This window comes from Streptomyces sp. NPDC052236 (genome assembly GCF_044548015.1).
In the GTDB taxonomy this organism is placed as follows: domain Bacteria; phylum Actinomycetota; class Actinomycetes; order Streptomycetales; family Streptomycetaceae; genus Streptomyces.
This window is the reverse complement of sequence record NZ_JBIUBL010000016.1, coordinates 1-55678: the sequence shown is the minus strand read 5'-3', so window position 1 is coordinate 55678 and position 55678 is coordinate 1. Positions and strand designations below refer to the sequence as shown.

General features: G+C 67.8%; 52 protein-coding genes and 1 pseudogene (1 of these 53 cut by a window edge). 20 read left to right on the top strand and 33 right to left on the bottom strand.

Annotation, left to right across the window (positions count from 1 at the left end; genetic code table 11):
- The 6 genes in view from ACIHCQ_RS25320 to ACIHCQ_RS25295 are tightly spaced (at most 17 nt apart) and all read right to left on the bottom strand, a layout consistent with a single transcriptional unit that may run on beyond the window.
- Nucleotides 1–392 carry the 5' portion of a methyltransferase domain-containing protein gene (locus tag ACIHCQ_RS25320; protein WP_399666498.1) on the bottom strand. 319 nt of this gene lie to the left of the window's left edge, so 392 of the gene's 711 nt are visible here — the first part of the coding sequence; the start codon lies at nucleotides 390–392; the stop codon falls past the left edge of the window.
- A 14-nt stretch (nucleotides 393–406) separates the two neighbouring features.
- The gene (locus ACIHCQ_RS25315) at nucleotides 407–1423 is read right to left on the bottom strand and encodes a hypothetical protein (RefSeq protein WP_399666495.1); all 1017 of its coding nucleotides are present in this window, start codon (nucleotides 1421–1423) and stop codon (nucleotides 407–409) included.
- Nucleotides 1420–2316 (bottom strand): radical SAM protein, encoded by an 897-nt coding sequence (locus ACIHCQ_RS25310; protein WP_399666491.1) that lies wholly within the window; start codon nucleotides 2314–2316, stop codon nucleotides 1420–1422. Before ACIHCQ_RS25310 ends, ACIHCQ_RS25315 begins: the two co-directional genes overlap by 4 nt.
- On the bottom strand, nucleotides 2310–3461 hold the full coding sequence (locus tag ACIHCQ_RS25305; protein ID WP_399666488.1) for a hypothetical protein: 1152 nt from the start codon (nucleotides 3459–3461) through the stop codon (nucleotides 2310–2312). The genes ACIHCQ_RS25310 and ACIHCQ_RS25305 overlap by 7 nt, the downstream gene beginning before the upstream one ends.
- Nucleotides 3462–3478: 17 nt before the next feature.
- The gene (locus tag ACIHCQ_RS25300) at nucleotides 3479–4480 is read right to left on the bottom strand and encodes an alcohol dehydrogenase catalytic domain-containing protein (RefSeq protein WP_399666485.1); all 1002 of its coding nucleotides are present in this window, start codon (nucleotides 4478–4480) and stop codon (nucleotides 3479–3481) included.
- Complete coding sequence (locus tag ACIHCQ_RS25295) at nucleotides 4477–5154, bottom strand: HAD family hydrolase (protein ID WP_399666482.1); 678 nt, start codon at nucleotides 5152–5154, stop codon at nucleotides 4477–4479. Before ACIHCQ_RS25295 ends, ACIHCQ_RS25300 begins: the two co-directional genes overlap by 4 nt.
- 339 nt (nucleotides 5155–5493) lie before the next feature.
- Between ACIHCQ_RS25295 and ACIHCQ_RS25290 the strand changes: the two genes are divergently transcribed.
- The gene (locus tag ACIHCQ_RS25290) at nucleotides 5494–6534 is read left to right on the top strand and encodes an AAA family ATPase (protein WP_399666479.1); all 1041 of its coding nucleotides are present in this window, start codon (nucleotides 5494–5496) and stop codon (nucleotides 6532–6534) included.
- Nucleotides 6531–7091: a guanylate kinase gene (locus tag ACIHCQ_RS25285; protein WP_399666476.1), complete on the top strand. Its 561-nt coding sequence runs from the start codon at nucleotides 6531–6533 to the stop codon at nucleotides 7089–7091. Before ACIHCQ_RS25290 ends, ACIHCQ_RS25285 begins: the two co-directional genes overlap by 4 nt.
- Before the next feature lie 37 nt (nucleotides 7092–7128).
- Here ACIHCQ_RS25285 and ACIHCQ_RS25280 read toward each other — a convergent pair whose 3' ends face one another.
- From ACIHCQ_RS25280 to ACIHCQ_RS25230, 11 genes are all read right to left on the bottom strand, one after another.
- Nucleotides 7129–7986 carry a DUF1932 domain-containing protein gene (locus ACIHCQ_RS25280; RefSeq protein ID WP_399666473.1) on the bottom strand — a complete coding sequence of 286 codons (858 nt, stop codon included), beginning with the start codon at nucleotides 7984–7986 and terminating at the stop codon, nucleotides 7129–7131.
- A complete protein-coding gene (locus ACIHCQ_RS25275; protein WP_399666471.1) occupies nucleotides 7983–8657 on the bottom strand; it encodes an HAD family hydrolase in 675 nt (224 codons plus the stop codon). The genes ACIHCQ_RS25280 and ACIHCQ_RS25275 overlap by 4 nt, the downstream gene beginning before the upstream one ends.
- A gap of 78 nt (nucleotides 8658–8735) precedes the next feature.
- On the bottom strand, nucleotides 8736–9248 hold the full coding sequence (locus tag ACIHCQ_RS25270) for a nucleoside deaminase (protein WP_399666468.1): 513 nt from the start codon (nucleotides 9246–9248) through the stop codon (nucleotides 8736–8738).
- Nucleotides 9249–9262: 14 nt separating this feature from the next.
- Nucleotides 9263–9784 carry a hypothetical protein gene (locus tag ACIHCQ_RS25265; RefSeq protein ID WP_399666465.1) on the bottom strand — a complete coding sequence of 174 codons (522 nt, stop codon included), beginning with the start codon at nucleotides 9782–9784 and terminating at the stop codon, nucleotides 9263–9265.
- On the bottom strand, nucleotides 9781–11499 hold the full coding sequence (locus tag ACIHCQ_RS25260) for a hypothetical protein (protein WP_399666462.1): 1719 nt from the start codon (nucleotides 11497–11499) through the stop codon (nucleotides 9781–9783). Before ACIHCQ_RS25260 ends, ACIHCQ_RS25265 begins: the two co-directional genes overlap by 4 nt.
- A gap of 76 nt (nucleotides 11500–11575) precedes the next feature.
- Nucleotides 11576–11674, bottom strand: coding sequence for a DUF397 domain-containing protein (locus ACIHCQ_RS25255; protein ID WP_399666459.1), 99 nt, complete (start codon nucleotides 11672–11674; stop codon nucleotides 11576–11578).
- A gap of 94 nt (nucleotides 11675–11768) precedes the next feature.
- Nucleotides 11769–12320: a GNAT family N-acetyltransferase gene (locus ACIHCQ_RS25250; protein WP_399666456.1), complete on the bottom strand. Its 552-nt coding sequence runs from the start codon at nucleotides 12318–12320 to the stop codon at nucleotides 11769–11771.
- Nucleotides 12317–12952 carry a lasso peptide biosynthesis B2 protein gene (locus tag ACIHCQ_RS25245; RefSeq protein ID WP_399666453.1) on the bottom strand — a complete coding sequence of 212 codons (636 nt, stop codon included), beginning with the start codon at nucleotides 12950–12952 and terminating at the stop codon, nucleotides 12317–12319. Before ACIHCQ_RS25245 ends, ACIHCQ_RS25250 begins: the two co-directional genes overlap by 4 nt.
- Complete coding sequence (locus ACIHCQ_RS25240) at nucleotides 12949–14649, bottom strand: albusnodin/ikarugamycin family macrolactam cyclase (RefSeq protein WP_399666451.1); 1701 nt, start codon at nucleotides 14647–14649, stop codon at nucleotides 12949–12951. Before ACIHCQ_RS25240 ends, ACIHCQ_RS25245 begins: the two co-directional genes overlap by 4 nt.
- A gap of 61 nt (nucleotides 14650–14710) precedes the next feature.
- Nucleotides 14711–14842, bottom strand: a complete 132-nt coding sequence (locus tag ACIHCQ_RS25235) for an albusnodin family lasso peptide (protein ID WP_399666449.1) — start codon at nucleotides 14840–14842, stop codon at nucleotides 14711–14713.
- A 339-nt stretch (nucleotides 14843–15181) separates the two neighbouring features.
- Nucleotides 15182–15865: a phosphotransferase gene (locus ACIHCQ_RS25230; protein ID WP_399666446.1), complete on the bottom strand. Its 684-nt coding sequence runs from the start codon at nucleotides 15863–15865 to the stop codon at nucleotides 15182–15184.
- A gap of 230 nt (nucleotides 15866–16095) precedes the next feature.
- Between ACIHCQ_RS25230 and ACIHCQ_RS25225 the strand changes: the two genes are divergently transcribed.
- From ACIHCQ_RS25225 to ACIHCQ_RS25215, 3 genes are all read left to right on the top strand, one after another.
- Nucleotides 16096–17316: a helix-turn-helix domain-containing protein gene (locus ACIHCQ_RS25225; protein WP_399666443.1), complete on the top strand. Its 1221-nt coding sequence runs from the start codon at nucleotides 16096–16098 to the stop codon at nucleotides 17314–17316.
- Between the two features lie 10 nt (nucleotides 17317–17326).
- Complete coding sequence (locus tag ACIHCQ_RS25220) at nucleotides 17327–17809, top strand: NUDIX domain-containing protein (protein ID WP_399666440.1); 483 nt, start codon at nucleotides 17327–17329, stop codon at nucleotides 17807–17809.
- Between the two features lie 350 nt (nucleotides 17810–18159).
- A complete protein-coding gene (locus ACIHCQ_RS25215; protein ID WP_399666438.1) occupies nucleotides 18160–18459 on the top strand; it encodes a hypothetical protein in 300 nt (99 codons plus the stop codon).
- Between the two features lie 633 nt (nucleotides 18460–19092).
- Here ACIHCQ_RS25215 and ACIHCQ_RS25210 read toward each other — a convergent pair.
- Nucleotides 19093–19968 carry a GIY-YIG nuclease family protein gene (locus ACIHCQ_RS25210; RefSeq protein ID WP_399666435.1) on the bottom strand — a complete coding sequence of 292 codons (876 nt, stop codon included), beginning with the start codon at nucleotides 19966–19968 and terminating at the stop codon, nucleotides 19093–19095.
- 126 nt (nucleotides 19969–20094) lie between these two features.
- Here ACIHCQ_RS25210 and ACIHCQ_RS25205 point away from each other — a divergent pair, with 126 nt between their 5' ends.
- On the top strand, nucleotides 20095–21411 hold the full coding sequence (locus ACIHCQ_RS25205) for a DNA cytosine methyltransferase (RefSeq protein ID WP_399666432.1): 1317 nt from the start codon (nucleotides 20095–20097) through the stop codon (nucleotides 21409–21411).
- A gap of 77 nt (nucleotides 21412–21488) precedes the next feature.
- Nucleotides 21489–22202: a very short patch repair endonuclease gene (locus ACIHCQ_RS25200; protein ID WP_399666430.1), complete on the top strand. Its 714-nt coding sequence runs from the start codon at nucleotides 21489–21491 to the stop codon at nucleotides 22200–22202.
- A 298-nt stretch (nucleotides 22203–22500) separates the two neighbouring features.
- On the opposite strand, the gene ACIHCQ_RS25195 is transcribed toward ACIHCQ_RS25200, so the two are convergent.
- Both ACIHCQ_RS25195 and ACIHCQ_RS25190 read right to left on the bottom strand, forming a co-directional pair.
- Nucleotides 22501–22722 (bottom strand): DUF397 domain-containing protein, encoded by a 222-nt coding sequence (locus ACIHCQ_RS25195; RefSeq protein WP_399666427.1) that lies wholly within the window; start codon nucleotides 22720–22722, stop codon nucleotides 22501–22503.
- Nucleotides 22722–23567, bottom strand: coding sequence for a helix-turn-helix domain-containing protein (locus ACIHCQ_RS25190; RefSeq protein WP_399666424.1), 846 nt, complete (start codon nucleotides 23565–23567; stop codon nucleotides 22722–22724). The genes ACIHCQ_RS25195 and ACIHCQ_RS25190 overlap by 1 nt, the downstream gene beginning before the upstream one ends.
- A 172-nt stretch (nucleotides 23568–23739) precedes the next feature.
- On the opposite strand from ACIHCQ_RS25190, the pseudogene ACIHCQ_RS25185 reads away from it, so the two are divergent.
- Nucleotides 23740–24075: pseudogene (locus tag ACIHCQ_RS25185) on the top strand (ATP-binding protein); the annotation flags it as partial.
- A gap of 54 nt (nucleotides 24076–24129) precedes the next feature.
- The gene (locus ACIHCQ_RS25180) at nucleotides 24130–24423 is read left to right on the top strand and encodes a hypothetical protein (protein ID WP_399666916.1); all 294 of its coding nucleotides are present in this window, start codon (nucleotides 24130–24132) and stop codon (nucleotides 24421–24423) included.
- Nucleotides 24424–24540: 117 nt separating this feature from the next.
- Here the strand turns inward: ACIHCQ_RS25180 and ACIHCQ_RS25175 are convergent, their stop codons facing one another.
- The 6 genes from ACIHCQ_RS25175 to ACIHCQ_RS25150 all read right to left on the bottom strand — a co-directional run bounded on the left by ACIHCQ_RS25175 (nucleotide 24541) and on the right by ACIHCQ_RS25150 (nucleotide 37360).
- Nucleotides 24541–24687, bottom strand: coding sequence for a hypothetical protein (locus ACIHCQ_RS25175; RefSeq protein ID WP_399666421.1), 147 nt, complete (start codon nucleotides 24685–24687; stop codon nucleotides 24541–24543).
- A gap of 342 nt (nucleotides 24688–25029) precedes the next feature.
- On the bottom strand, nucleotides 25030–26886 hold the full coding sequence (drmB, locus tag ACIHCQ_RS25170) for a DrmB family protein (RefSeq protein ID WP_399666418.1): 1857 nt from the start codon (nucleotides 26884–26886) through the stop codon (nucleotides 25030–25032).
- A 3-nt stretch (nucleotides 26887–26889) separates the two neighbouring features.
- On the bottom strand, nucleotides 26890–30144 hold the full coding sequence (locus tag ACIHCQ_RS25165; protein ID WP_399666415.1) for a helicase-related protein: 3255 nt from the start codon (nucleotides 30142–30144) through the stop codon (nucleotides 26890–26892).
- Nucleotides 30141–32057, bottom strand: a complete 1917-nt coding sequence (locus ACIHCQ_RS25160) for a UvrD-helicase domain-containing protein (RefSeq protein WP_399666412.1) — start codon at nucleotides 32055–32057, stop codon at nucleotides 30141–30143. Before ACIHCQ_RS25160 ends, ACIHCQ_RS25165 begins: the two co-directional genes overlap by 4 nt.
- Nucleotides 32054–36853, bottom strand: a complete 4800-nt coding sequence (locus ACIHCQ_RS25155) for a DEAD/DEAH box helicase (RefSeq protein ID WP_399666409.1) — start codon at nucleotides 36851–36853, stop codon at nucleotides 32054–32056. Before ACIHCQ_RS25155 ends, ACIHCQ_RS25160 begins: the two co-directional genes overlap by 4 nt.
- Nucleotides 36854–36979: 126 nt before the next feature.
- Entirely contained in the window at nucleotides 36980–37360 is a 381-nt protein-coding gene (locus ACIHCQ_RS25150) for a hypothetical protein (RefSeq protein ID WP_399666407.1), read from the bottom strand.
- A 316-nt stretch (nucleotides 37361–37676) separates the two neighbouring features.
- Between ACIHCQ_RS25150 and ACIHCQ_RS25145 the strand changes: the two genes are divergently transcribed.
- Genes ACIHCQ_RS25145 through ACIHCQ_RS25135 form a run of 3 tightly spaced genes read left to right on the top strand, consistent with a single transcriptional unit; the run spans nucleotide 37677 to nucleotide 41634 of the window.
- The gene (locus ACIHCQ_RS25145) at nucleotides 37677–39761 is read left to right on the top strand and encodes a helix-turn-helix domain-containing protein (protein ID WP_399666404.1); all 2085 of its coding nucleotides are present in this window, start codon (nucleotides 37677–37679) and stop codon (nucleotides 39759–39761) included.
- A 5-nt stretch (nucleotides 39762–39766) separates the two neighbouring features.
- On the top strand, nucleotides 39767–40732 hold the full coding sequence (locus ACIHCQ_RS25140) for a hypothetical protein (protein ID WP_399666401.1): 966 nt from the start codon (nucleotides 39767–39769) through the stop codon (nucleotides 40730–40732).
- Nucleotides 40729–41634, top strand: coding sequence for a DUF6339 family protein (locus ACIHCQ_RS25135; RefSeq protein ID WP_399666398.1), 906 nt, complete (start codon nucleotides 40729–40731; stop codon nucleotides 41632–41634). Before ACIHCQ_RS25140 ends, ACIHCQ_RS25135 begins: the two co-directional genes overlap by 4 nt.
- 279 nt (nucleotides 41635–41913) lie before the next feature.
- Here the strand turns inward: ACIHCQ_RS25135 and ACIHCQ_RS25130 are convergent, their stop codons facing one another.
- The 4 genes from ACIHCQ_RS25130 to ACIHCQ_RS25115 all read right to left on the bottom strand — a co-directional run bounded on the left by ACIHCQ_RS25130 (nucleotide 41914) and on the right by ACIHCQ_RS25115 (nucleotide 45651).
- On the bottom strand, nucleotides 41914–43017 hold the full coding sequence (locus ACIHCQ_RS25130; RefSeq protein ID WP_399666395.1) for a DNA cytosine methyltransferase: 1104 nt from the start codon (nucleotides 43015–43017) through the stop codon (nucleotides 41914–41916).
- A gap of 121 nt (nucleotides 43018–43138) precedes the next feature.
- Nucleotides 43139–44110 (bottom strand): DNA cytosine methyltransferase, encoded by a 972-nt coding sequence (locus ACIHCQ_RS25125; protein ID WP_399666392.1) that lies wholly within the window; start codon nucleotides 44108–44110, stop codon nucleotides 43139–43141.
- Nucleotides 44111–44206: 96 nt separating this feature from the next.
- Complete coding sequence (locus tag ACIHCQ_RS25120) at nucleotides 44207–44644, bottom strand: very short patch repair endonuclease (protein WP_399666389.1); 438 nt, start codon at nucleotides 44642–44644, stop codon at nucleotides 44207–44209.
- Nucleotides 44641–45651, bottom strand: coding sequence for an SEC-C metal-binding domain-containing protein (locus tag ACIHCQ_RS25115; RefSeq protein WP_399666386.1), 1011 nt, complete (start codon nucleotides 45649–45651; stop codon nucleotides 44641–44643). Before ACIHCQ_RS25115 ends, ACIHCQ_RS25120 begins: the two co-directional genes overlap by 4 nt.
- A 115-nt stretch (nucleotides 45652–45766) precedes the next feature.
- On the opposite strand from ACIHCQ_RS25115, the gene ACIHCQ_RS25110 reads away from it, so the two are divergent.
- The 4 genes from ACIHCQ_RS25110 to ACIHCQ_RS25095 all read left to right on the top strand — a co-directional run bounded on the left by ACIHCQ_RS25110 (nucleotide 45767) and on the right by ACIHCQ_RS25095 (nucleotide 48689).
- Nucleotides 45767–46555, top strand: a complete 789-nt coding sequence (locus ACIHCQ_RS25110; RefSeq protein WP_399666383.1) for a class E sortase — start codon at nucleotides 45767–45769, stop codon at nucleotides 46553–46555.
- 50 nt (nucleotides 46556–46605) lie between these two features.
- Nucleotides 46606–46902, top strand: a complete 297-nt coding sequence (locus ACIHCQ_RS25105; RefSeq protein WP_399666381.1) for a DUF6412 domain-containing protein — start codon at nucleotides 46606–46608, stop codon at nucleotides 46900–46902.
- A 101-nt stretch (nucleotides 46903–47003) separates the two neighbouring features.
- Nucleotides 47004–47741, top strand: a complete 738-nt coding sequence (locus ACIHCQ_RS25100; protein ID WP_399666378.1) for a YidC/Oxa1 family membrane protein insertase — start codon at nucleotides 47004–47006, stop codon at nucleotides 47739–47741.
- 87 nt (nucleotides 47742–47828) lie between these two features.
- Entirely contained in the window at nucleotides 47829–48689 is an 861-nt protein-coding gene (locus tag ACIHCQ_RS25095; RefSeq protein WP_399666376.1) for a fumarylacetoacetate hydrolase family protein, read from the top strand.
- Between the two features lie 143 nt (nucleotides 48690–48832).
- On the opposite strand, the gene ACIHCQ_RS25090 is transcribed toward ACIHCQ_RS25095, so the two are convergent.
- A complete protein-coding gene (locus tag ACIHCQ_RS25090; protein WP_399666373.1) occupies nucleotides 48833–49369 on the bottom strand; it encodes a heme-degrading domain-containing protein in 537 nt (178 codons plus the stop codon).
- A complete protein-coding gene (locus tag ACIHCQ_RS25085) occupies nucleotides 49366–50460 on the bottom strand; it encodes a Gfo/Idh/MocA family oxidoreductase (RefSeq protein ID WP_399666370.1) in 1095 nt (364 codons plus the stop codon). Before ACIHCQ_RS25085 ends, ACIHCQ_RS25090 begins: the two co-directional genes overlap by 4 nt.
- A 47-nt stretch (nucleotides 50461–50507) precedes the next feature.
- Between ACIHCQ_RS25085 and ACIHCQ_RS25080 the strand changes: the two genes are divergently transcribed.
- Together ACIHCQ_RS25080 and ACIHCQ_RS25075 are read left to right on the top strand one after the other, a co-directional pair.
- Nucleotides 50508–51680 (top strand): ROK family protein, encoded by a 1173-nt coding sequence (locus ACIHCQ_RS25080; protein WP_399666368.1) that lies wholly within the window; start codon nucleotides 50508–50510, stop codon nucleotides 51678–51680.
- Nucleotides 51681–52048: 368 nt separating this feature from the next.
- The gene (locus tag ACIHCQ_RS25075) at nucleotides 52049–52873 is read left to right on the top strand and encodes a hypothetical protein (RefSeq protein ID WP_399666365.1); all 825 of its coding nucleotides are present in this window, start codon (nucleotides 52049–52051) and stop codon (nucleotides 52871–52873) included.
- Between the two features lie 59 nt (nucleotides 52874–52932).
- Here ACIHCQ_RS25075 and ACIHCQ_RS25070 read toward each other — a convergent pair whose 3' ends face one another.
- Nucleotides 52933–53712: an HAD-IIA family hydrolase gene (locus ACIHCQ_RS25070; RefSeq protein ID WP_399666362.1), complete on the bottom strand. Its 780-nt coding sequence runs from the start codon at nucleotides 53710–53712 to the stop codon at nucleotides 52933–52935.
- Between the two features lie 326 nt (nucleotides 53713–54038).
- Between ACIHCQ_RS25070 and ACIHCQ_RS25065 the strand changes: the two genes are divergently transcribed.
- A complete protein-coding gene (locus ACIHCQ_RS25065) occupies nucleotides 54039–54662 on the top strand; it encodes a hypothetical protein (RefSeq protein ID WP_399666359.1) in 624 nt (207 codons plus the stop codon).
- A 6-nt stretch (nucleotides 54663–54668) separates the two neighbouring features.
- A complete protein-coding gene (locus ACIHCQ_RS25060; protein ID WP_399666357.1) occupies nucleotides 54669–55343 on the top strand; it encodes a class F sortase in 675 nt (224 codons plus the stop codon).
- The last annotated feature ends 335 nt before the right edge of the window (nucleotides 55344–55678 follow it).

Genomic DNA, 55678 nt, shown 5'->3' with positions numbered 1-55678 from the left:
ACCACGATGGACCGGCGCACGAGGGAGGGGGCGATGGGCAGCCGCTCGGCCGACTCAAGGTCGACCTCGATCCACTCCCCGAAGGGATGGTTGTCACGGCACCACACGAGGTTGTCCCCGAAGTCCACGCCGATGTAGGACCAGGCCGGGTATTCGCCGACCAGCGACGCCAGTTTGCCCGCCCGTCCACAGCCGATGTCGATCACGACGTCGCGGCCGAGTTCCTTGGCCCAGGCTGCGGTGTACGGGTAGACGTCGGGCTGCCAGGTCACGGTGTCGTCCGTCTCGTCGAGGAAGTACTCCACCTGGTCCCGGCTGCGGTAGCCGCTCCTGATGAAGTAGGACTCGGGGCCGCCGATGGGCTGCGGGGAGGTCGCGGTGTTTGTGTGCACGAGAGACTCCTTGCTTACTTCGGCCAGTGGGAGAACAGCGAGAGCATCCGCTCGACCAGCTGCTCGCGTACGGTGTGCCATTCGGGGCTTCCGGCGCGGCGCGCGGCCGAGACCCGGTCGTACTCCCGACCGTCGACGTCGGGCAGACACGCGTACATCTGGAGCAGCGCCGAGCCGTCGTCGGTGGGCGCGGTGTCGGTGTCCGCGTGGAGTAGCGTCCTGATGTCCTCGGCACACATGGAGGCGTCGATCCCGGAGCCGGGGATGCTCTTGCTCATCTTCGGGAGGCCGCCGAGGCCCGGGATCATCTTGGTGTAGATGCCGGACAGCCGTTCCGCGGGCAGGCCCCAGCGTTCCGCGCCGCGCCGTGCGAGGGCGACGTACTTGTGCTCGTCGACCCCGAGGGAGACCAGGACGTGACGCCCTTCGCGGAGGAGGTGCACGAAGTCCGCGGCCATGAGCAACGTGGCCTGCTTCATGCCGTAGTTGAGGTGGTCGAAGACTCCGTGGTCGCGGTAGAGCCCGGCGAGGTCCTCCTCCGCCCAGTGGAAGTCGTCGTCATCCAGGTGGCGCGACAGCAGGAACGCGGTGGCCAGGACGTCGGTCTCGCCCTCCTGTCTGCGCAGCACACCGCGCTCGGCGTCGAACCCGAGGCCCAGGACGAACTCCTCGTACTTGTCGGCGAGTTTCCGCACGGAGTCCAGGGGTGTACGGCGTGCGTTGTAGGAGTCGAGATCGCCCAGCACGATCTGGACGTCGAGCCCGCACTGCTGCAGTTTGATCGCGCGCAGCAGCTGGAAGAGGGTGCCGGCGTGGGGCGGACCTCCGAGCCCGACCCCGGTGGTGACGATCGCGGGCTGCTCGCCCGCGACCGCTTCTGCGAACCCGCGCGCTCCCGTGTGGCACACCCACTTCGTGCGCAGGTCGTCGGGGCTCATCCCCGCGAGGGCGAAGTCGATGGTGCCGAGCCCCAGGCGTTCGTAGCGGTGCTGGTCGATGACGTTCTCGTAGTACGCGGTGTCGAACTTCATGCGATTCCTTCCAGCTGTGTCTGCTCGCGGAGGGCGAAGGCCCGGCGGACCAGCGGTTCGAAGCCGTCGGCCAGGAGGTCGCCGAGCACCTCGTTGCGAGGGGCCGCGACGCTGCCGAGGTCCGCTGTGACCGTTCCGTCGGCGAGGACCCAGACGCGGAACGGGTACGGGTCCTCCGGGGCACGCGTGGGCTGGGCGTAGATCTCCACCCCGTCGACCATGCCGCGTACGTCGTCCACGGCCCGTACGAAGTCGTCCGGCTCGAAGCCGTAGATCTCCGCCTTGCGCGTGCTGGCGCGGCCAATGGGTCGGTACTGGGAGATCAGCCAGTACTCGACGTCCGTCCCCTGGGTCACCCCGGCGATGAGCTGCGCCAGGCGGGGCAGTTCCTTCACGGAGCCGGCCGTGGTGAACGTGTTGAACGCGAGCGGCCGGTGGTCGGCGGTGAGGAACTCGACGTTGGACAGGAACCGTTCGAAGTACCCCTGTCCGCGGAACCAGTTGGCCAGCTCGGGGTTCGGGCCGTCGACTGCCAGGGAGTAGACGGTCACGTGGTCGCGGAGGCCGGCATAGCGTTCGCTCAGGAGCAGCCCGTTGGTGTGGAGGTTGGTCTCGAAGCCGATCTCGGTGGCGTGCCGGAGGGCGACCTCAAGGTGGTTGTCGTACGGCATCACGGGGTCGCCGCCGGTGAAGACGCACCGATGGGCCTCGGACTCGGAACGGACTCGGTCGATGACGCGGCGGACGGTGTCCGGGTCGGTCTGGACCCGGTTGCGTTCGCGGTAGCAGAAGCGGCACACACCCGGCGAGGTGCTGGTCGGTGCCAGGTCCCAGGCGTTGCAGTCGGTGTTGAGGACCAGGTGGACGATCGCGAGTTCGTCGTGCGTCAGCATGGGGTCTTCTCCTTGCTGCCGGGGTTGACCAGGAGGGCTGTCGGGGAGACGGGCCGCAGGAGCGAGCGGAGCTTGTCCGGGGCGCCGCCCGTGAGACGTACGAACTGCTGGAGTGTGTCCAGGGCCGCGCCCGCGTCGATGATGCTGAGCGCCTTGTCGATGCCGGACTGGATGGTGGGGACCACCTCGGACGTCAGCATGAGCAGGGCCGCGTTGAGGGCGACCGCGTTCCGCGCCTGGCTGGTGTCCTGGCCTGCCAGCACACGTATGGCTGCGGCGACGTTCTCCCGGGGGTCGTCGTGCTGGGTGACGGACATCAGGTCCTGCGGCATCGAGGTCGCGCCCTTGCGCACCTCGACGTTGAAGGTCAGGTCCTCGTCGCCGGCGTTGATCCGGCAGGCCCGCACGGTGCTTCCGGGTATCAGTTCGTCGACCTGGACCGCCTTGCCAAGACTGGAGTTGATGACCGTCACGTCTGGCAGGCCGAGCCTGGAGAGCAGCCGGGCGGACGCGCCAACCGCGGGGTGCGAGAGGCCGTATACGTAGGCGGCGCAGGTGACCGGGTTGAGGAGGGCCGGGAACGCCAGGCTGAGGGCGTGCACGGCCTGGAACCTGCCTCCATAGCGGCGGTCGAACTCGGGGACGCGGTTCTCGATGGAGAAGAACCCGAAGCCGACCTCCGCCGTGATGTCGACCATCTCCTGGTGCGGCACCGTGTCGCTCGTCGCCCCCACGAGGTCGATGAAGTCGCGGGACCCGGTCTTCGACGACGCACTGCGCGATCCGAGTTTCGCGACGTGTGCTCCCCCGGTGGCCGCCACCAGTGCGGCAGCGGTACTGAGGTTGATCGTCTTGAAGGTCTTCTTCCCGCTGCCCGTATAGCCGACGAATCGCATGCCCTCTGGCGGCTGGTGGAAGTCCCAGCTGTTTCGGTCCAGGGCCGTCGCGGCTCGGACCGCGGACTCGACTTCGTCCAGTCTCGGTCCCCGCAGGAGCAGTCCCGTCAGGACGCTTCCCAGCATGACGTCGCGCGTTTGGCCTTCCGGTAACGCGAGGATGCGCGTGATTCCGTCATGGATGTCCTGGGGTGGGATGTCGGCCGGCGAGTTGATCTTGTGGGCCAGTAATGGCGTTGTGACCGCCATGGCGTGGCTCCTTTCCATCAAGCGTTGGAAGTGAGCAGGACCTTGAAGGGGCGATGGCGGGCTTTGTTGTTCAGGGCCGCCAGTCCCTGCGGCAGTTCGCTGAGGGTGAATCGGTCTCGGGTCATCAGGGCGGCCCAGTCGCCGCCCTTGGCGATGATGTCGATGGCGTCTCGGAAGTCGTCGTGGCCGTCTGCGCGGCAGTACGAGAAGGAGCCGCGCAGGGTGATCGAGCGACGGAAGACGTCCCGCAGGGGGACCGAGAGAATGACGCGGGGCGCGTAGGCGTTCTGGACGAGAACCGTTCCGCCGTCACGAACGGCTGTCAGCGCCTGGCATATGGGGGAGTCACTGTGACCGGACGCGGCGTCCACGACGGCGTCGCACGCCGGCAGCTCGGCGGAGTGGAGAGTGATGTGCCGGTCGAGCACGTACCGCAGTTGATGCGACCGTGAGGGTTCCCTGACCAGTATGTGGACGTCCCACCCCGCCCCTGCCGCGCAGATGGCCGTGCACACCGCGAGGACACCGCCCCCGATGATGCCGAGCCGCCCCAGAGGCGCCCGGAGCCCGCAGCGGACTCCGTGCAAGGCCACCGCCATCGGATCAGCGAGGACTCCGTGCGCGGGATCGTGCAGATGGGGAAGCGGGATGATGCTGTCGCGGGGCACCCTCACGGAGTCGGCGAGACCTCCGGGAAGATCCCACCCGATGCGCCGGAGTCGTGGGCAGAGGTGCACATGGCCGCGGTCGCAGTAGTGGCACGAGCGGCAGGAGACCAGCGGATCGATTGCGACCCAGCCGCCCGTCTCCGTGTCGACGCCGACGATCTCGTGCCCGGGGTACCACGGTTCCGGCAACTGCCCTTGCCACGGGTGATTGAGCTTCGCGACATCGCTTCCGCATAATCCCGTGTAGCGCGTCTCGACAATCGTCGTATCGCGCGCCGGGGACATGCCGGCCGGAGCGGGGAGTCGGCAGAGGACGCCGTTCTCAACCGCCCACGCGTACGGGCCGCTCATCGCTTCCCCCATCTGTCCAGCAGGGAGGGGAGAGCTTCCACGTCGGGTATCGCCGTGCCGGACCAAACGGTCTCGCCGAACACGAGGCTGCTGGGCCCGCCCCGGCGTTCCACGCGCACGGCACGCATCCCGGCCCGCTCCGCGCCGGCCAGCTCGTCACCGCCGCCATCGCCGCAGTAGAGAACCTGATGCGGGGCGACACCGAGTTCTCGGAGGACCGCGCGGAAGAGCAGACGGTCGGGCTTCACCGCACCGGCCCGGCAGCTGAACACGGCAGTGTCGAAGTGCGACGCGAGATCGCTGCGGTTCCACGCCTCGGCGATGTCCGTGGACGCATCGCTGAGGACGGCCAGCCTGGCACCACCGCGCCGAAGCTGCTCCAGGGCCCGAAGGAGAGTCGCATCGGCCAGGAGACGGGTGCGGGCGAGCCGGGCCAGGAGCATCCCCAGCTCGTCCAGACAGGCCGCAGAGGCGTTGCAGCGGGTGACGAGGTGAGCCGCGACCTCGGTAGAGGACGTCAGCTGCCCGTCGTGCCTCGCCTGCCAACTGTCGGACAGTATCGACTCGGCGACCGACGGGGATACGCGCAGGATCTCGGCGAACTGGGCAGCGGCAGCCCTTCGTTCGACCGCACTCGGGGCTTCGACGAGCGTGCCGAAGAGATCGAGTATCACCGCGATCGGGCGTGGAGCCGGAGCAGCGGAACTCCGCTGGAGTGAAGTGCCAAGCATTACGTCGCCCACTGGGTGTGTGGCGGTCGACAGACTCGTCGACAAGGGGGTGCACGTCGGCCGATAGCGCATGGTGACGCCCCTCCGATCTCGTACGGATACTGGAGACCGAGGCGGGTAAACGACGACCGCGTCGGTGTGACCATGACACCGGCTCGGAGGTGTGCGGAGTATCACAAGCTGTTGCCGAAGCTGCTCATCAGCAGCTCATGGCCGGGCGCCCTGACTTTTCAACATCCGCTTACACACGGGTTCATGACAGGCAGACTTAGGCTCCGGATCATGACCAGGGATGGGCAGGCGGTAGGCGCGGTGAGTAAGAGTCGCCCAGGGTGGCGCCCGGACAAGTTGAGACAACAACGCGAAGCCCACGGCCTGACGCTCGAAGGCGCGGGCGAGCAGCTGCGCGAGGTGGCCCGAGCCGCTGGACTCACGGTGCCGGCCGCCAACTTTCAGACCCTGTGGCAGCACGAGCAGGGTGAGGTCTATCCCGGACCGCACTACCGACGCGCGTACTGCCTGCTGTACCGCGCGACCGAGCCTGAGCTGGGCTTCCGTAACGCTCTGCCCGACGAGGCCAGGAAGCTCAAGTTCACCGCGTCGAGCGAACCGCACAACGGCGCCCATGTCCTGGCTGTGGAACGGGCGTTGCACCAGCTGGCACCGAGCGCGGAGGCCGCGGACGGCCTGGGCGTCCAGCAGCGCATCATCGACGCCTGGAAGCGACGCCACACCGGGGGTGATCCCAACCGGCCGACGCTGATGATGGTCGGCGGCTACGCGGGCAGCGGGAAGTCGGAGTTCGCCCGCTTCGTATCGCAGCTCACCGGATGGCCCGTCCTCGACAAGGACCCGATCACGCGCCCGCTCGTCGAGCGCCTCCTTGTTGAAATGGGCAGTGAGCCCAATGACCGGCACACCGACCTCTACCGGGAGAAGGTCCGCCCGCTGGAGTACCAGTGCCTGCTGGAGACCGCGTACGCGAACATCGACTGCGCGATCAGCACCGTACTTTCCGCGCCCTTCATCGCCGAGGCCACCGACCCTCGGTGGATGCGGCGCCTGATCAACCGCTGCGAAGCGCGTGGCGTCACCGTCGCTGTTGTCTGGATTCAGTGCGACCTCGACACGATGCACGAGTACATCAGCTTCCGGTCCGCCGCCCGGGACAGCTGGAAAGTCCAGAACTGGGACACGTATGCCACCGGGATCGATCTTGAGCTGCGGCCTGTCGTGCCACACATGGTTGTCGACAACCGGCTCGGCGCCGCGATTTCGCTCACGGACCAGGTGCGCCAGGTTTTCGGGACGGTGTTCCCGTGAGGCAGGGCATCCTCCTGTACGGGCCGCCGGCGGTAGGCAAGGACACGATCACGGCGGCACTCACCGAACTCGATGCGCGGTACGTGCCGTTCACCCGGCTGAAGATCGGGAACGGGAAGACCAAGGGCTACCGGATGGGCACACCAGAGCAGCTGGCCGCCCTGGAGGCACGCGGCGACGTCATCTACCGCAACGACCGGTACGGCAACATTTACGCCGTCGACCGGCCCGGCCTCGACCAGGCCATGGAGGGCGGCAGGACCCCCGTCGTCCACCTCGGTCAGATGGTGGGGATGGAGCAAGTGACCGCCCGCTTCCCGGCGCACTGGGTGCGCGTGCTGCTGTGGTGCTCCAAGGAGACGACAGCCCGACGCTCACCGCAGCGGGGGGACACCGACACGGCCGCTCGGCTGGCCGCGTGGGACGCCACCCAGGCCGATCTTGCGGCTCACCCGCAGGCGCAGTGGGAGTTGCGCGTAGACACGGATACGACGGCACCCCGCGAAGCCGCACAGAGGATCGACGACATCGTCCGCGCCACGTCACCTCGCTCCTGACGGCCAGGACGTCAGCGACCCAGCGGATGCGACCTGCTCAACTCGGGTTGTCCAAGTCCCGTTCGAAGCGCAGGGCTTCCAGCGCCTCGGCGATATCCAGTCGCTCGTCTTTGTTGCCGTCCCACCGAGCGAGCGTCGCCGCGGCGGCGTGCATGAGGGAGTCCGGCAGCCCGGCGTCGGCGAGCAGAGCCGCCGCGTCCTCAAGCTCCGGGCCCCAACGCCAGGCGCGGGCAGCGGTCTTGGGGATGTAGTCGGTCTCCACGAGGTAGCTGCGGGTGCGCTTGGCTGCGATCTCCAGCAGCTCATCCTCGACACCGTACGTTTCGGCCGCTCCGTACGCCACGGCGGCCAGCACGCGGGAGACCTTCTGGTAGCTGGAGTACGCGAGCTTGAGTGCGGAGGCTTTGCCGATGCTGTCGCCCAGGACGCGGGTCCGCACATCGGTGCCCGCGAAGAGTTCGGCGATCCGGTCGGCCTGCTTGCCGGGGCCGGACAGATAGAGCGTCGGGGACTTGCCGCCCACGGGAGGCGATCCGACCACCGCAGCATCGATGACCGGCATCGGGGCCAGGCGGTCGGCGATACTCACCACGCGCGACGGCGAGACGGCGTTCGCTTCAACATAGATCGTGCCCGCGCCGGCCATGCCGAGCTCGGCTACCTGGGCGGCAGTCTCCTCCGCGGCGGCGGGAGGGCACAGGGAGAGCAGCACGTCGGAGCGGGAGACGAGCTCGGGCAGTGCCTCGGATTCGAGGCCCGCCTGCTCGGCCCGGCGACGGGTTGTGTCGCTGCGTCCCTCGGGGCACCACAGCACGATATGGCCGCGGGCGCGCAGCTGGGCGCCGAAGGCGGATCCCATGCTGCCGGGGTGCAGCAGCCCGACGGTATCTGTCATGCCGTGGCCCTCATGTGGTTTGGGGAGTGCAGAAGCAGCAGGTTAATGGCAGCGCGTGCATGCGGCACCGTGTGGTCCGGGCGGGGATCGTCCAGCGGCCAGGAGTGGGCGTTGCCGATCCAGATGGTGCGCAGCCCCGCAGAGCGTCCGCCGCCGATGTCGTTGACCGGGTTGTCGCCGACCATCCAGCCGCCGTCGCCCAGCACGGTGCCGCAGCCGGCCGCGGCCAGGGCGAAGTGACGGGCCTGTGGTTTGCGTGCGTCGGCGTCCTCGGAGACGAACACGCCGTCCACGCGCTTGGAGATACCGGTGGCCAGCATCTTGGCGCGCTGGATGTCCGCCGCACCGTTGGTGGCCACCCCCACTCGCCAGCCGGCCGCCCGCAGCTCGTCCAAGCCGTCGAGGACCTCGGCCGGGCACGACATCAAGGCCGCGATGTTGGTGCGGTATGCGCGCCACAACTCCGCAGTCGACATGGGCAGCCGGTACCGGGTGCGGATCGCGTCAAAGGTGGACGGATAGGCCCGCTCGGCCACCATGCCCAGGACGTACGCCTGCTCCTCGCCCTCCAGACCGTGCCGGGCGGTGAACTCGGCGACCCAGTCGGTGAGCGTCCCCCGTCGGTCTACGAGTGTGTTGTCGAGGTCGAAGAGAGCCAGGAGGGGTTGCACATCCCGCACCCTATTGCCTGGGAGTCAGCGTTGTGAGCGGCCCCAGCCTTCGGGCAGTGCCCCGCCGCAGGGTAGATGTCAAAGCTTCGGTACGACGGAGAAGGGAAGCTGCGCCGCCCACTCGGCGAGTGCCCCGGCCGCCCTCTCTTGCAAGTCCCCCGACACCGGCACCTCTGCGAGGAGAGTGCGCTCCTTGTTTGGCAGCGCCAACTCCCGGTAGAACTGCAAGTCCTCGAAGCCGTTGATCCCGGCATCGTGGCTTGTGGCGGCGTAGACGAGCCGGGGGATCCTTGCCCAGTAACAGGCAACCAGGCACATCGGGCAGGGCTCACTGCTCGAATACATGACGCCGTCTTCCATGATGTGGCGGCCAAGAGCCTGGCCCGCCGCACGCAGTGCCATCACCTCCGCGTGCGCGGTCGGGTCATGAAGTTCAACGACGGAGCTCGTACCCGTCCCGACCACGTCTTGGCCGATGACGACGAGGGCACCGAAGGGCGTCTTGCCCTCGTCCTCCAGAGCATGTCGCGAGACGGCGATGGCCTGTTCGAGAAATGCGCGGTCTTGAGGGTCGTCCTGGGCGTATGGCAACCGAATCCCTCTCCTCACATGTGGACCGAGGGATCACCGTCGCTGTACGGCCCCGATAGATCCACGTCATAGCTGGTCAGGAGTGTCGTAGTTCCTGTGATGCCGATGGTTCGCAGCGCCAGGTCGGCATTCTGCGGGCTTGACCAGCGGCCGTTCTCCTGTAACTCGACCATATCCGGTAAGGGGGCTTCGGCCTGATCACCACGGATGATTAGCCGGTGCACCTGTGGGGCGGGGCCGGACGCCAGTGCGCTGGCGGCTGCGAGCCGATAATGCCATTCGTCGAACGTCCTCAGTATGTGGTCGGCGTCTGCCCCTGCGCTCGTGGACGCGGGGATGTTGTGAAGTATCACTCTGGTGATGTGCAGCGAGGCACCGTGTCTCAACTGGGCTGTTATCAGGGCTTCGTCGATCTCATTGCGGAGGTCCAGCCGCTGGGGCCGCAGCCAGTCGACGCCGCACTGGACGACGACGGCGGCACCGACGCCAGGTAACAGAAGTCGGGCGATGCGATGGCGCCACAGCTCGGGGCTCATGTGCCCATCCGGGTGTGGGTGCCGACCAATTGCAATACGCCAAGGCCGGTGACGATGACATCGCACGGGTCTTGCGCGCTGCCCACTTGGGGCAGTGTTCGCGCGGCGAGAGTGGCCGCGGCTTTGAGCGTGAGAGTCGGCAGGCTGGTGAGAAAGCTCCGGAGCTCGTTGTTCGGTTCGCCGGGCGCAAGCGGAGCCAGACGGCAAGCGATGGCAAGGACCATCGCGGCTGGCCGTTCCTCGGGCTCGATGCGGGGCACGGGGCTGGGCAGCGGGCTCGCCGCAGTGCGGATCTGTATCTCTTTCCAAGGCGAACCGGGGGGATCAGTACGGGTCATGAGGGCGAGCAGTACCTCGTGGGCCTGCTTGGCCGTCGTGAACCAGCGATGCGTGGCGAACGTACGCAGATACGCCCCGAGGAGCTGAGGGTCAGGAGTGAATTCCGGGCGGGTGAGCGCGGGTGGGTGTACCAGACGGGCGTCGCGCAGGGTGGAGATGGCACCGACAGAGACGAGAGACCAGAAGCGGTCGTACCCGGCAACGGATCCGAAAGCCTGTCTCGCGGCGTCCGGCGCGTCGCCGGTGGCGGGGTCGGCATCTCCGTACAGGGTTTCTCTCATCTGGCCGAGGATGGACGCGCCGTCCCAGTAATTGCCCATGAACTTCCGGCCGGTGAGGAACTGATAGAGCCCGTAGAAGGCGTTGGCCTGATGAGCACCGTGAAACTCGCAGAAGTCCCTGGCCCAGAGCAGCACACCGACCGGATCCTTCAGTACCGAGGCGACGTCGTCCGGGCTGGTCACGGTCTTGGGATCGGGATCGACGCGGAGGAGGATGCGGAGTCGGCAGTCGATGGACGTGGCGACCAGCTCGCGCGCGGCACGGCTGGATGCGATGCCGCGTACGGACATCAGCATTGACGTGCTTCCGAGCCAGGCGAGATACCGGCTTGCGGCGCCCAGCGCCGCCGCCGAATCGGCGAGATCGCGCGACTGGCTGAGGACGGAGTCGATCAGCGAGTTGGCGCAGCCGGTGACGACGACGGGATCGGCACCGCGCACCAGCGCCGCGCGTGTCAGGCGGTGCAGCACCTCCAGGTGCAGGGCGACCGCGTTCTCATTGGCGGGTGCGGATACGCGCGCATCGACCAGCTGGCCCACCAAATTCCTTATTCCGGTCGGGTCGTTGCTGCTGATGGCCTGGTCGAGCGTGCCCAGGTACGCAGCGACAACGGGATCGTCGCTGAGCTCCTGGTCGAACCGGAGCTCGTGGTTGCGAAGACCGGTCAGGCCGTCGGCGAGAGTCTGCCGCAGCAGACGGTTACGGCCGCCGACGCTGGCGAGGCCGAAGAGCCGGATGAAGGAGAAGACCCCGAGGAGATTGGCGAAAAGGAACAGGAGCGCGCCGCAGGTCGCGCTGACCTCGCTCTGCCAGAGCAGCCCGCAGGCCGTGAACATCGCGGCGATCCACCCGACCAGCACCCACTCACGGAAGGCGATATGGCTGTCGATGGTGCGCAGTGAAGGCCAGGAACTGGCGGCCGAGAAGGTGAGCGCGAAGATCACGGCTTCGCCGGTGAGCAGTGTCGCGAAGAAGGCGACGGAGAACTGGGACGCGTTGACGACATCGTCCTTGTTGACGGGATGACGCCACGCGATGAAGGCCAGCGCCAGCGCGCATAGGCTGAGAGCTGCCCGCCGCCCCGCATGGCTCATGCCCGTCCTGCCCCCTGAGACCCAGCCCTGATGTCGATCAACTGTGGCAGGGGGCGGTCGAGTTGCCAAGGTGGTGTCAGGCCAGTCGGTCGCCTCGCAGAGCGCTGACGAAGGCCGCCCAGGGGTGGGCCTGGAATGCGATCAGGGGACCATGCGGGACTTTGGAGTCCCGCACCGGAGATGCACCTCCGAACTGGTCGAGTAGAAGCCTAGAGAACTCCTATTCGCCCAGGTCAGAGTCATCTCCACTTTCATGTCCAGGCTCGAGATCAGGCGGATTCGGTGGCGCCCAGGAAGTCGTCGGCGATGGCGTCCATCAGGATCTCGTCACAGGAACGGCCAAGCCAGTAGCCGGCCTGTCGCAGGCGGCCAGCGGACTGGAACCCAGCCTTCTGATAGGCCGTCACACCTGCCACGTTGTCCGCCAGGACCTTGAGCCACACCATGCGCAGCGCGGCGTACTCGAATGCCCAGCGGAGTGTCAGAGCGGTGGCCTCGGTGGCCAAGCCCTTCCCTCGGGATTCGGGCGCGATGAGGATGACGAACTCAGCGCTCCGTACTGCCGAGTCGATCTGCAAGGTGGTGAGCCCGACCGGGGTGTTGTCATTGGTGGTGATCACCTCGAACTGGGCGTAGTCGCGGTTGCGGCCCTGGCCCTCCCAGCCGCCGGCGCGGACCTCCCAAGGCTGGGCTACCTGGGTGCCGTAGCCGAGGATCGTGGCGGGGTCGTTCTCCCACCGGTGGTAGTCGGGGAGGTGGTCACGGTTGGTCATCGCCAGGCTGACACGTTCACCGGGCAGCAGGATGTGCGGGGCACTCATCGCGGTTCGGCTCCAGATGGGTTGGATGTGTTGATCGGGGTGTAGTCGTCAGTGTGCCCGGGTTCCTCCACCGGGCGTCCGTGTTCGTCGCAGATCCAGGCGTGAAGCCGGATCGGGTCGGCAGCGACGCCATGGCGCCACGCATTGCCCCGGCCACCGAGCGCGAGGAGCAGGGAAGCCGCGGTGGACTCTTCGAGGCAGGCGATCCGGGCTGGAATGGCGCGCGCGGCCCAGCGGACGGAGCGCACTGCGATGCGGGCGTGAGCGGTGCTGGTCGGAGGAAGACCGCCGCCGACCTCGGCGAGGTGGGCCAGGCGCCCGAACCGGTGCTTTGCGCGGCCTGTTTGGCGGACGCCGAGCGTAATGGCCACGCAAGCCAGCGCGGCCACCCGCCAAGACCAGGGCGGGGCGTCGGGGGTTTCGAGCCGAGCCGCCGTCTCGTGAGTTCCCCAGGACGCGTTAGGGGTGGTGACTGCTACCGGTTCGGGTGCCTTGCTCTGCTGGACGGCGGACAGCCATTCGTCCAGGGCACCCCCCGTGAGGACTACGGTCGTACCAGTGCGGTAGTTGACGACGATTCCGGCGCGGTCGGTGACGGCGGTCCGGGTTTCTGCAGTGGGAACGGGAATCACGCGGCCCTCTCCTCCCAGGTGATCCGATGTTCGGCTGTGTCGGCGGCCCGGAGCCATAGTTCCGCCCCGAGGGCGGGTTCGAGTCGGCCCCAAGGGACGTCGACTCCGAGGACGGCGCGGCGTAGCGTCGCGCGGACCGTTGCCGGGTTGATGAGCCCGAGGTCTGCCAGGTGCCCGTCTGCCAAGTCGAGTGCGCGCTTCAGGTTGGCCCGTAGCCCGTGGTGGTGGTCGACGGCGAACATGCCCTTGGCGCCCCGGCGGAGGACGGGCAGGGGCAGCAGGCCGGCTACGACGTCAGAGAGCAGTGGTTTGTACCGGCGAGCGGACCAGCGGTCGGCGGCCGGGGCCGCCAAGGCAGCCTCCACGACGCGGGTATCCGTGAACGGGTTGTGCATCTCGATGCCGTGCGCAGCGGCGAGCTGGTTTTCCGTCGCGGCTGTACGTCCGACGTACCGGGCTTCGGTCAGTAAGGCACGGTCCGCATGCCCCATCGCGAGCGTGTCGGGGTAGGCCGCTGTGACGGATGCTGCCAGCTCCATCGCGTAGTCGGTCATCAGCGGCATGGGCCCGGGGGCGGCGGCCAGCGTGCGGGGCCGTCGCAACGCCGCCGCAAGGAGAGGCCAAGGACTTTGGCGGTAGAGACGAGCCCAGGTCTGCGAGTCTCCCGCCAGCCGCAACCACCGGCCCGAACGGATCAGGTCTGCGAGGTGGACCGGCGGGGGCATGAACAGGTTGTCCCCACCGTCGCCGGTCAGGTGGACGACAGCCCCGCAGTCGGCGAGAAACCGCAGTTGCGCGGTGAACTGCGCGATGGTGATGGCGGACGGCGCGGGCTCATCCGTGAGCGGTAAGGCATCGAGGTCGCTGAACGGAAGGTGCGAGTCGTTCAGGGCCATGAACTCATGCCGGATCGCGGGGTAGGCACGCGCCACCAGACGCGCGTGGTCGACATCGCCGCCCGCCTTGATCCCCTCGGGGTGGTAGGTAACGCCGGTCACCGGCCCGCAGCGGGCAGCCAGCGCCGCAAGGGTGCTGGAATCCAAGCCGCCGGACAGATCGGAAGAGACCGGCCGCCCAACAACCCGGACGCGGACACCCTCCGCCAGGTCCTCGCGCAACCGGTTCACCGTTTCTTCTCTCGTGAGGGCGGATGGCGTCCAGAACGGCACAGGCACAGGCTCTGCCCCGAGGCCGGCGGTGAGCCGGTGGCCGGGCGCCAGCTGTTCGACGCAGGACCAGGCAGAGAATCCTGGAGTCCATCCCGTGGGGTCCGCGAGGTGGGCAGCCATCCATCCGGCATCCGGCCGCGCTCCGCACAGGGCAGCCAACGCCAGCGAGCTTGATGACCACACCGTCGACCCGTTGAAGGAGCAGGTGTAGAGCGCACATGCCCCCGCAGGGTCTGCCCAGACCGTCACTGCGCCACGGCCGTCGTCGTAGGCCAAGGTGTACGCGCCCGCCCAGGCCGTTGCCGCTGAATCGAGCGAGCGCGAGTCTCCGATGCGGGCCAGCCGGGCAAGCTCGGCATCTGTGGCACTACAGGGCCCGAAGACAGCCAGCCGTCTCCCGTCGGGGCCGTCCGCCAGCCGCACCGGGGTACCGGCGGACCACACCGGTGGGTCTTGCCAGAGAATCCGTGCGCTGACGGGGAACGCCGGCTTGGGGGCTGTCTTGAGGTAGCCGCCGAACCAGCCCATGTGATCACCTCCACGAAAAGGGGCGCGGCGGCACCCCGGACAGAGTGCCGCCGCTGGTGTGTCAGGCGGAGTACGGGGAGCGCTTGTTCTCCACGCTCTCGCTGGTGCTGCCCTTCGTGAGGGTCGCCGCGTCGCCGAGCGTCACGACCTCCTCGTCCTGCTCGGGGTCGCTTGCGATGGTGATCTTCTCCATTGCTGTTCACCTTCCTTGCTGGCTGATGATCGCAGCGGGGGATTTCCCGTTGCGCTGGTGCGACCTCCCGGGTCCGGTTTTCGACATCGGAACAGGGAGGGGCTTAGGGGTGCTGAGCGGTTAAGAATGGCGCGGATGCCAGCGGCGTGACCACGTCCGGCCCAACGCGGAGGAGCGCGACGGTCTGAGCGAGGGACCGGTACGCCAAGGCAGCCTGTTCTTCGGCCGCGAGTCGGTAGACGTAGTGGGCGGGGACGAGGTCGATGTCCTGCGTCCGACGGCGATCGAGCCAGAGGAGCAGACGCCAGGCAAGAACCGGCCCGCTGAACGGCAATCGGGTCACGAGATCGACCGGAATGCGTCCGGGCGATACGCCCCCGTACAGCAGGTCGCGTACGAGGTGGAAAACAACGTCGGTGTTGTCGAGGACGGCCGGTCCGCAGGCGCTCGCCTCCCAGTCGACGACGTGCAGACTCTCGTCGTCGAAGAGAGGTGCTCGGGCTTGAGATCGCCATGCAGGTGAACGACCGGATGGGAATCGATCGGCTGGAGGACCTCGCTCAGTACCGCCCACCAGGGCAGCCGCCGGCAGCGAGGAGAGAACTGATCCAGCAGGAACCGGCGCGGGGAAACGGGACTGGCTCGCCGCGCTCCCCAGCCGGAGCCGGGAGTGGCACCAGCAGTAGGCCGGTGCAGTCTGCCGCTCACAGCCACGACGTGACCGACGTACTCCTCCATCGCCTTGTGCGTGCTTACCAAGCACGGCGTCCCACCCACCGTCCGGAACGGCGTCCAAGACCCGGCCTCACCGTTTCCCGTGGCCAGAACGGCCGGGACCGAGACACCCTGCAAGGCAGCGCGCTCGACCGTCGCAACCTCGCGCTGGCGCCGACCTTCGGGGGCAATGCCCACGTAGACCTTCAGCAAGGCACTGCCGTCCGTGGCGAACCGCGTTCTGGAGTACGGCTTGAGGGCTGCCGGGCCGAACGGACCGAGCTCCTGCTCGATCCACGACTCCGTCATCTTCGTGCTGCGCACCCTCCACACCTCCAATCCGTATCAGCGGGCCGTGCCCTACTCTCTTTTGAGAAATAGGACCGATCGCCAACTCCAGCCGAGGCGGATGGAGTTGACCACATTGCCCGGCGGCTTTCCCGGTCTACTGCGACAGTAGGCACGGCACTCCGCAGTACCCCGGAAAAACCTTCCGGGGTCTATTCCGGCCACGAGGCGATGCTCAGGACATGCGAGGGATGACAGAGAACCTGACCATCGGCGAGCGGGTCGCCTGGTACCGGCGCCGACGCGGTCTTTCCCAAGAAGTCCTGGCCGGCCTCGTCGGACGGACCACGGACTGGCTGAGCAAAGCGGAGAACAATCGGATCGAGCTCGACCGGCTCTCGGTGATCACCTCACTCGCCGAAGCCCTCGACGTCTCCCTCGGAGACCTGCTCGCCGAACAGACCCTCATGGAGTGGTCGAACGACAGCGGCCGCCGCACGGTCCCCATCCTGCGCGAAGCCCTCATGGACTACAAGCAGCTCACTTCCCTGCTGGGACCCCGACCCGACGACGAACCGCCCACCCTGGAGGACCTCCGGGCCAACGTGAGGGAAGTCCTCGATGCCTATCAGGTATCGCGGTACGGCTTTGCCACCCGACGGCTTCCCCTCGTCCTGGCCGATGCTCTTGCCGCATCCCGCGTGTACTCAGGGCGCGAAGGGGAGGAAGCCCATGCCCAGCTCGCCCTGGCCTACCACGGTGCGGCCATGGTGCTGGGCAAGGTCGGGGAGTCGGAACTAGCGTGGATCGCCGCCGACCGTGGCTTGGCGGCCGCGCAACAAAGCGGCCAGAACACGGTGACGGGCTCGCTCTTCCGGGCGGTCACACACTGTCTGATGGCCACCGGCCGCTTCGCCTCGGCGATCCAGTTGGTGAACGATGCGGCAGCCGTGATGCAGCCCAGCCTGGGCACCGCGAACGACGAGTACCTCTCGGTCTACGGCACGCTCTTCCTCGCCGGTGCCATGGCGGCCGCCCGAGCGGAGGACCGGGCGACGACGCAGACCTTCCTCCGGGAAGCCGACGAAGCCGCGCAGCGGTTGGGTGCCGACGCCAACCACCTGTGGACGGCTTTCGGCCCGACCAACGTGGCCATCCACTGCGTCGCCACCGCCGGAGAGCTCGGAGACATCCAGATAGCCGCGGACCTCGGGCAACGCATCGACACCAGCGGCTTGCCGGTGGAACGGCGCGTGAGGCACAGCCTGGAAGTCGCCCGAGCACTCAGCGCCTGGAACCGGACCGATGAAGCCCTGGCCACCCTGCTGGACGCCGAACAGGCTGCCCCCGAGCAGGTGCGCCACCACTACCTGAGCCGGGAACTGGTCATCGGCTGGATCCGAGGTACCCGAGGCCGCCCGTCCCAGCCCGTGGCAGACCTGGCACGCAGGCTTGGCATCGTCGGCGGTTAGAGTCCGTCCCGTGAGCGAGAACGAGCACGAGGCGAAGATGGCCCACCCGCGTATGGCAGCCGGCGCACTCTTCTTCGACGACGCCGACCGAGTCCTGCTCGTCGAACCCTCGTACAAGGAGTACCGCGACATCCCCGGCGGATACGTCGAGCGAGGGGAGTCTCCGCGACAAGCGTGCGTGCGCGAAGTCCACGAGGAGCTGGGCATCAAGCCCCGCATCGGCCGGCTGCTCGTCGTGGACTGGGCGCCGAATCCGGGAGAGGGAGACAAGGTCCTCTATCTTTTCGACGGAGGCCGCCTCACCGCGGATGAATGCCGACACATCTCACTACAGGCCAATGAGCTCCGCGGCTACGCCTTCCACGACGCCGGAGAGTTGCCGGAACTCACCATCCCTCGCCTCGTACGCCGCATCACCGCTGGCATCGAGGCCCGCGCCAACGGCGTGACTGCCTACCTGGAACAGGGAACGACGCCGGAGGCAGCTCACTAACCGGGCACGCTGCGCGCGCGGAGGACCGGAAGCTGGGGCAGCCGGTCGAGCGGGCCCCTCGCGAACGGCTGGAGAGTCACCACCGAGACCGTGTTAGTCGCCCCTATTGGAGGGGACTATCCCGCTCCGCTAGGGAAACTGGTGCCGACGGAGTCAACCGGAACCGCTGGCGAATATCGTGAACGTCCGCAAGTGTTGAGACCATGGGCAAGCACCGCCGACCCGGACCGCCGAACTAGCCATCTTGGGTCACCCTGCCGGTTGACCCGGTCGACTCGCAGCCCAGTGCCGATGACATCGAGCGGATGATCGCCGTACGAATGCAACGGCAGGCATCCGACAGGTGGGGCGTGATCCTCCGGGCCGACTCCAAGGTGGTCTGGTGCGAGGTGGCCACGGACCTGACTGGCCCGAACGGACACGCCGGCGGCCCCCGGGTGGCACACGCCGAGGAGTACCTCTCGCTCTACGCCACAGCCCGCCACCCGCGACCGTCCAGCTCTGGTCGCTTGAGCCTGGCGGTTACGGAGGAGGCGGCGATCGATCTGATCGCGGACTTGCTCCACTGGCTCCGGGCTCATGGGTGCGATGCGGACGAGGCGCTGGATCGGGCCCAGATGCACTTCGAGGAGGAACTTGGGACTGGGTGACGAGCGACAGGCCGACAGGAATCTCGATGACGTTGATGCACTGCTCGGCGCTGGCCTCGGTGACGAGGTGCCGGAGTGGAGGGCGTACTTCGACGCCGCCGAGCACGCCGGTGCCCGCATCGTTTTCCGCCCGCTACCTCGCAGCACTCCGGGGACTCGCACACGCCGGTACGTACTTCGATAATGCGCTGAAACTGCGGACGTCAGGCTTCGACCGCGTTCGCGTCATAGATCGCATCGGGCTCGCCGCAACTTTCTTCGCCGAGGGGCGAAGCCGCGCAGTCCGCAGAAGCAGCCCAACATACGCTTGACGACGGGCTGTGTTGACTCGGCCTTCGTGGCATCCCGGCTGAACACCTTGCTCGTTGCCGCTGGCCCCTACCGGACCAGGGTGTAGACGAGGTGTGGGTCCGGGCGAAGGATCTTGTCGCCGCGCAACGGGCCACGATCGCCGCCTGAGAGCATCCGAGTCCACAGATATTCAACGGGGCACGCATCACGGCCAGAAAGTCGGTGCGCGGGGCGGACATACCCGACAGGGCCGCTGCGGCGGTGGGGAGTGGCAGCCAGCGTAGGCGGTTGCTGTACTTCGCTGCTGTACGCCGGGCAGCTGTCTCTACTGGTTCGGCGGTGTTACTCGTTGAATTCGCCGTCTTTGTCTTCGCTCTCGCTTTCCGCGTCGTTCTTGCTGGGCTTCCGAGTCTTCGGAGTCTGGGTGGAGACCCCCTCAAGCTGGTAGTAACGCCGGGCGCTGGGGTACTTCGAGGGGCTGTCGTCGTACATGATCACCCAGCCGAGCAGAGCGCAGATTTGCCACTTGTCAGGGAGGTGCTGCGCGACGAAGTGAAACGCTTCGTCTACAGTCATCTCCCCTTCGGGGACGGTGACCATCAGCTCCTTGAAGGCTGCCGAGTGCTTGAAGCGGAAGTTGAACGGTATGCCGCGCTTGATCTCCCACAGCACATCGTGCAGTGACTGGACGCCCGGCGTAAGCACCTTCACCTTGCGGGAAAGGTCGATGGGAAACTCAAGATCGAAGTGATTACTCTTGATCACGGTCCGATCGCGATTGCGCCCAGGGTCATTATTGCCGAAGCCGCGATTGTTCCAGACGATCTCTCCGGTCTTGAGGTGCTCTTTGATCAGCATTTTTTCGGGAGAGACCGAGGAAAGGTCCTCTTCGACGAACAAGCACTTGAACGACATCTCGTCAATGGAAATGCCCTCTCGGCCAGACAGCTTATAGAGGTGATTCCCAAGCCGCTCGGGCAGCGGCTCGTCGGCCTTTCCCACGTAGGTGAGTTGGCGCTTCTTGCCGGGCTCCTGACGGAACAGCTGGTACACCCCAGACTTGCTGGGAAGGCCGAGCCTTTCGGCCTGTGGGGCGAGGGCGTCGAGGTTCTCTTGCGTGAGGGGCGCGGGCTCCAGACGGGACAGGGCCACGTACAGCTGTGTGCTCAGCGCCTCGGTGATGCTGAGCCGGAACTGATTGCTGTACCCGTCGACCATGTGAGCGCCTCGTCCCCTATATGAAACTCCTGATCGCGGTCACCCTATCTGGTGCGACTGGGGGACATGCGAGGCAAGTTGCGGGATGCGGCACCATGATCGCATACTCCGCGGTATGCTTCTCTCATGCTTGAGCTGCGAGAAGAACGCCAAGAGGTGGGGACGTGTGTCGAGCTGTTCGCCGGCGGCGGGGGGCTCGCGATGGCTGTGCACGCTGCGGGCTTCCGCCCGCTCTTGGTGAATGAGTACGCCAAGCGGGCGTGCGAGTCGCTGAAGAACAACCCGCCGGACCCCGACGAGCCGAAGAAGCGTTGGCCGCTCGTCCCCGGCGACGTGCGTGACGTCGACTTCACCGACCTTGTGACGGACGAGGTCGACGTCCTTGCCGGTGGACCGCCGTGCCAGCCGTTCAGCCTGGGAGGCGTCCATAAGGGCATGGAAGACGAGCGGAACATGTTTCCGCAGATGTTCCGCGCCATTCGGGAGATGAGGCCGAAGGCGGTCATCTGCGAGAACGTGCGCGGTCTGCTTCGACCGTCTTTCAAACCCTACTTCAAGTACATCTTGAACGAGATGCGTCTGCCGTTCGTGGAGCGCGACAAGGAAGCGACGTGGGAAGACCACAACGAAATCCTTGAGAAGCTGATCGCCAACGACTCGGTTGAACTGTCGGAGCGATACGTGGTCAAGGAGATGGAGGTCAACGCGGCTGACTACGGCGTACCTCAGATCCGGAATCGAGTGATCGTTGTCGCGTTCCGCGCCGACCTCGGCGTCGATTGGGAGGAGTTCATGCCCAAGGAGACGCACTCCGAGGAATCAATGATCCACTCCATGCGCGAAGGCGGACCCTACTGGACGGAGCGGCACAAGAAGGTGACCGCCGATGTTCGCAAGCGCGTGATCGCCAACCTTCCTGAACTCAACTACGAGAACGAGAAGGTCAAGGAGAAACTGAAGTTGGAGCCATGGCGCACGCTGCGCGACGCCATCGCGGGAATCGACGAGAACGAGGGGAAGCCGCTTCCGTACGTTACGGCAGCCGCTGTCAAGGACAAGCTCCCAGTGGGCGACATCGCCGACCACATTGGGTGGCCTGGAGCTCGAACGTATGCCGGGCACACCCCGAACGTGCTGGATCGGCCCGCGAAGACCGTGAAGGCGGGTGTGCATGGCGTGCCGGGCGGAGAATCCGTCATGCAGCTCGACAACGTCAACTTTGTCAACGCCGGTGGCGGAAACGGATACCGATACATGACCGTACGTGAGACCGCGCGAGTCATGACGTTCCCGGACCGTTGGGTTCTCGACGGACCGCGGGGAGAGAAAATGCGGCAGTTGGGCAATGCCGTGCCCGTCAAGCTCGGGACGGCCTTCTCGAAGGCTGTCGCCAACGCTCTCAACTCGGTTGGGGCTCTGGGGAACCCGGAGAAGCAGAAGTGACCGAAGCCGCGAGCGATCGGCAGAGGAGTTGGAAGGATCGGATGCCTCCCGATCGGGCTTGGAAGCCGAGAGCGGGGATGAGCCGAGAGGCCCGAGCGGCTGAGCAGGACCGGGCCGCCGGCGGCCGCCTCACGCGCGCGGTCGACATCGGAGAGGGCCGATACGCGCGCGCGTCCATCGCGCTGCGCCTGTACCGCAGCACCCGCCGCATCCGCGCCTACCTACGGTGGTCACAAGAGGGTGAGACACAGGAACGGTATGTCGGCGAGGTGGACGCCGCGACTCGCGCCGCGAACCTGACGCAGGCATGGGAGGTAGCTCACGCCGCCGGATACGTGACCACCGAAACCGTTCCCCCCGACTCGTGGGCGTCCTCCCCCGCTTCCCGAGCGGTCATGTCCGCCAACAAGGCGCGGGACACGAAGCCCGAAAAGCTGCTGCGGTCCGTTCTGCACAGACAGGGACTGCGATACCGCGTGGGAGTCAGACCGCTCCCCGACCTCCGACGGACCGCCGACGTGGTGTTCACCAAGGCTCGCGTGGCTGTCTTCGTCGATGGCTGCTACTGGCACGGCTGCCCGGAACACCACCGGCCCGCCAAGAAGGGTGCGGCGTTCTGGCAGGAGAAGATCGCCGGAAATCGAGCTCGCGACGCCGAGACCAACGAGGCGCTGCGCAACGCGGGGTGGCTCGTCATCCGAGTATGGGAACACGAAGACCCGGAGAGAGCAGCCCAAGAGGTGTCCATGGCAGTGCGGTCAAGACAGAACGCGAGCGTAGAACAGAGTTGAATCCCGCTGACTCATGGCGATTCTTGAAAACGACCAGGGCGCTCTTCGCTCCCCAGTCGGTTGCTGTGGTCCTGACCATGCCGTTCTTGCCTGGCTGAGGGATTCAAAGTCGCGGCGTGCTCCGCAGGATCGCCGACACTGGTCGGCTGGGGGGAACTCGACCCAGCCAGGCCCGTGGCGGAACGTCAGTCACAGGCACTGCAACGATGCAAGGGACAGCCGACGCCACCCAGCACCGTGTACCAGTCGCAGGATCGCTACGAGCTGGCATTCCTCGGAGAATGGCCGGTCAACGAGTTCACGTTTCCGGCCGGTTGAGCTCGTTGACCCGCAGGGATGCGAGGAAGCCTGCCCAGGCACGGCTGTCGAATGAGATTCGGGGTCCGTGCGGGTTCTTGCTGTCTCGTACGGCCGCGCCATCCAGCACGGCGGCAGCCTCGACACACTCGCTGGTGCCGGCCCCGCTGTACGAGGACTTGAACCAGGCCTCGGCCGGAATCTCAGGGGTACAGCTCTGCATCACATCTCCTCAAGTACACGCTCGATCATGGCTGATGAGGCAGCCATGTCCAACGCCTTTGCGCGAAGGTACCCGAACGCAAGTCGGTATCGGTCCAGTTCTTCCTCCTTCTCCATGAAGAGCGAGCCGCGGTGAAGGTCGACGTACACGACGTCCAGGCTGGGCTCCGCGCCCCCAAGGATCACGAAGCTGCCCATCGCCGCAGAGTGTGCCCCCTGGGCAAAGGGCAGCACCTGGAGTGTGATCTCCGGCGACTCATTGGCTCGGAGCAGGTGCCTGAACTGCTCCTTCATCACCTCTCGCGAACCGACAACGCGCCGGAGCACGGACTCGTCGAGGATCGCCCAGAGATGCAGTGGCTTGGCTCGAGTGAGGATCTCCTGGCGCTTCAGTCGGATGTCAACGAGGCGTTCGATCTCCTCTGGCGGCTGTCGCATCTCTGAAGCGTGCTGTACGGCCTCCGTGTAGCTCCGGGTCTGCAAGAGACCAGGCACGTAAAGGCAGTTGAAGTGATCTTCGCGAACAGCCTCGTCCTCAAGGGTGAGCAGAAGGTTCATCGTCTCCGGGATTGAGTCGGCGAATGAACTCCACCACCCTTGCCGCTTCGCGTCCTTGGCCAATGCGACGACGGCCGTGCGCTCAGCATCACTTGCTCCGTACTCACGGCAAAGGGCGTCGATGACCGGCCACTTGACCGGGCCTTCGGTCGTCTCATACCGGCTGACCGTGGCTTTGGACACCCCAACAAGTTGACCTGCTGCCTCCAAAGTCATGCCCTTGCGGGCACGCAGCTTGCGCATCGTCGCACCGAGGTGGCGTCGGCGGGTCGTGACCCTCGCTGACATGCGGATTCCTTCCATTCACGCCGGAATGCTGGCCCGGAGGCCTCAATGAGGCTAGGCCGAGATCTCGTTGACGCTCCACCAGATTCACTCGATCGGGACTCATGAGAAGTTACATCGCGAGACTTCTCAATGCCATACTGCCATCGAATCGCTACGCAGTGCAGTCGCATGGATGCGGCAGGCGCAGCGCTGCTGTGGCGCAGGAGGGAGTGCGGCCATGTGCGGCAAGGAAGTCACCACCACTCGATCCCGATCCAGGCTCCGCTGCGTTCTGCCCTTTGAGGCGGAGCCAGCCGGCGTATGTGTTCTCCGCCGGTTCGTCAGGGACCAGCTCACGCAATGGGGCATTGGCGCCCTTGTTGATGAGGTGCAGCTGGCGGTTACTGAGCTCGCCACTAACGTGATCCAACATGTCGGTCCTGGGGCTGCGGCAACTCTTGTCATGGAGCCTGGGGAAGCCAGGCTCCGCGTAGAGCTCCACGATCAGAGCCATGTGGTGCCGACGTTTATGGATCCGGAGTGTGGTGCCGAGTGCGGTCGCGGGCTGCGTCTGCTGGCTGGGATGTCCGTGGGCTGGGGCACGATCGTGACCGCGACGGGCAAGGCGGTGTGGTGCGAGTTCGCACTGGGAACCGACAGGCAGTGCGTTCGGATCCAGCGCGCTGCGGCAGCGCTGGAGGGCTACCTGTTGGCTGTTGACAGCCCCGGGCACCCCAGCGTCGGCCGCCTGCCGGTCTTGGAGAACTCGGCGACCGAACTGATCTCGGACATGCTGCACTGGTTGGCCGCTCAGGGCGGCGACCCGGAAGCGATCTTGGAGCAGGCCCAGATGCATTTCGAGGCCGAGGCCGCCTGATGCCGTTCCGGCTCCATGCCGCCGTTGGCCTATGTCGTGTTGACGGGCTGGGCGGTCTCTTCTCCTTCTCCGCCCGCACAGCAGCTGGAGCCGGACGTTCTCTTTCTGCTGAGCGTTCTATCCGGCGGTGTCTGGTAGGTCGGGCGAGCTGGTGTCGGCGACCAGCTCAGCCAGCTGCATGAGGTACTCGAACTGCGATATGCGGCCCGTGACGCGAACGAAGTAGGCGCGCTCCCCGCACTGGAAGATCTCGCGGCGCTTCACCTTGGTGACGTCGTAGTCGTCTGTGTTTCACCTTCCGCAGTAGGGCTGTCAGCGCTTCCTCCGTGCTTCCCTCGAACTCAGCAAGGGTGCGAACGGCGGCTGCCTCCGCCCCGACTCCGCCTATCGGGCTAGCGATCACTATCCATCGCGTCATGTCGGCCTCTCACCTCTTGGTCTGGGTTGCCTGAGCGGGCGATCTTGGCACGAGCGCACACATTGCGCCCAGTCTTTCGGAACGCCACTGTCGAGAGCGCAGCGGTCTGTGGCGAGATCGACGCAGCCGGTTCGTGGCCAATGGCTCCACGCCCGTGGACTATGCGCCGGCCCCGGACCACCAGGGCGTCAGCGAGTGAAGAAGCCCGGCACTTGGCCGTCCGGTGTCCCGACGAGGGCTGCCCGGTCGAGCAGGATGTTGTTGTTCTCGCAGCTCGTCTCGGGGAGCAGCAGACAGGCATGGCAGGCGGCGACGTTCAGGCTGTCCGCGCCGCTTGCCTCTGACTCCATGCACAGGGGGTCGTTCGAGCACCAGCTCGCTCTGTGCAGGGCAGCCCGGAGGGAGGCTTCGAGACGGCCCGGCTCACCCTGGGCGACGACACCGCCGAGACTGCCGGCGGAGTCGCTGGTGGCCGTGTAGACGAGTACTCCCGCCATGTCTTCCTCGCCGTAGATCCGCTCGCGTAGGGAGGCGGCCGGGTAGCCGCCGTCCAGGCTCCATTCGTTGATCAGTATGTGTGCCAAGGCATGCAGAAGGAGGAAGCGGGGCGTAGCGGGCGAGGGCGGAACCGGCTTGTCCGAGTCGCCAATACGTGCCGACAGCAGCCTCTCGTGATTCTCACGAATCCGGGCGGCGCGAGCGACCTGTCCCGGTTCCTGCTCCCAGACTCGCAGCCGCTCCGGGTCGAGACGAACGAACACACCTTCCCCGCTCACTTCGAAAGCCGGTAGCCAACTCGGCCGGTCCAGCGAGATCGCGGCCTCGCGCAGTGGGGAGTCCGCCGGGCTCGGTTCCTCCACGCGCCGGAACGACTGCAGTGCCCGCACCTCGCGCAGTCGCTTGACCAGCATCACCTGAACCAGGCCATGGGACGAGCGCAGAGCGTCGATCGGGGTGGTGGGGGGCTCGCAGACGAACTCCTGCTCCTGGTCCGCGACCTCGGGGTGCGGCGTGGACAGGCTCTTGTACTCGCCCTCGTAGATGTCCTGCCGGTAGTTGCGGGCCCGCTTGGAGATCTCCGTAACATCGGCCGGCGCCATCGCGGCGGCCTCGGCCGCACGCCTCCGCTCAACCTCGGCCACCACGTCGTCCTCGGTGTACTCCGGGTGGTGACGCAGCAGTTTCTGCATGCGCACGTACGCCTTGATGGAGGCGGCGTCCTCATCTTTGAAGATTTCGTAGTACGGCGCGACGAGCTTGGCGATGCCCTGGCTCCACGGAGGGATGGAAAGAGCCGAGTACATGACCGGGAACCACACCGAGGAGGAACCGCGCTGGAGGGTGCGCGGTGGCTCCTGGCAGCTCTCGGCCGGAGCGTCCTTGAGCCAGGGGCGACGGCCAGCGCACCGGATGCCTAGGTCTCTGAGAGCCTGCCGTCGGAACGACCCCTCCATGGACACCTCCTCCACCCCACAACTGCAACCGATCAACACGGCACGCAGTGATGCGGTCGAGCCGTCGGCTCGGAACGTCAGTTGCCCCCCGCAGGCCCCGGTTGTCGTCCGGTTGCCCCGATGGACCCACTTCCAGTAGGGGAAGTCCTCCAGATGGCCGTGCGTGCACGCGATCACGAAACGGGACGGGACCAGATTCTCCTGACAGGTCGAGCACTCGGCGCGACCGGCGGGCGAGTTGAACTTGCGGAAGGGCTGCAGCTGATGGCAATGGGGGCATGAGTACATCTCCGGGAAGCGCACTGCCCGTACGCCGTCCCGGGCCTTGTCGGCATCGGGTGCCGGTGGCATCCGGAAGCCGGAGACGCCCAACTGCCAGGCCAGACGGGGCTCCGAAATGACGGGAGCCTCGGAGATGTCCCACGAGTCGATGCCGCGAACGAGGAAGGACTCGTTCTCCACCGCGATCATGGCTCCAACGCCGTACGTCGTGATGAGTTGCGCCCGGCGGATCTCTCCGAGCTTGCGGACGGTACGTGCCGGTGCCGACGGGAGACCGCGGCGACGGGTGCGGGGCGGGACGGGGCTCATGGTTCAGCGCTCCTCGAAGAAGGTGGACGAGGCATCGACGTCGCGCAGACTCCACAGTGTCTTCCACGGCGAGGCGTCGGCCGACTCGTCGTCGTAGTTGGCCAACAGGGCGGGCACACGGGAGCCACGCGGAGCCTCGTACACGAGGTTCGGGCTGGCCAGCGCCTCGTCCTGCCACCATCCGACGAAGTCGTCAAAGGCCGCGGTGGTGGCCTCGAGCTCGGCCGGCTCGACTGCCGCCACTCGTTCGAGCAGGACGGTACCGACCTTCTCGCGGAGGTCGATCACGAAGTCCTCCACGCGCGACGCCGCGTCGTTGGCCCGTGCGGCCGGCAGCATCAGCCGGGCCAGAGCCACCACCACGGCGTGCAACCCTCGGTCGCGGGCCCGGGCGGAGAAGGGGGTAACACTGGTGGACTCCACCTCGCGGTACAGGGCGGAGTGGAAGCTCTGAAAGTCCTCGTAGTGCGAACGGTCCCGTGACCGGGTGGAGTTGAGCATGACCGCCACGAGGCCGGGGTGTTGCCGGCCGACCCGGCTCGTCGCCTGGATGTATTCGGCGGTGGTCTGCGGCTGACCCATCACTGCCATCAGCCCCAGCCGGTCCACGTCGACTCCCACGGAGATCATGTTGGTGGCGAGCAGCACGTCGAGTACGTCCGGCATCGGGAGCTGTCGTTCCACGGCCTTGAGCCGGCGGGAGATGTCGCTGGAATTCGCCCGGCTGCTCAACTCCGTGAGGGCGTCGGCGCGGCGCGCCTTGACCCCGTCCCGCAACGCGAGGTGTCCCAGGCGCTCCTGGACGTCGTCGAGGACTTGGAGCTCCGCCGCCGAAAGCAGTCGCAGGCTGTTGAAGTAGCCGATCAGGGTCCAATACGCGTCCTTCACCTCAGGCGGAGCATCATGGGTGTGCGTCCGATGGAGCAGCGACGCGTACACCCGGATCAGCAACGTGGCCTGGCTGGTGCTGGAGGTCAGCAGGCCGACGTAGCGGCGTGCCGCCTTGCGTTCCCGTGGTGTCTCCACAGCGAACCAGGAATCCCGGGAGTCGATGCCGGCAGGCGGGAACTGCTCCACCGAACGGGCGAACAGTCGGGTGCCCTGCTCGTCGGCGCGTCGGATGGTCGCGGTCGAGGCGATGACCTTGGGGCGATCCGCCAAGGCGTCCACGGCCGTCTCGTACAGGCCGGTCAGCGTGCCGAGCGGACCCGAGATCAGGTGGAGCTCATCCTGGACTATCAGTTCGGGTGGTCGAACCCCATCCACGTCCCGGTTGAACAGGGCCGCCGACGCGGGGCGCCACGGCATGGAGGCGAATTTGTCGACCGTCGCGATGACCAAGGTCGGACGATGGGCGTAGACGGCTTCGTCGATGATGTGTACCGGCAGTCCTCCCCAGTGGAAGTCGCATGTGCCGGAGGGGCAGGTGACGGTCATGCGTACGGCGCTTTCATCGACCGAGTAGTCCGCTGCCCGCAACGACTCGCCGCACCAAGGGCAGTTGCGCAGTTGGACCGGGTTCTCCGTCTCCAACTGGAAATTTTCATTGCGCGCGAGATCGGCCAGCTTGCTCGCGGCGACCACCAGCTTGTTGGGGGTCGCCGAACGACCCACCCACATGCCGATGGAGATCTCCTCCTGCCCCAGGCTTGCCGGATCGGCTTTCCGCAGGAGTTCCATCGCGCAGATGAGCGCCGCGGCGCGCTCGAACTGTTGGAGGGTGAGCAGGCGGAGCGTGTACCGCATGAGTACCGTGACGCCGCCCCCGGCTTCTTTGTCCCGCAGGCGCCGCAGGAAGGTGGTGAAGGCGATCAGTCCGAGGTACGCCTCCGTCTTGCCGCCACCGGTGGGGAACCACAGCAGGTCGGAGACCTTTCGGTCCTCGTGGTCCGGAGTGACGATCCCGGCCAGGCAGAGCAGGATGAAGGAGATCTGGAAGGGCCGCCACCGCCCGGACTGGTTATCCGGTTCGCCCGACCTGCCGCCTTTGATCCACGCGGTGCGTGCCCGCTGGTCGGCCATCGCGAGGTTCGCCAGCTGGAACGCGCGCAGAATGTCCGGCCGCTCGGTGTCCTCCAACAGATCCACGCCTTCACGCATCCGGCGCAGTGCTCGCCGGCAAAGCTGAACCTGATCGGCCGCGGTTTTGCCGTACTCCGTGTCGTGCAGCAGGCGCGCCTGAGCCTCTTGGGACTCGATCCACCGCTCGTATCCGGTCAGCAAGGTGCGAAGGGCTGATACGACGGCGTGGGCCGGGTCGGTTCCCAGCCGGTACATGGTCAGTGCCTTGTCGTCGATCTCCGGGTTGGAGTCTGTCAGCAGCACCTCGTGGGAGGGGACGAACTCGGTTCGCAGGGCGGCGACGGCCGGACGATCGATCGATACGGATCCCACCGGAGGTGGCGTCCAGTCCCAGTGCGCCGCGCAGCCATGGCCGGTGGCGAAGCTCGGCACATGGCGGTATAGGAGTCGGCTCAGCGCATGCTCCGAGTCGACCGCGTCCAGAGCGGCGGGCCGCACCACGAACACCGGGCTGCTGCCGTCCTCAGCGGTGACGATCAGCTCCGGTTGGTAGAAGCAGTGCGCGTCCCGGAGGTCGAACTGGCCGACCTCCAGGCTGTTGACGACCGTGGCCGTCACAGTCACCGTCCCGTCCGACTCGGACCGGGGGCGGACCAGCACCCGCAGTTCCAGCCCGGGATGGAGGTCGAAGGGGTCGAGCATTCCAGGCTGCGTTACGTCCACGTCGACGGGCTCGATCCGCAGGGCGGACCGACGCCAATGCTCCCGCTGGGCCTTTGTGCTTCGCGCCTCGGTCCGCTTCGCGGACACCGGATTCCCCTCGGCGTCCTCGGGATTGTAGACGGCGGTGTGTACGGTCAACCGAATCCGCGCGGACACGGTCGGGTCCACGGCGAACGTCAGACCGATGGACGACGGCATCCGGACGTTCGCCAGCGAGACTCCCAGATCGCCGGGTCCTTCCTCGACATCCCGGCGGGCGCCGAGCGGCACCGCGTCGAGCCCGTCCCGCTCGGACTCCAGCTCACCCGGCTCGGCCGGGCCACTCCGGGGCACGACACCGGACCGGTCCGGCCGCGAGCGCGGGAAGAGCACGCCGACCGGGTACATGGTGATCGGCGCATCGTCGGTGAGAACCTCGTCCACACCGCCCACGGGACCGAGCAGGTCCTGCCGCAGGGCGTCGAGGAGCGAGTCGCACACCTCGTAATGTGCCTGGTGAGTCGACCCGCTCATCCTCGGTCTCCTTCCGGTTCGTCCGCGTACCAGTGGAAGCGCCCCAGACCGCACAACCGGGGTGCGACCCACGCGCCGTGCGTACCCAGTCCTGCGGCTTCGGTCGCCGCAGGACTGCCCGCCACGCTTTCCACACATTCGACCCGCAGACCGGTGATCAGCGGCGGCCAGCGATCGACGCCCGAGTGCGCGGTGCGGCGCAGCATTCGGTGCAGGTCGGTGCGGAAGCGCTCCGACGCCACCGCGATCCGTCGCCCGCCGACCACCACCGCGTACGGTGGGGACTGGTCGGCGGCGACGGGGATGCCGTGCAGCAGCACGAGCTCCGCCTCGGTACCGGCGGCGACGTCGAACAGGAGGTACTGCGACACCTCCGCAGCGTCCTGGTGAATTCCCTCCGTGCCCGGAGGCTGCTCGTGGGACACGTCCGAGCCGATCAGCTCGATGCCGTTGCGGGCCCAGGTGCTGCGACCACCCAGGTACCAGCGGTCGATCCTCTTGTCCTTGCGGAGGAGCCACGAGTTGGGGGCGTCCAGAACGTACAGATCATCCCGGGCCCGGGTCATGGCCACATACAGCAGCCGGGCTTCCGCCGCCGGGTCGTAGTCGTACTTCTTCTTCCGGACTTGGGTCGGCTCCTTCAGCACGCGTGGTTCGACGATCAGGACCCGGTCGAACTCCAGGCCCTTGGCACGGTGCACGGTCGAGATCACGAGCGAGGACGGCTGTGCCGCAGTGAGCTCGTCAGGCAGCCGGCTCTCGGCGAGCGCCCGGTGAAGCCCGACGACATCGAGGGTGCCGCGACCGCTGCCCCGCGCCACCTTGCGTACCGACCGCCACAGCGCCTCCGGCGTGCTGCCGACCGGGCCCCGCAGGTCGACCAGCAGTTCCTCGAAGCGCTCCCGGCTCAGAGTGGACGCGCCGGTCGAGGCGAGGAGTTCGGCTATCCACACAGGGGCCGAGCGCTCGCGCGCCGATCGCTGCAGTGTGTGGGGGACATCGGCGTCGGCCAACATGCCGGACAACGTCAATGCCTGGCCGCTGTCGCGGCACAGGATGGTGGTGGTGTCGGGATAGTCGCGCAGCGCCGCCCGCACGAACTCGTCCTCCAAGCTGCCGAAGTTCGGTGCCGAGAGCAGCAGAGCACGCAGGTCACCGTGGATACGCTCCGCCTCGGCGGCGGCCTCGGCCCGATCGCGAGGCAGCCGCTGCAACTGGGCACCGTAGGGCAGGGCCATCCGGGCGGCGCCGCTGCGGGCCCGGAAGTTGTCGCCCAGGTGGAGCTCCACCAGGTCCTCACCGAAGGTGGCACGCACCCACGCCAGGAAGCGGTCGGTCTCCTCGGCCCGCTGATCCGGATCGGACACCTGGAATCCGTACACCGCCTGAGCTGAATCGCCCACCACGGTGAAGCCGCTGTTCTCCTGGAATCGGTCGAGCAGTGCCTCGACCATCTCCCGGCGGACACCCACGAGGTCCTGAACCTCATCGATCACCACATGGGCAGGCAGGTACTCGCCGCCCTCGACCGCCCCCTTGTCGATCGCCTCGGTGGCAGCCTCGATTCGCTCGTCGAAGGTGTACGTCCCCCAGTCCGTGTCCGGATAGGCGCGGTTGAGCAGGGCTGCGGCCCAGGCGTCGAAGGTCTGCACGCGAATCCGCTGGGCGGCGGCGGCATGCCGCTCGATCCGCTCGGTGAGTTCACGCACAGCAGCACGGGAGAAGCTGAGCACCAGGATTTCCCCAGCGTCCAGTTCCTCGCGCTCCACCAACACGTCGAGCCGCCGCACGAGTGTGTGTGTCTTGCCGGCTCCGGCTCCGGCAGTGACCAGCACCCGGGCGTCCCAGGGCTGGTCCACCACGGCCTGTTGCGTGGTGGTGAGTCGATGCTCGGTGAGCGGGGTGACGGTCACTGGCCCTCGCCCCACAGGTACTCGAACTCGGTGAAGGCGAGTTCCTCACCGAAGTTCGTGATGTTGTCCCGTACGTTCAGGATCAGGCAGTTCTCCTTGCCACCGTTCTTCGGGCCACGCAGACCGCGTCCGATCATCTGCTGGTAGATGTTCGGGCTGTACGTCGGGCGGGCCACGACCACGACGCGGGTCGCCGGCGCGTCGAAGCCCTGGGTGAGCACGCCATAGTTGGTCAGGACCTGGATCCTGCCCTTGCGAAAGTCGTCGATCCGCTTGCGACGTTCGCTGGGGGGCGTCGTCGAGTCGATCGCGGCGGCCTTGATGTCCCGGTCGCCGAGCTTGGCGGCGAGCAGCTTGGCGTGGGCCACGGAGGTGGCGAACACCAGCACCGGCCAGTCGGAGGGCATGGCGGCGATCTCGTCGACGATTCGCTGGCTGCGTCCGTGGTTCTCGGCCAGGCGTTGCTCGGCGGCCTTGGGCAAGGTGGAGAACTTCTCGGATTGGGCACGCTCGGCGGCCGTGAGCGCGATGTCGGCGCCCAGTAGCTCTCGGTGCTTGACCTGGGCCAGGACACCGATCTGCTGCAACCCCTTGATGGCGACGGACAGATCGCCGTCGAAGACCCCGGTGTCGAGGCGGTTGCCGAACCGCTGCACCAGCAGTCGCGTCAGTTCCTCGTTGTTCCGGTACGGGGTCGCGGTGAGTCCGATCAGGTGGCGACTGGTGCGGTGGTGCGTGAGGTCGAGTTGTTCGAGCAGCCGTGTGTAGCGCGGGGACATCGCGGTGTGCGCCTCGTCGATGATGACGAGCGCGGCAGCCTTCCTCAGCCAGGCGTAGTCCTCCTTCTCCAGGCAGTTGTCCAGTTTGGCGTCGGTGGCGACGACCAGGTGCGGGCGTCCGTCCACGGGAGTCGCCTCGTTCGAGGCCCAGAGCCGACTGATGACCAGGGGAAGCCCGGGACCCACCTTCGACCAGACGAACTTCCAGCTCTGCACGGCCTGCTCGCACAGCTCTTCGGTCTGGGCGATCCACAGGACCGGACCCGGCAGTTCCTTGTGGTCACGGATCCAGCGGATCACTCCCTCCGCCGTGACACGTGTCTTGCCGGACCCGGTCGGCAGGCTGAGCATGCCGCGCTGGGGCATTGGGCTCTCCAGCAGACCGAGCAGCGCCTGCGCGAGCTTCTCCTGGTAGGGGTGCAGAGACGGGAACTCGGACGGACCGTCGACCTCGAGGCGGGGATCCAGCGAGGGCACCTGGGCGCCGGCGAAGGAGTCGGGGAACCCGAGGTCGGTGACGAAGCGCAAGGCCTTCGTGTTGCCGGTGAAGGAGCTGGGGGCGCGGGTGGGGAAGTCCAGCGCGAGATCCCGGGAGTGGACCCGAAGGATCGCTTCGCCGTGGGAGTTGAAGGCCATCTCGGCGATGCGCCGGGGACTCGGTTCGGCGCCCTGCTCCTGGATCTCGCTCTCCATGAGCCCGGGCGGAAGTTCGCCACGCAGGGCCTCCTCACCGATCAGCAGAGCGATCTTGTCGATGACGCTCTCGCTTTCCCGCACCGCGCGCAGCCGCCCCAGCAGAGCTTGGTCCTGCTCCTGCCTGTCCTGGAGAGCGAGAGCCTGGCTGCAACCGGCCACGCCAAAGCCCCACTTGAATTCCTCATCGGCGGCCTGCAGCACCTGCAGCCGGTCGAGGGAGTCCAGTACGAAAAGGGTCTGTCCCTTCTTCGCGAACTTGAGCGGCTTCCGCTTGCTGCCCATGGGCGTGCGCACCACCTGCTCAAGTTCGGAGCAGCGCTGGATCTTGTAGCTGCTGCCGGCCTGACCGAGGCGCGCCTTGACCGTTGTGAACTCCTCGAACAGGGACACGGCCCGCCCGGCCTTGACGGGCTCGATCTCTCTGCTGACGACGTCGGAGACCTTGAGCATGCCCCATTCCTCGATCATCTCCTTCGCCGTGGCCACGTCCGCCTTGTCGGTGACCAGGAGCGCGGGGAGCCCCTCACGGACGAGTTCCTTGAACTCCACCGCGTTCATCGCGACGGCGATCTCGTTGTCGGGGCGTCCTTCCCAGGAAGGTCCCACCCGGCAGCGGGTGGGCACGTCGTCCGGGAACTCGAAGTCGACCCTGTGCAGCAGGGCGTACGCGCGACCGATGAACGCGTCGTCCTCGCTCTCGAGGACGAGGTCCAACAGCTTGCCCCAGCGCTTGGTGGGCACCTCGTCGGTGGTCGTGGGCATGTTGAGCCTCCGCGCCGTCTCCTCCGCTATCTCGGCGACAGGGAGCACAGCATGGAATGCTTTGAGCTGGGGACCGACGGCCTCGGACACCCGGGTCAGTCCCAAAGACGTCTTCACGAGGCCATGCTTGGAGATCATCCAGCGCAGTGGCGACATGACCGCTTTACGAGTGTTTGCGGTGGTTCCATACTGCATCTGCCAGTACTGCGAGATGTCGGATGCCGGCAGAGTCGTCACGAAGGCAGCGCGGCCCTCCTCGGACAGCGCGGGCAGCAGATGCAGCGGTCCCAACGTCGCAGCGCCCTCGACCGTGAGGCGGTTGATGCTGGGCCGGGGGGCGGAGCTCGACAGACCGCGCAGGTGCCGGTCGTGAATGGCCTGCCGGTATTCCTCGAACCATGCCTCCTTGTGGGGCCGGTATCCGCCGGCGGGACGGTCGATCAGCCCGAGGTCACGGAAGACCGGTCTGTCGCTTTCGTGGAAGTCCAGGTCGACGGCGATGGCCTTGTCGCGGCTCCCGTCGCCGGGCACCACCGGTCCGGGCAGGAGGCAGTCGCGCATCAGCCGGTAACGACCGTCCAGGGTGCGGACGCGCAGCGTCTCCATCGGCTTGGGCACCTTGGCACGAATACGGTTGACCTGCGCGCTGCCGCCGGCGCTGCGCAGCAGGATCCAGAAGTTCGACCATGCGTTGTTGTCGTAGTTGCCGAACCCCTGATCGAGGACGCCCTCGAACCGTCCCTGCGCATCGGCGACCCTGATGCCGATGTTGTGCAGATGCCGCGCCATTTCGGGGCGCTCGGAGATCGACGGATGGACGTAGACCATGTCATCGCGGAGCGTGTCGGCGGAGGTCCGGTGGAAGATCTCACCGGCTACGGGGGCGACGACGCCGTGCTCCTCGGTCAGCACGATCCGGGCCTTGCGGGCCTCGGCGGTGAGCGGAGAGTCCCCGCGCAAGCCTCCGGACTGATCCTTGAGCACCATCAGCGACAGGATCTCGATGGCGTGGCCCGAGGCCTCCGCGGAGCCGTCTGCGACAAGCGCCTCGAGCCAGTCTTTGACGTTCTCGGGTGTCTTCCCGGCCGCGTCCAGGATGTGCATCATCTTGCCGCGGCGGAGGGGGCTGTCGGAGGCGTCGACGGATCCGTGCACCCAGTTGGTGGGGCGGCCGCTGTACTCCGACCAGATCCGCACCCATTCCTTGTCAAGACCTGACGGCGTGATGAACAGATCGCGAGGGACCTGGAGTTCGCCGTTCTGGTCAGGCAGTGAGGGGCGCTGGGCAGCCATCTCCCAGAACTGCCGGAGGAAATGCTCGTCGGCCCAATTGAGCTTTTCCTTGGTGCGGCCCGGCAGCAGGGGAAGGTAGGCGGCGGGGTCCTCGGCGGGCACGAGCCGAGGCAGGGTATCGATCACCAACCGAGCTGCGACCTGCAGTAGTTCCCGGTTGAAGGGGCTCCCGTCCAGGAGGTGCTGGCGATCTTCGTTTGTCTTCCACGGGGCGTTCAGGATGCCGGTCAGCGACACCTCGTACTTCGTCGGGAAGAACGCCCAGAACGACCCCTTGCCGACAGGCGTGGCGTACAGGCCGTTGCGGACGGTGTATTCGGGCACCGCCCAAGAGATTTCGAGCACCGGCCGGTTGTGCAACTCGCCGGCGCTGTCCGTGACCTTGTCGGTGGGAGAGTGGGGGACAGAGAACACCTTCCACTGCTCGGTGGTCTGCTTGGCGCCGCGTGCCACCTCCCTCAGGGTGCGGTGGATGCCCTTGGGTTCGATCGAGATCTCCCGGCGCGCGGGGGGCATGGTGCGCTCGTCGTGCAGGAGTACCTGGCCGACGTGGGAGGAGAACAGCTGGAAGTGGGCAGGGAATGCCTCCGTCACCCGCCCGTTGCGACTCCTGTGCCCGCTGATGTCGCGTCCGAGACGCTCGGCGGCACCCGGCATCAAGGGCAGGCGGACGACGGTGGTGGCCCAGCGCAGGAGCTTGTCCAGCACATTGTCGTCGGCGCGTTCCTGTTCGACGTCGAGGGGCCGGGCCATGCGGAGCACCGGGGTGTCCATGTCGATGTCGCCTTCCCGACCGATGGCCTGGGCGATCTCGGCGGCGGACCAGTCCCGGTCGAAGCCGAAACCGAAGGCACCGTTCCCGCTGAAGAACTGGGGCGAGTCGCTCACGGAGAGCACGGACTTGACGCCGACGCCGAAGCGGCCGATCTGCCCGCCACGCTTGCGCGAGACACTCATGCGCAGGATCGTCTCGGCGCCCTCCGGCGTGACCGGGGTGCCTTCGTTCGCGCAGTAGAGGTGGGTTTCGGTCAGGACGACGTGCAACTTGCCGCCGGGCGATGCCGCGATCTCGTCCGCCGCGTTCTGGACGAGTTCGAGCAGCTGACGTTCGCCGTAACCGCCCTGGGTGATGCGGCGCTCGCCGTTGGCATGCTCCTGTATCAGCCCGGGGTCGACCTGGTACGTCTTCAGGACGGTCGAGGACTGTCGGATCACGGTGTCGATCACGAGCGGGAGCGTAGGGTCGGCGAACTGCCGGTCGTTCATGAGGCACCTGTTCTCGAATGAGAGAAAACGAACCGAGGACACGCGGGGGGACGGGGGTGCCGGTGCATGACGCCGGCACCCCCGGTGAAGCAAATCAGGACAGCTTATGAGAAAAAGCAGAGGGGATCAGCTGTTGACCGTGGTGACCGTGGTGACGGTCGTGACCGTGGTGAAGGTCGTCGTCGTCACGGTCACAACGGTCGCGGTTCGCTTGGCCGTGCGGATCCTCCGGGTGCGGGTGACCTGGTAGGTGCGGGGGCTACCGGCGCGCCGAGGGGTGGTGGGGCGGCGGGTGGCACGGGACGTGCGGGGCACGGGCGGGACCGAGGGGGTGGTGGTCTGCTCCGTGGGCAGGCTCTGCGCGCGGCGGGCGAGGCGCCGCCGCTCCGAGGCCAGAACCTGGGGGTGGATACCGTGACACATCAGAAGCTCGGCGCGGAGATCAGGGTCCTCCGTTTCGTCGTACTCCTTGAGAAACCACGCCATCCAGGCCTCATCGTCGTTCATGTGGGGTCCCCTCCCTATGGGCGCGCCAACGGTGCCCGTGACCGGATGACGCATGAAAAAGCTGTGCAACTGGCCTGAGGACAGAGTTCGCCGTCCCCCGGAGCAAGCGATCCTCAACGGCCTTTGCCGTGTGGCGAGTTGTCCAGAAAAACCGTACCACGCGGTCCGGTCTTCTGATCTGAAGATCAGAAGAAAATTCAACCACCCTGCTGGCGCTCGAATCGATCGTGCATGTCTATTGCAATTTGACAGTGTCGGTGACGTCAAACTGGGTGCTACCGTGGCCCTGCCCGGAACCGATGGGGAAGTGGGGGCGATGGAGAACACCGAGGACTTCGGCCTGTGGCTTGGGCGTCAGCTGCGTCGCAGCGGGATGTCGCAGGCGGAGTTTGCCAAGCGGCTGGACCTGACGCGCGCGGCAGTGTCGGCGTGGGTCACCGGCAGGGCACGGCCGCGGGCGGAGGTGATGGTCAGGATCGCCGAGATCCTGGAGACGGACCTCGCCACCCTGGTCACCAGGGACGCCGACGCCGGATCGGCCCGACCGATCGGCTGGTATCACCGGATCGCCCACCACGACGGCGGTCGGGAGTACGGCAACGCGGCCGCCTTCGCCTTCGACGCCAACCTGGCCGTGCTGGCCCGGGAGGTCACACAGAACTCCCTGGACGAGCGGCTGGACCCGCGACGCCCGGTGCGGGTGCGCTTCACCCTGCACGAGCTGACCGGTGAACACCTGCACTCCTTCCTCTCCGCGCTGAAGTGGGACGAGCTGGAGCCCCACTACACAGCGGCGGCACAGTCCCAGCAGAAGGTTGGCCGGGTCCTCGCCGAAGGGCTTCGGGCGTTGCGCGAAGACTCCTCTCTTCTGCTTCTCCGGGTGGACGACTACAACGCCTCGGGTCTGACCGGTCCCGAGTACGGGGACGGCCGGTACGCCGCCGTGGTCCGCCGGCAGCTCGACAGTCACAAAAGCAATGACCGGGCCGGTGGTTCATACGGACTGGGGAAGGCCACCCTGTGGGCGGCCAGCCGGCTCGGTCTGGTGCTGATCAACAGCACTCTGTCCGAGACACATGAGGGGCGGGCGGCCCGCCGGGTGGTCGGACGTCTCGACCTTCCCTGGCGAGAGGTCGACGGAGTCGCCTACGCCGGACCTGCCTGGCTCGGCGAGCCGGACACGGAGAAAGAGCACGAAGGTGTGTCCCGCTCCTGGTGGGCGGACGAGCGGGTGGTCGCCGATCTGCGACTCGATCGGGACAGCGATGACCCGGGAACTTCTTTCCTCGTCGTCGGCGCTCACGACGCGGCAGGCAACAGCGACACCCTGGAGGACCTGCATGGGGCCCTCAGCCGGGCGCTGGCCGACAATTTCTGGGCCGCCATGACCTCCGGCCGTTCGGCGTCGGCCATGCTCGAAGCCTCGGTCCGCGCTCTTCGCAATGGTGAATTCGTGGTTCCGGAGCAGCGGGTCGATCCGCTCGACCGGCACCCGGCGCTGGCCCACGCGCTGCGGGCGTACATCGACGGCGAGACGGTCGACGAGCTCACGGCCACCGGACAGGTCGCCGCCGTGGACGTCGCCCTTGTTGTCCCCCCGCTGCGGGCCGCCGGGCGCAGGGCTGAAGGACACAGCCACCGTGCCGTACTCCTGGTCACTCCTGCCGCCGACAAGGACGAGGAGCACAGCCGCATCACCTGCATGCGCGGCACCCGGATGACTGTTACGGCCCGGCGTCCCCGCGGCCTGCGGCCGGGAGTGGACCCCTTCCAGGCCGTCCTGCTCGCCGGTTTCGCTACTGGCGACGACGGCGCGGCGACCCATGCCGCCGAGGCGTTCCTACGAGCCGCCGAGCCGCCGGAGCACGACAGGTGGGGGGCGACGGAGGAACTCACCGCCGCCTATGCCAACGCGCCTCGGCGATTGACCGAGTTCAACGCAGCCATGGACGCAGCGCTGCGGGGCGTGATCGGTCGACGGACTGCCGGGGGTTCGACCGGCCCTGAGGTTCTTCGGAAGCTGCTGCGCCTTGATGCGCCCGCGGCGGTGAGTGGGCGTCGTGGCCACGGACACCCGCTCGTGGACCGGGTCGTAGGGAAGGTGGACAGAGATGGGGCCTGGACCTTGGACGTGACGCTGACCGTTCCGCAGCGCGACGACCGCTGGCAGCTGCTGCCGGTGGTCAAGTTCGATGTGCGATCAGGGGGGCGTCCTTCATTGGAGTGGGCGGAGCTGTTCGCGAAGGAAAACTGCGAGATGGTCGACGGCAGGCTGCTCATCGATCCGGATGTACGGTCGGCGCGCTTCGGTGGCGTCACGGCTGTCGGCAGCCACCCAGTGGCGGCCGCCATGGCCGGTGTGATCGTGGACATCCAGCAGGCACGGGAGGCTTCGGCGTGAGCACCGTGTACGCGTACCCGACCTTGGTAGGGAAGATTGAGGTCACCGTTCGAGGGGCGAGCATAGACGGGAAGCCGCTGCAGCTCTCGCTGATCTCCCAACGCGATCAGGTCGTCGCTCTCCATCAGATCGAGCGGGACGACTGGACCGAAGGCGTACTCGATCTCGAAGTCTCCCTACCCATGGATGAATTGGCCGACGGCCCGTGGTCCGGAGTCACCTGCGTCGCCGCACTGTCCGAGGGAGCCACCAACACCCGCAGGGTGAGTCGTCTAGAACGCCGTCGTGACGACCCCCACTGGCGAGGCGAGGTCCGAGTGCACCGCTCCACTCACGTGGCGCGCGCCGTCCTCGACGTGAGCGTCGTCGGCAGCCACGGTGGAGTCGACGGGCGTGTCCTCGGTACCACGGATACGCCCTGGATTGTGGACCTGCTTGCCCGCACTCCCACCAGACAACGCGATCTGGAGATTTTGGAGGAGGATTTCCGAGACGGGCCGCAGGAGTGGCTGCGCCCGTTCATGGATGCGCCTTGGTTGATCGACACCACCGGAGATGTGCCGGCCGTCCTGCTCAACACGTCCTTCGAGGGGCTTCCCGAGCTGCTGTCCGGCGCTCGCGGCCCGTTGGAGAAGGCGACCGCCGGACTGGTGGCCGCGCAGATCGCGGGAGAGGTCTGGGCGACGATGTTCCACTCCGCGCTGAGCGACCTCGAATTCGATGAGGACGGCACCCCACACTTGCCTGGTGGGTGGCGGGGATCAGTGCTGCGCTCCATGCTTCCTGAGGTGTTTCCCGGGCTGCCTCTCTCCGAGGCCTTGGGTGAGGCCCACAGCCGTCGAGGTGACGGCCGAGGGTGGGCGGAGGTCCAGTCGCGGATTCAGTTCGCAGCCGGAAAGCGCGGCCAGGTGCCCAAGAACCTGACGGCGGCCATCCGCGCTGTAACCCGTCCCCAGGAAGCGAGCCGATGAGCCGACACCACATCGAGCCCCCCGAACGGCTCGCGCTGCTCCCCACTAACCTCGCCACGGCCTTCCTCACTCATGGGGTGCGCGCGGGACAGGACGGCCTGCCGCAGGTGGCGATCCTCCGGGCGAGCACGCCGATCGAGGGCGACTCCGTCCGGTGGAGCGCTGCCCCGGTGCGGGAGATCGTCGAGGAGGCGATGCACAGGTTCGATGCTGCGCGGACCGACGCCGATGCCTGGCTGGCACCTCGGCTGCACGCGACCCTGCGGATGACCCGTGCCGAGGCGGCGAACCCGGGTCTGTGGAACTTCCTGGCGCTGGCCGTGGCACCGGACTTCGTCCTGTGGCGACATATGCCGTCCGGGGAGTCCAGCGACGGTGCGTCCAGGAAAGTCAACAGCGCCAGGTTCGTAGGCCCTCACTACAGCCAGGCCTTCGCCCGACTGTGGTGGGCCGCCGAGATGTTCCGCGACGGGCCCGATTACACCCCCGCGGAGATTGCCTGCCGCAATCAGGACATGACCAACACTGCGCTCCGGCTCGCTGTCATCGATCACAAGCCCACCGCACTGGCCTTGGTGCGAGTTCTCAAAGGGCTGGCCGACGAGGGAGCCACGCGACTCGGGGATCGGGTCAACGCGCTCTGTACGGCAGTCAATACGGCTGGCAGCACACTCATGTACGAGGTGATCGCTCCGGACGAGGCGCCCGACCACGCCGCACTCACCGACTGGATCGACGATGCGGAATCGGCCCCGGCTGTTCCGTGGAACCGGCTCCCCGAAGGGCCGGACGACGGCACTGCGCGGCGCTCCTCCTGCGAGGTTTTGTCGCGGATGTTCGAGCGATTCGCCGCAGAGGCACCGTTGCGTGACCGAGCTCGGTCCGGGGCCGCGCAGGACTAGGTGTGTTGTTCGGGGAGAGTTGGTGACGCCGCCGGCGGGTGGTTGGCCGCTGATTCCGGAACGGGGTCGGTGGTAGTTGTAACCAGTCCAGCCAGTGGGGAAACGCTGCTTGTCGTTCGGCCTTTGAGGCGTAGGGGCGGCTGGTAGGCCCATTCGTCGAGCAGCGTGCGGTGGACTGCCTGACGGACCAGACGACGGACCAGTGCCGGAGAAGGCTGTGGACACCCTTGTCGCCTACTTCGAGGAGCTGTTCGTTGACGCCCCGGGTCCGAGGGAAGGTCAAGGGTGAGGGCTGATCAACTCCGCAGTGGTGGAGCCGTCTCCTGCGGCGATGGCGCCGGCGAGAACATCATCTGTAAGGTCCAGCGCCGCAGCGAGAACGTGGGCGGCAAGGCGCGGCGGAATGGCATTGCCGATTTGCTGTGCGATGCCATTACCGGACCACGGATGATCGGCCGGGAATGTCTGCAGTAGTCCTGCTTCTCGAATCGTGATACGTGACGGGGAAAGCTCGGTGCCGTCAGGCTTCACGACACGATTCCGGGAGATTTTTCCGGTGACGGTGGCAGACGGTTCGGCAGAGGTGCGCAGACCGCGGGCTTTCGGGTCTCCTCCGGTGCCGTAATTGGAGACAACGACAAACGGCTCCTGTCGATCGAGCACGTCGCCCATTCTCACCCATGGCAGCAGATTTGGGTCGCCTTCAGTACGAGGCACGCCTTTCCTGTATCGGCGATGGGTGGCCTTGGGCATAGCAGCAACGACCTCGCCGGTGCCGGTGCGGAGGCGAGCAATCAGGATCGCCCGACGGCGGGTCTGCGGTACCCCGTATTCCTCCGTGTGCAGCACTTCGTACGCCACCGAATAGCCCTCGTCGTCGAGAGCTTCACCCACCACCTCCCATACGGGCAGTACGGCCGGCACCTGCTCCAGCACGATCGCTTTGTAGGGACGGCCCTCGTCTATCGCGGCAAGGGCCCACCGCAAAGGCTCCAACACCAAACCGGTGCGCTCGTCGTCCAGGTTCTCAAGGTGCTCGGTGACGTCCTCGCGAGCGGCCATACGCTTGGCGAGGCTGAGCACCTCCTCCAAGGCGCGGCGTCCGGCACCACCACCGGCGACGGTATACGTCTGGCACGGAGGTCCACCCGCAAGGACGTTGGCGGTCGGAAAATCAGCAGGCTTGTAGTGGCGCACGTCACCTGGTGTCGTGGGGAGCTTGGCTGCCACACGAGTCTTGCAGGCATCCGCATCCCACTCGATGCCGGTGAATACAGGCACTTTCAGATCCCGCGCGGCCACGTCCAACCCACCAGGCCCGGCAAACAGGTCAACGACCTGAAGTGGTGCGGCAGGGGGCTGTTGTGAAGTGGGGGCGGTCATGAGAGCGAAGTGTAGCCGGCTGGGTGTAGTGGGTTCTCCGTCAGGAGCCGAGGGGTCGTCTTCATGCCTCACGTCCAGGTGGGAGTGTTGGCCCCCTCGACGACCGAAAGGGCCGGCCGCCTCAGGAATTCAGGGCCTTGGCGACGGACCTGCCCAGCGCCTCGCCGACGGGAGGCGGGGAAGCGTGGCCGATCTGGCGGTACTGTGCCGTCTTCTTGCCGGCGAACACCCAGTCTTCGGGGAAGGCCTGCAGGATGGCCGTCTGTGGCACTGTGATCTTCTTCAGACCGGACGAGGAATTGTCCGACTCCTGGACGCCGTCCGGTCCTGGCACCTCGTCCCCCAAGGCCCCGCCATTGATGCCCATGCGAGCCCAGGCTTTCTTGGTGCCGGTCAGCCCGAGGTCGGGTCCCCCACGATTGTCCGAACCGCCCACGAGGGTCGGTGCGACGTGGTCCGCCTGTGCCGCCCATGCGGCGGCACCTGTCCAGCCGCGCTGAGACATGGATGCGTGCAGGGCCTCGCCGGCCGTGATTTGCTGAGCTGTGGTCCGTGTCGGCTCCTGGAAGGCGCCGAAGTAGCGATCCTTCAATGCGACGAGCACGCCTTGCTTCCGGTCCTGGGGAACGCCGAAGTCAGCGGCATTGACGACGAACCAGTGGAATCCGTAACCGAGGTGCTCAAGTTCTTTCCGGATGAATTCGCGCACGTTCGTGAACTCCGGACCGTCCACGAGTCCGGGCACGCTCTCGATCAGCAAGGCTCGTGGTTGAACGGCGTGGGCCAGAAGGACCGTGGCTTTCAGCAGTTGCAGCTCGGCACCCGTTTCCACTCTCTTTACGGTCGCCGACGATTTCACACGGGGCAGCCCTGCGGAAAGCAGGTCCACGTCGTAGCTCTCCTGGTGCTCCGCAGGATCGAAGTCCAGAAGATCCATCTCAAGGACGTTCCACGTTGGCCTGTTGAGGCGCAGGGTCTCGCACGCGACCCGTTTGTTGTCCAGGAGCAGCACCGGATCGAAACCGGCACGCTCAAGGCCCAACGCGAGTCCCCCCGCCCCGGAGCACACGTCGACCGATCTTAATCTCCCCATGTGAGCCCCCTACCGAAACAAGATCAACGATCTGTGCCGTCGACGATATGCGGCCTCGTCATTGATGTCGATGCGGAATGGTGACTGCGATGTCTTTCATTTCCCGGAGCGGTGCCGGAGCACGGCTACCGCGACGTCGGTGGCCACCTCACGGGGCACCTGGTGCTCCCAGAAGCGCAGGACCGTCCACCCCTGTGCTTCGAGATGCTCGGTCGTCTCGCGGTCGCGGGCCATGTTCTTGTCGAGCTTGGCGCGCCACCATTCGGCATTTGCCTTCGGCTGGGTCGCGTGCTGCGGGCAGCCGTGCCAGAAGCAACCGTCCAGGAATACTGCCACCTTGGCCGGGCCGAAGACGATGTCGATTGTGCGCCGAGGCATGCCGGGGACCGGGACGTTCAGTCGATAGCGCAGGCCCTCCGCATGGAGGAGCTTGCGTACGGCGATCTCGCACGCGGTGTCGCGGGACCCTTGGCGGCTCATCCGGGCGGAGACGCCTGCGGAGGAGGGGTTCATACCGGGAATTCGGGGTCTCATGACTGGTGCGGCACCCCGTGGCAGTCCCGGTACGCCGTGCCCGAGCCGCACCAGCACGGGGCACCCTTCGGCGGAGGCCACGGAGTTGCCCGGCCCCGAGCCGCCAGAGTCGTTGCGTACTGGGGGAGCAGGTCCGCGTTCGATGGGGAGGACTGTTCTGAGGCTGCGAATGCCTCGTACGACGGGACCGTTGCCGTCACGATGCCCAGGTTCTGGGTGCCCGTCGCGGACAGGTCGCGCAGTGAGGCCTCGATGTCCGTCAAGTGGGCCGCGTGGGTCGGGTATTCGGTCTGGAGCTCGGGGTACGCCGTCAGCAGTTCCGCGAGTTCCGGTTCCGGCCAGTGCAGGACCGCCACCGGGAAGGGGCGGGAGAGGGCCGAGCGGAAGGAGCCCAGTTCCGAGCGGAGGCGGGCGATTTCCGCCCTCAGTTCGGCGGGGTTGTCGGAGCCCAGGGTCCATAGGCGCTTCGGGTCGTGGAGTTCGTCCAGGGAGACGGATCCGCCGTGGACTCGGTCCGCCAGGGCGTCCCACTCGTCGTGGGGCAGGCCCAGCAGGCGGCGGACGCGGTGGCGGCCTGTGAGGAGGGACTGGGTCGCGTACGGGACCTCGTCCTCGTCCGGGGTGAGGAGCTGGGTGACCGCCGTCGTGAAGCAGTCGTGCGACGCCTCCAGCTCGTCGTGGGACTCCAGCGTCTCGGCGATGATCTCCCACGGCGCGGCCTGTGCCGGGGCCGCCGCGCGGATGCCGGCGATCAGGGCGCGGGCCTCCGCCTCGTGGCCGTACTCCCACAGGTTGGCCGCCTGGAGGGCCTTGACCAGCAGCGGGTGCTCGGGGCCGGCCGCGAGCAGGCGGTCGTAGAGCGTCGAGGCCTGTTCGCGGTCGCCCGCCAGTTCCAAATGGGCCGCCGCTTGGAGGAGCAGGGGCTCATGGTCCTCGGGGTACTGCGCCGCGGTACGCAGCAGGCGCTCGGCTTCGGTGGTGTGGTCGGCAGGCGTGTCGGGGCGCATGAGGGACACCGTACTGCTGTACGGGCGTCCAGCGGGATGCGCCGTAGACCACACCGAGGGCCGAGCACATGTCACATGTCTGGTGGGTTGGATCGGCACGACCTATCGTGCCGCCGTGCGGGAAAGGAAGCAGGGGCAGGAGCGGATACCGGTCGTGGTGCACGGGCGCAGGTCGCGTACGCGGGTTGCCCTCGGGCGTGGGCTCTGGGGTGCCGCCGAGGTCGCCGTCACCCTCGGGGTTGTCGTACTCCTCCTCGTCGTACATCAGCTGTGGTGGACCAACCAGCAGGCCAGACAGGACGCCCAGCGCCAGGTTCACGCCCTTGAGCGGGAGTGGGGGGATCTACCAAAACCACAGGAACCCGCGTACGCCGAGGGGGGTCGGGGCGCTGATGGGCCGGGTGAGGCCAGAGCGCAGGACACCGGAAACCGGCGCCCCTCCGCTTCCCGCCGGGACCGCGCCTACGCCCTCCTCCGCATCCCCCGCCTCAACGTCGTCGCCCCCGTCGCCCACGGCATCGCCAAGAAGGGTGTCCTCGACAGCGGGTATGTGGGGCACTACCCGCAGACCGCCCAGCCCGGCCAGGCCGGGAACTTCGCCGTCGCCGGGCACCGCAACACCCACGGCGAGCCCTTCCGGCACATCAACCGCCTCCGCGGCGGCGACACGATCCAGGTCGAGACGCGCGAAGCGATCTACGTGTACGTCGTCGGCAGCCGCCTCGCGCAGACCTCGCCCCGCGATACCGGGGTGATCGCGCCCGTGCCCCGCAGCCTCGTAAAGCCCGGCGCCGGGTACAGCGAGCCCGGCTACTACCTCACCCTCACCACCTGTACGCCCGAGTACAGCTCCAGGTACCGGCTCATCATCTGGGGGGAGCTGAAATCCATGAGCCCGCGTTAGGGTGAGGGTTCGAACAGCGAGAACAGCGAGTGGAGTGAGGGGGAGGGAACATGGACCGCCGTATCGCGCTGCTCATCGTCCTCCTCGCCGAAGTCCTGCTGATCGACGGCGGCAGCCTCACCGCCGCCGTAGCCCTCGCCGCGACGGCCACCGCCGCCGCCGGCTCCGCGCTCGTCGTCTGCGCCGTCATCAGCGCGCGCTGCGCCCCCGCCGTGCCCCGCACCCGGGTCCGTACCGCCATCCGCGACCGCGAGCAGCGCACCGCCTTCCTTCCGCAGCGTGATCCCGACGCACGCGGGCGGAGCAGGCCCCGAGCCCCTGGCCGTCTTCTTCCGACGGCCGCGTAGGGCACGCAGTACAAGACGTACGAAGTACGTAAGCCCTCGCCGGGTCGTCATGCCGCACGTTCTCATCCACGGCACGACGAGACCCCTCGGAGGGCTCACCCATGTCTGTCTTCGCCAGCCTGGTCGCACACCTCGCCGACCTCCTCCAGCCCCTGTTCGACGCCTCCGCCACCGCCGCCGCGATCGTCGTCTTCACCGCGCTCATACGGCTCGCGGTCCACCCCCTCTCCCGCGCCGCCGCCCGCGGGCAGAAGGCCAAGGCCCGCCTCTCACCCCAGATCGCCGCGTTGCGCAAGAAGCACGCCAAGAACCCGGACCGGATGCAGAAAGCCGTCATGGAACTGCACGCCAAGGAGAAGGTCTCGCCCCTCGCCGGGTGTCTGCCGAGCCTGCTCCAGCTGCCCGCGTTCTTCCTGATGTACCACCTCTTCTCCAGCGCGCGGATCGGCGGCGAGCCCAACGGGCTCCTCAGCCACACCCTCTTCGACGCGCCCCTCGGGGACCGCTGGCACGACGCGCTCGCGCACGGCGGCGCCTTCGGTGGCGCGGGCATGGTCTACGTCGCGCTGTTCGTGATCGTCGCCGCCGTGGCGACCTTCAATTACGGGCGTACCAAGCGGCAGATGGCGGCCATGCCGGTCGTCGGGGAGCAGGCGCCGGGCATGGGGGCGATGACGAAGATCATGCCGCTGCTCTCCTTCGCCACGCTCTTCACCGTGGCCGTGGTGCCACTGGCCGCCGCGCTCTACGTCGTCACCAGCACCACCTGGTCCGCCGTCGAGCGGGCCGTCCTCTACCGGGACATGCCCGCCGCGGGAGCGCTCGCCACCGCCCCCTAGCGGTCCAGGTTGTGAACGGGGTCTTGCAGAGTGGTCGGATGTCTTGGAGGATCGGCCAACCCCCGCCGTACACCAGGAGAGACACACATGAAGCTGCTGCGAGTCGGCACGCCGGGCGCCGAGCGCCCGGCCCTGCTCGACCAGGACGGTACGACGCTGCGCGACCTGTCCGGCCTTGTCACGGACATCGACGGAGACCTCCTCGCCGACGCCTCCGCCCTCGCCCGCGTACGGGCCGCCGCCGACGCGGGCGAGCTGCCTGTCCTGGAGGCCGACGGGGTCCGTACGGGTCCGCCGCTCGCCCGTATCGGCAAGGTCGTGTGTATCGGGCTGAACTACCACGATCACGCCGCCGAGACCGGTTCGGCGACTCCCGCCGAGCCCGTCGTCTTCTTCAAGGCCGCCGATACGGTCGTCGGCCCGTACGACACCGTCCTCGTACCGCGCCGCAGCCGCAAGACCGACTGGGAGGTCGAGCTCGCGATCGTGATCGGGCGTACGGCCCGCTATCTGGAGGACGACGAGGACCCGCTGTCGTACGTCGCGGGGTACGCGGTCTCGCACGACGTCTCGGAGCGCGAGTTCCAGATCGAGCGCGGCGGCACCTGGGACAAGGGCAAGAACTGCGAGACGTTCAACCCGCTGGGCCCGTGGCTGGTGACGGCGGACGAGGTGCCCGACCCGCAGACGCTGAGCCTGAAACTCTGGGTCAACGGCGAGCTCAAGCAGGACGGCACCACCGCGGACCAGATCTTCCCGGTGGCGGAGGTCGTGCGGTACGTCAGCCAGTTCATGACGCTCTACCCGGGCGACGTCATCAACACCGGGACGCCGGCGGGCGTGGCGCTGGGGCAGCCGGAGCCGAAGCCGTTCCTGCGGGCCGGTGATGTGGTGGAGCTGGAGATCGGAGGGCTGGGCCGCCAGCGCCAGGAGTTCAAGGACGCGTAGCAGGGGCGGCGGCGGGGCGGGCGTTGATGCCCGCGCGGCTGCGGGTGGGGGTACCCGCAGCCGCGGGGCCGGAAGGGCCGCGGAGATACGGGGGTTTCCCCGTGGCCCTGGTCTCGGTTGTTGTCGTTACGTCGCGTCGTCGTTCACGTTGCGATGAAGCGTTCCAGCGCCTCGACCACCATCGCGTGGTCCTCCGCCTGCGGCAGACCCGAGACCGTGACCGAGCCGACCACGCCCACACCCTGGATCGTGATCGGGAACGAGCCGCCGTGCGCCGCGTACACATCCGGGTCCAGGCGCGAGGACTCCTCGAACGTCGTCCCCTTCACGCGGAACCGCGTCCCCACCAGGAACGAGCTCTCGCCGTACCGCTCGACCACCCGGCGCTTGCGGTCGATCCACGCGTCGTTGTCGGTGCTCGACCCGGGCAGCGCGCAGTGGAAGAGCTGCTGCGTCCCGCGCCGGATGTCGATCGCGACCGACGCCTGCCGCAAATGCGCCATTTCGACCAGCATGCTGCCGAGCGCCCAGGCATCGTCGTACGAGAAGCCGCGCAGCGTCAGCTGCCGCTCCTGTGCGACGAGCTCATCGATGGTGGGCTGCGAGGCGTCCGCGGGCTTGCTGCCGGCGTTGCCGGGATTGCCGTCGGGGTTGCTGTGGGGGTTGCTGGAACTGCTCATGTGGTGACCTCCACCGTGACGCCCTCGCGCGCCGAGCGGCGCGCCGCCTCCAGTACGTCCAGTGTGGCCGCCGCCTCCTGCGCGGTGACCGGCGGGGCCGTACCGTCGCGCAGCGCCGTCGCGATCGCCGCGTAGTACGCCGGGTAGTCGCCCGGCACCGTCTCGACCGGCCGGCCGCCGTCGGTCAGCGGCGAGTCTCCCGCGCCGACACGGCCCCACAGCTCCTCGGGCTCCACGCCCCACGTGCCGCCGTCGCCGGTCGGGCGCGTGCCCTCCTTCAGGGCCGCCTCCTGCGGGTCCAGGCCGTACTTCACATATCCGGCCGCCGAGCCCAGGACCCGGAAACGCGGGCCGAGCTGGGCGGTCGTGGCACTGGCGTACAGATGCGAGCGGACGCCGTTCGCGTGCGTGAGCGCGATGAAGGTGTCGTCGTCGGTCTCGGCGCCCGGACGGCGTACGTCAGCCTCGGCGTATACGCGTACGACCGGGCCGAACAGCGTCAGCGCCTGGTCGACCACATGGCTGCCCAGGTCGTACAGCAGACCGCCGACCTCCTGCGGGTCGCCCGACTCGCGCCAGCCGCCCTTGAGCTGCGGACGCCACCGCTCGAAGCGGGACTCGAAGCGCTGTACGTCACCGAGCTCGCCGTCCGCGATCAGCTTCTTCAGGGTCAGGAAGTCGTTGTCCCAGCGGCGGTTCTGGAAGACGGAGAGCAGCAGCCCGCGCTCCTCGGCGAGGGCGGCGAGCTCACGCGCCTCGGCGGCGGTGCCCGCGACGGGCTTGTCGACCACGACCGCCAGACCGGCCTTGAGGGCGGCAGTCGCGAGCGGGACATGCGTCTTGTTCGGGGAGGCGATCACAATCAGATCGAGCTCACCGGCCCGCTCCCACAGCTCGCCGGCCGCGGCGGCGATGCGTACGCCCGGGAACTCGGCGCGGGCCTGCTCCTGCCGCTCCGGGTTCGAGGTGACGATCGTGTCGAGGGCGAGGCCCTCGGTCGCGGCGATCAGCGGGGCGTGGAAGACGGAACCCGCCAGGCCGTAGCCGACGAGTCCTACGCGCAGAGGGGTGCGGGCGCGGGTGTCAGTCATACGGCCACTTAAGCAACGCTGTTGCCAAAGTGCAAGCGGACGGGACAATGGGGCATATGACGGCCATCACGGGAGTAGGGGCGAACCTGCCCGCGCTGCGCAGCCACAACGCCGCGCTGGTGCTCGATCTGCTGCGTACGGCGGGTGAGCGCGGCATAGGCAGGCTGGAGCTCGCCGAGCGCACCGGCCTCACCCCGCAGGCGGTCAGCAAGATCACGGCACGGCTGCGGGAGGAGGGCCTGGCGGCCGACGCGGGCCGCCGCGCGTCGACCGGCGGCAGGCCCGGCACGGTGCTGCGCCTGGTGCCGTCGGCTGGGCACGCGGTCGGGCTGCACCTGGACCGCGACGAGCTGACGGTGACCCTGCTGGACCTCGCGGGCACGGCGGTGGCGGTTCGTAGCGCGCCGCTGGATCTGGGCGCGGGGGCGGAGACGGTGGTCGAGGCGGCGGTGGGCGAGGTGCGGGCGCTGCTCGCGGCTCGGGGAGGGGGGCTCGGCGGTCCCGGGGGTCCCGGCCGTCCCGGGGGTCTCGGAGAAGCCCTTCCCCTGCCCCTGCTCGGTGTCGGTGTCGCGATGCCCGGACCGCTCGACTACGTCACGGGTGTGCCGTACCGCGTCACCGGGTTTCCGCAGTGGGAGGGCTTTCCCCTGCGGGACACGCTCGCCGCGCGGCTGGGGGTACCAGTGGTGCTCGACAAGGACACCAACGCCGCCGCCCTGGGGCTAGCCCTGCGCGGACCCGGCGACTCCTTCGCGTATCTGCATCTCGGTACGGGGCTGGGGGCGGGGCTCGTCCTGGGCGGGGCTCTGTACCGCGGCGCGCGCACGGGCGCCGGTGAGTTCGGGCATCAGGTCATCCAGCTCGACGGGGCGCGGCGGCCCGAGGTGGTGCCGCCGTGCGGCTGCGGCAAGCGCGGGTGCATCGAGGCGCTCTGCCTCGCCGCCGTCGCCCACGGCGATTACGACCGGGCCGCCCGGGTGCTGGGCACCGGCGCGGCGAACCTGGTCGAGCTGCTCGACATCGACCGCGTACTGCTGGGCGGGCGGGTCGTCGTCGCGGTCGCCGAGCCGTTCGTACGGGGTGTCGCCGAGGGCGTACGCGTTCCGGTGGCCCTCGCCGAAGGGGGCGCGCATCTGGTGGCGGAGGGGGCCGCGCAGCTGGTGCTCGCGCCCGTGTTCGGGCGGGCCGAGGCGGCACAGCTCGGACCGAAAATACGCTGATACGAGGGAGTTGGGCGGCTGTTCGGCCGTACGGCGGTGGCCTCCGTACGGCGACGGCCACGCGCGCGTGGCAGGGTCGGGACGCGGGAGGGGCGCCAACGCTCGGGCCCATGTCGGGGGCGCTGCCCCCGGCACCCCGCGCCTCAATCTCCCCCTACTCCCCCCACGCCCTGAGGGCGTGGGGGGACCCCCAGCGCGGGCGGGGGAGGTACCCCAGCGGGGCTTGATTTGCCTCGGGCCCCCCTGTCGGGGCTCCGCCCCGAACCCCGCGCCTCACGACCGGGTGATCCCCCGGCGATTCGCGAACAGCCGAACAGCCGAACAGCCGAGCAGCCGAGAACAGCCGAACAGTAAAGGCCACGCCGCCCATGCGACCCATGCGACTGCGCAACGCCCTTGCCGTCCTTGCCGCCCTTGCCGTCCTCGTCGGTACGGCGGGTGCCGCTGCCGGTACTGCCGCCGCCGACACCACTCCTTCCCCTTCTTCCTCCAAGCCCGCCGGTCCGCCCGAGAGCCGGCAGCCGATCTGCGGCAAGGTCACCGACCCCGAGTTCCCCCTCGACACCCGCATCCACGGCGGCCCGGCCGTGCAGCACTCCGGCGGCGGCTTCGAGGAGTGGTCCCTGGACCTCGCCAACACCACCGCCCAGCCCTGCACCAACATCCACCCCGTGATCATCTTCACCGGCCGCGACGGCGGACTCGCCCCGCCCCGGATGGCTTTGGAGTTCTACGACGGCCAGACGGCCCGCTGGCGGCCGGTGGCCCTGGAGACGACCGCCGAGGACGAGATCGTCGGCGTCCTGGACGACGGTTTCCCCGGCTTCGCCGTGCCCGCCAGGAAGACGGTCACCGTCAGGGTCCGGGTCGCGATGGGCGCGGACATCCCGTCCAACGAGGTCACGGTCAATGCCGCGATCGTCCAGCGGCAGGGCGACGACGGGGACTGGGTGGGCGAGTCAGGCGACTACCGTTTCGCCGTCGTCGACCAGCAGACCGCGGAAGGCGAGGAGACCGAGGAGGACGGTCCCGGATCGGACGCCACCGACGCCGCCACCGACGCCGCCCGCGACGAACTCGCCACCACCGGCACCGGCTCCCTCATCCGCCTCGGGGTCGCGATCGGCGCCGTACTGCTGAGCAGTGGGGCCCTGGTGCTGGTATCCCGGCGGCTGCGCGCCCGGCGGCACTGAAAACCAGGAAGGCCCTCCCTGCGGTACTGGGAGGGCCTTCTCTGTATCTGCCGAGACGATCAAACGCGGTCGACGAGATCCGCGATCGAGTCGACGACCGTGGTCGGCCGGTACGGGTATCGGTCGATGTTGTCCCGGCTCGTCAGCCCTGTGAGCACCAGGAAGGTTTCCATGCCGGCTTCCAGCCCGGCCAGAACGTCGGTGTCCATGCGGTCACCGATCATGGCCGAGGTCTCTGAGTGCGCGCCGATCGAGTTCAGCCCGGTCCGCATCATCAGCGGGTTCGGCTTGCCGACGAAGTAAGGCTTCTTGCCGGTCGCCTTCGTGATCAGCGCGGCCACCGAGCCAGTTGCGGGCAACGCCCCCTCGGCGGACGGCCCGGTCTCGTCCGGGTTGGTGGCGATGAAGCGGGCACCGCTGTTGATCAGTCGAACCGCCTTCGTCATCGCCTCGAAGGAGTACGTCCGAGTTTCTCCCAAGATCACGAAGTCGGGTTCGTGGTCGGTCAGGATGTATCCGATGTCATGCAGGGCCGTGGTCAGCCCGGCCTCGCCGATGACGTAGGCGGTGCCTTCGGGGTGCTGATTGTCCAGGAACTTCGCGGTCGCCAGGGCTGAGGTCCAGATGCTCTCGGCCGGCACGTCGAGGCCCATGCGGGCGAGCCGGGCGTGCAGGTCGCGCGCGGTGTACATGGAGTTGTTGGTGAGGACCAGGAAGGGCTTCCCGGACTCCTTCAGCCGCTTGAGGAAGGAGTCGGCACCAGGGATCGGAACACCCTCGTGGATCAGGACGCCGTCCATGTCGGTAAGCCAGGACTCGATCGGCTTGCGCTCTGCCATGGGGGTTCTCCTGCCGGACGCGGGACTTACGAGTGGCCAAGGGTAACGACCACGTACGGGGCCTTCCGCATCGGCCGCAGGTATGTCCCTGATCCGCGGGCCGCACCGGGCTACTACCGGACGGCACAGGGATCAAAGGCGTGCGTCACTCCGTCGTGTCCCGCGGCTCGATCACGTCCTCAGGTCCGGGGTGGAGAACCAGGCGGATCTCATCGATCGTATGTGAGATCTGAGCAGGTCACGTGGTCCGTACGGGCCAGTGGGCCGCTGCTGAGGATGCGGAAACGCCCCGTGCGCGTGAACCTTTTCCTACCAGGAGGTTCACGATGCGTTCAGGGTTGATTGCTCTCCGTGCCGCAGGGGCGGCCGTCGTGCTGGGAGTGGTGTCGTCCGTCGCCGCGCCTGCCGCGTACGCCGACGATTCCGTGCGGGCCACGGTCGGGCCGTCCCGCAGTGTGCCGGGGGGCGACGTGGAGATCCGCGTATCGGGCTGCAAGGGGACGACGGGCACCGTGAGATCCCGGGCGTTTGTTGTGAACGCGGAGCTGGCGGGCTCGGGGCGCTCCCTGTTGTCCGGGAACACGATGGTCAAGTCGTCCGCGAGGTCCGGCACGTACGAGGTGCATGTCGCCTGTGACGGCAGTGACCATCCGCGGGCGGGGAGCGTTCAGGTCGGCGCGCGTCATCTGCCGACGCACCCGCCCAAGCACCCGGCGACCGGTGTCCCGGCCCCTCCGCCGACGAGCCGGCCCACGCATCACCAGACACCCGTCGCCCCGGTGCGGGCGGGCGGCGGTGGCGCCGCGCCTCTCGCCGCCGGGGATGTGCGTACGGAAGACGCGGGCCCCGGAACCCCGCACACCATCATCGGCCTGGTGCTCGCGGGGATTGCCGCGGTGGCCGTGGCCCTGCGCACCTCGCGGCGGCGCCGCCGCACGGACACGGATTGACATGCCATGGCCTCCGTCGAACACCCGACCGGCCCCCATGGCCGACTGCTCACCGGAGTGGCCTGGGCGGCGCTGCTGCTCGGTCTCTCGCTCTGGGGCCGCGAGATCGCCGATGGTCCCGGCGGCACCTCCGCCCCCACCACCGGCGATGTGGCGGCCGTCGGCCGCCCGGCGGGCGTACGTATGCCGCCCGCGCACGACCCGCTGGAGCCCGTGAGGCCGGTGAAGCCGCACCGGGTCGAGATCCCCTCGATACGCGTCACGGCCCCGGTCGTTCCGCGTGGCCTGGACTCCACGGGCGCGATAGACCCGCCCCCGCACGGGATGCCGTACACGGTCGGCTGGTACGGCAGCGGTACGCGGCCGGGCGAGGCGGGCGTCGCGCTGCTGGTCGGCCATGTCGACACCGAGACCAAACCGGCCGTCTTCTACCGCCTGAGCTCCGCCCGGCCCGGCGGGAAGGTCAGGGTGACGAGGGCAGATGGCTCGGTCGCCGAGTTCACCATCGATGACGTGCAGGTCTTCGGGCGGGACCGGTTCGATCCGCGGAAGGTGTACGGGCCGCGCCAGGACGGGCGGGCGGAGCTGCGGCTGATCACCTGCGGGGGGACGTTCGACCGCGCGACGCGGACGTACGGCGCGAACGTGGTCGTGTCGGCGTACCTCACCGGAGCAACCTGACCGGCCTGACCCGGCCGACGACGCGCTCCCCCCGGAGCCGCCGGCCGGGCCGGTCCTCCACCGCGGGGGTGCCGCCTTGGCTGCGGGAGGAGCCTGGCGCCGCGCGGGAGGTTCGGTGGGTCCGCGTTGCGCACACTTTAGAGGGGGGAGGGGGGTGGGCCTAGGGGGTGCGGGGCGGGTGCGTGGGTGCGGGTCGTTGTGGGGGGGGGGGGGCCCCCCCCCCCCCCCCCCCAAACCCCCCCGGGGGGGGGGGGGGCGGGGGGGGCCCCCCCCCCCCCCCGCCCCCCCCCCCCCCCCCCCCGGGGGGGGGGCCCCCCCCCCCCCCCCCCCCCCCC

Excerpts from the sequence above, each read along its gene's own strand:
- ACIHCQ_RS25280 (WP_399666473.1), bottom strand. The coding sequence starts at position 7,986 with ATGACAGATACCGTCGGGCTGCTGCACCCCGGCAGCATGGGATCCGCC.
- ACIHCQ_RS25085 (WP_399666370.1), bottom strand. The coding sequence starts at position 50,460 with ATGACTGACACCCGCGCCCGCACCCCTCTGCGCGTAGGACTCGTCGGC.
- ACIHCQ_RS25230 (WP_399666446.1), bottom strand. The coding sequence starts at position 15,865 with ATGACGGAGTCGTGGATCGAGCAGGAGCTCGGTCCGTTCGGCCCGGCA.
- ACIHCQ_RS25090 (WP_399666373.1), bottom strand. The coding sequence starts at position 49,369 with ATGAGCAGTTCCAGCAACCCCCACAGCAACCCCGACGGCAATCCCGGC.
- ACIHCQ_RS25265 (WP_399666465.1), bottom strand. The coding sequence starts at position 9,784 with ATGAGCCCCGAGCTGTGGCGCCATCGCATCGCCCGACTTCTGTTACCT.
- ACIHCQ_RS25190 (WP_399666424.1), bottom strand. The coding sequence starts at position 23,567 with ATGTCAGCGAGGGTCACGACCCGCCGACGCCACCTCGGTGCGACGATG.
- ACIHCQ_RS25205 (WP_399666432.1), top strand. The coding sequence starts at position 20,095 with ATGCTTGAGCTGCGAGAAGAACGCCAAGAGGTGGGGACGTGTGTCGAG.
- ACIHCQ_RS25125 (WP_399666392.1), bottom strand. The coding sequence starts at position 44,110 with ATGGGGAGATTAAGATCGGTCGACGTGTGCTCCGGGGCGGGGGGACTC.
- ACIHCQ_RS25195 (WP_399666427.1), bottom strand. The coding sequence starts at position 22,722 with ATGCAGAGCTGTACCCCTGAGATTCCGGCCGAGGCCTGGTTCAAGTCC.
- ACIHCQ_RS25135 (WP_399666398.1), top strand. The coding sequence starts at position 40,729 with ATGAGCCGACACCACATCGAGCCCCCCGAACGGCTCGCGCTGCTCCCC.
- ACIHCQ_RS25165 (WP_399666415.1), bottom strand. The coding sequence starts at position 30,144 with ATGAGCGGGTCGACTCACCAGGCACATTACGAGGTGTGCGACTCGCTC.
- ACIHCQ_RS25070 (WP_399666362.1), bottom strand. The coding sequence starts at position 53,712 with ATGGCAGAGCGCAAGCCGATCGAGTCCTGGCTTACCGACATGGACGGC.
- ACIHCQ_RS25210 (WP_399666435.1), bottom strand. The coding sequence starts at position 19,968 with ATGGTCGACGGGTACAGCAATCAGTTCCGGCTCAGCATCACCGAGGCG.
- ACIHCQ_RS25260 (WP_399666462.1), bottom strand. The coding sequence starts at position 11,499 with ATGAGCCATGCGGGGCGGCGGGCAGCTCTCAGCCTATGCGCGCTGGCG.
- ACIHCQ_RS25145 (WP_399666404.1), top strand. The coding sequence starts at position 37,677 with ATGGAGAACACCGAGGACTTCGGCCTGTGGCTTGGGCGTCAGCTGCGT.
- ACIHCQ_RS25150 (WP_399666407.1), bottom strand. The coding sequence starts at position 37,360 with ATGAACGACGATGAGGCCTGGATGGCGTGGTTTCTCAAGGAGTACGAC.
- ACIHCQ_RS25120 (WP_399666389.1), bottom strand. The coding sequence starts at position 44,644 with ATGAGACCCCGAATTCCCGGTATGAACCCCTCCTCCGCAGGCGTCTCC.
- ACIHCQ_RS25305 (WP_399666488.1), bottom strand. The coding sequence starts at position 3,461 with ATGGCGGTCACAACGCCATTACTGGCCCACAAGATCAACTCGCCGGCC.
- ACIHCQ_RS25180 (WP_399666916.1), top strand. The coding sequence starts at position 24,130 with ATGTCCGTGGGCTGGGGCACGATCGTGACCGCGACGGGCAAGGCGGTG.
- ACIHCQ_RS25310 (WP_399666491.1), bottom strand. The coding sequence starts at position 2,316 with ATGCTGACGCACGACGAACTCGCGATCGTCCACCTGGTCCTCAACACC.
- ACIHCQ_RS25250 (WP_399666456.1), bottom strand. The coding sequence starts at position 12,320 with ATGAGTGCCCCGCACATCCTGCTGCCCGGTGAACGTGTCAGCCTGGCG.
- ACIHCQ_RS25100 (WP_399666378.1), top strand. The coding sequence starts at position 47,004 with ATGTCTGTCTTCGCCAGCCTGGTCGCACACCTCGCCGACCTCCTCCAG.
- ACIHCQ_RS25065 (WP_399666359.1), top strand. The coding sequence starts at position 54,039 with ATGCGTTCAGGGTTGATTGCTCTCCGTGCCGCAGGGGCGGCCGTCGTG.
- ACIHCQ_RS25290 (WP_399666479.1), top strand. The coding sequence starts at position 5,494 with ATGACCAGGGATGGGCAGGCGGTAGGCGCGGTGAGTAAGAGTCGCCCA.
- ACIHCQ_RS25300 (WP_399666485.1), bottom strand. The coding sequence starts at position 4,480 with ATGAGCGGCCCGTACGCGTGGGCGGTTGAGAACGGCGTCCTCTGCCGA.
- ACIHCQ_RS25200 (WP_399666430.1), top strand. The coding sequence starts at position 21,489 with ATGAGCCGAGAGGCCCGAGCGGCTGAGCAGGACCGGGCCGCCGGCGGC.
- ACIHCQ_RS25115 (WP_399666386.1), bottom strand. The coding sequence starts at position 45,651 with ATGCGCCCCGACACGCCTGCCGACCACACCACCGAAGCCGAGCGCCTG.
- ACIHCQ_RS25315 (WP_399666495.1), bottom strand. The coding sequence starts at position 1,423 with ATGAAGTTCGACACCGCGTACTACGAGAACGTCATCGACCAGCACCGC.
- ACIHCQ_RS25235 (WP_399666449.1), bottom strand. The coding sequence starts at position 14,842 with ATGGAGAAGATCACCATCGCAAGCGACCCCGAGCAGGACGAGGAGGTC.
- ACIHCQ_RS25225 (WP_399666443.1), top strand. The coding sequence starts at position 16,096 with ATGACAGAGAACCTGACCATCGGCGAGCGGGTCGCCTGGTACCGGCGC.
- ACIHCQ_RS25240 (WP_399666451.1), bottom strand. The coding sequence starts at position 14,649 with ATGGGCTGGTTCGGCGGCTACCTCAAGACAGCCCCCAAGCCGGCGTTC.
- ACIHCQ_RS25130 (WP_399666395.1), bottom strand. The coding sequence starts at position 43,017 with ATGACCGCCCCCACTTCACAACAGCCCCCTGCCGCACCACTTCAGGTC.
- ACIHCQ_RS25155 (WP_399666409.1), bottom strand. The coding sequence starts at position 36,853 with ATGAACGACCGGCAGTTCGCCGACCCTACGCTCCCGCTCGTGATCGAC.
- drmB (WP_399666418.1), bottom strand. The coding sequence starts at position 26,886 with ATGAGCCCCGTCCCGCCCCGCACCCGTCGCCGCGGTCTCCCGTCGGCA.
- ACIHCQ_RS25060 (WP_399666357.1), top strand. The coding sequence starts at position 54,669 with ATGGCCTCCGTCGAACACCCGACCGGCCCCCATGGCCGACTGCTCACC.
- ACIHCQ_RS25075 (WP_399666365.1), top strand. The coding sequence starts at position 52,049 with ATGCGACCCATGCGACTGCGCAACGCCCTTGCCGTCCTTGCCGCCCTT.
- ACIHCQ_RS25105 (WP_399666381.1), top strand. The coding sequence starts at position 46,606 with ATGGACCGCCGTATCGCGCTGCTCATCGTCCTCCTCGCCGAAGTCCTG.
- ACIHCQ_RS25095 (WP_399666376.1), top strand. The coding sequence starts at position 47,829 with ATGAAGCTGCTGCGAGTCGGCACGCCGGGCGCCGAGCGCCCGGCCCTG.
- ACIHCQ_RS25080 (WP_399666368.1), top strand. The coding sequence starts at position 50,508 with ATGGGGCATATGACGGCCATCACGGGAGTAGGGGCGAACCTGCCCGCG.